The sequence below is a fragment of the Pseudomonas sp. BT-42-2 genome (genome assembly GCF_025847435.2).
Lineage (GTDB): Bacteria > Pseudomonadota > Gammaproteobacteria > Pseudomonadales > Pseudomonadaceae > Aquipseudomonas > Aquipseudomonas urmiensis.
Map to the genome: position 1 here is coordinate 113,903 of NZ_JAOYTM010000018.1, position 54,104 is coordinate 168,006.

A 54,104-nucleotide genomic window follows, 5' to 3' on the forward strand; every position below is an offset into this window, starting at 1 on the left:
ATTTTGACATCAGTCCAAACTGGCTTTTCGCTTTGAGTGGCTATAGTCTGGCGCAGTTCTGCCGATAAGTAGAAGAAGAGTTTTAAAGCTCCCGTCCCCGACCCTGACCACGACAGCAAGTGCTTTGAACCTATGGCTAAAATTATCGGCATCATCGTCGTATTCGCGAGCGTGCTCGGCGGTTACGTACTCTCCCACGGCAAGATCGCGGCGCTGATCCAGCCGTTCGAAGTGCTGATCATCGGCGGTGCGGCCTTTGGCGCGTTCCTGCAGGCCAACCCTGGTTACATGACCATGCATGTGATCAAGAAGTCGATGAAGATGTTCGGCTCGCGCTTCTCCCACACCTTCTATCTGGAGGTGCTTGGCCTGGTTTACGAGATCCTCAACAAGAGCCGTCGTGAAGGCATGATGGCAATCGAGAGCGATATCGAAGACGCTGCGGCCAGCCCGATCTTCGCTAAATACCCCGCAGTGCTGGGTGATGAGCGCATGACCGCGTTCATCTGCGATTACCTGCGCATCATGTCCACCGGCAACATGGCCCCGCACGAGCTCGAAGGCTTGTTCGACATGGAGCTGCTGAGCATGAAGGAAGAGCTCGATCACCCCTCTCATGCGGTGACCGGCATCGCCGACGGCATGCCTGGTTTCGGTATCGTCGCCGCGGTACTGGGTATCGTCGTGACCATGGCCTCGCTGGGTGAAGGCGACCAGGCCTCGATCGGCCTGCACGTGGGTGCGGCACTGGTCGGTACCTTCTTCGGTATTCTGGCTGCCTACGGCTTCTTCGGCCCCCTGGCCACCTGCCTGGCGCACGACGCCAAGGAAGAGGTCAACCTGTACGAGGCGATCAAGGCTTCGCTGGTTGCTTCGGCCTCTGGCATGCCGCCATCGCTGGCCGTCGAATTCGGGCGCAAGGTGCTCTATCCCAAGCACCGTCCGAGCTTCGCCGAGCTGGAACAAGCGGTTCGCGGTCGCTGAGTCATGGAAAACAATCAGCCGATAATCATCAAGCGCGTCAAGCGCTTCGGTGGCGGTCACCACGGCGGCGCCTGGAAGATCGCCTTTGCCGACTTCGCCACGGCGATGATGGCGTTCTTCCTGGTGCTGTGGTTGCTGTCGACCGCTACGCCTGAGCAGAAGATCGCCATTGCCGGCTACTTCAAGGATCCGATTGGCTTCTCCGAAAGCGGTACGCCCTACGTCATCGACCTGGGCGGCTCGCCGCAGCTGGCTCCGGAAAAGACCATCAACCCGGAAGAAAAGTCCGAGCCGACCCCAGACACCAGCATTCAGTTGGACAAGGACCAGGTCGAGACCATGGCCGAGCAGGTCGAGAAGGAGCGTTTGAACCTGCTCCTGCAAGAGCTGCAGAACAAGGTCGAGGAAAATCCGCAGCTGCAGAAGTTCAAGGACCAGATCCTGTTCGAGATCACCCAGGACGGCCTGCGCATCCAGATCATGGATGCCGAGAACCGGCCGATGTTCGATATCGGCAGCGCACGCTTGCAGCCGTACTTCGAAGACATCCTGCTGGCCATGGCCGACACCATCAAGGCGGTGCCGAACAAGATCAGCGTCAGCGGCCACACCGATGCCAAGCCGTATGCCGGCGCAGGCGAGTTCGGTAACTGGGAGCTGTCGGCCAACCGTGCCAACGCTGCGCGGCGGGCACTGGTGGCGGGTGGTTATCCGGATGATCAAGTGGCGCGCGTGGTCGGTTATGCCTCCTCGTCGCTGTTCGATCGCAAGGATCCGTTCAACCCGGTCAACCGGCGTATCGATATCATCGTCTTGACCAAGAAGGCCCAGCGTAACATCGAAGGTGAGCAGGGTACGCCTGAGGCGCCACCGGCAGCGCCAGCCGCCCCGGGCGCTGCGGCGCCAGCAGTGCCTGGAGCAGCCGCCGAGCCGATGCAGCCTCGCGAGCTGCGCCAGAAGCTGAACATCTTCGAAGATGGCACATTGAAGATGGATGAGCCCACAGAATAAGGGCAAGTGGGGCGCTAAGCGCCCCACTTCATTCAAAAGCCCCGCCGAATCTTGGCCTTGAGATCGGCATGAAAGAAATCCGCATTACTCCGGTCGACACTGTGCAAACGCACCGGTGGCAGCGACATCGCCCGCTCAAAGGTCCGTTCATCATGGTAGGCGCGCACAAACAGCTCGATGTGCTCACGGCTGCGCATCACCGGCCACTTACCTAAATGTTCTGGCAATGACTGCGCGCCACTCTGGTACAGGCTGACTCGCCGACTGGCCATGACCGCTGCGCCCATCAACCATGCCGTCCACCATCGTTGCGCGCCCTCGCTGGAGAGCACGCCAATCAGGTGCGTGGCGTCACTGAGTTGCTGGCAAAGGCTGCCGCACAGGTCTTCAGTGGTTTGCCCGGTACTGTCGAATTGCACCAGTTGGGTTGGAACATCCTCAAGCAGCAAGCGCTCATTGAGAATGAACGCGTCGAGCCGTTCATTGTGGCGGTAGCAGATGACGACGGGCATCAGCTAGGCCCTCCGTGATGGAGGGTGGGGCGCTTTGAGGAGGTTGCGGGTGTGGAGGTCATAGTCGGCTCTTCCCTGATGAGGCTTGAGCCATGACCATCAAGGAAAGACCGGGGCGGAACAATAGCTGACTACAAAACGAGAGTCGTCCTACTTGCTTTGGTAAGTTTTCCTACGGAAACCTAGTAAGTATCTTCACCCAGGCTGGCGATGATCGAGCGATAACTGTGCATCCGCTGCGGTTTGATCCGCCCTTCGTCCAGCGCCTTGAGCAGCGCGCAGCCAGGCTCGCGGTCGTGTTTGCAGTCGCGGAAACGGCAGTTGCCGAGCAGCTCGCTGAACTCGATGAAGCCTGCTTCGACATCATCGCGGCTGACGTGCACCAGGCCGAACTCACGGATGCCCGGTGAGTCGATCAGGTCGCCGCCATTGGGGAAGTGATAGAGGCGGGCGGTGGTGGTGGTGTGCGTGCCTTGCCCGGACCACTCGGAAAGATCGCCCACGCGGGTTTGGGCGGCGGGCAACAGGCTGTTGACCAGCGAGGACTTACCCACGCCAGACTGGCCGACGAACACACTGATGTGGCCATCGAGCAGCTCTTGCAGGCGCTGCATGCCGTCGCCTTGATGCGCGGAAACTTCTAGCAGTGGATAACCCAGGTCGCGATAAACCTCAAGCAGGGCGTTCAGCCCTGGGCCGTTTTCCTCGTTGACCAGGTCGGCCTTGTTCAGCAGCAGCAAGGGGCGGATGCCGGCGTGCTCGGCGGCCACCAGGTAGCGGTCGATCAGGTTGGCGTGGGGCTCGGGGGCCGGGGCGAAGACGATCACGATCAGGTCGACGTTGGCCGCCACCGGCTTGAGCTGGCCGTGGTTGTTCGGCCGGCACAACTCGGTGCTGCGCGGCAGCTGCGCGACGATGACGCCAATCCCTTGGTTGCCCGCGCGCCAAACCACTCGGTCACCAGTGACCAGTGCCGGCAGGTTGGCCCGCAAGTGGCAGCGGAAGATCTGCCCGGCGACTTCGCCGTCCTGCGCCTCGACCTCGACCTGTACGCCAAAGTGGGCGATTACCAGGCCAAATTGCTCCGGCCCCAGGTCGCCACCCTCCAGTTCCTGCAAGGCATGTTGCTCGCGTTTAGCGGCGCGTGCGGCACGCTCGCCCTGGATTTTTTCGATGCGCCAGTTCTGGCGGCGATTGAGCTGGCGTTTGGCCATGAAGGTTCCGTGTTGGCGGGGGCAGAAAGAAAACGACTGGCAGTTTAGCACGCTCCACCTGTGTGCCATCCGGTTACCTTTTTGCGCGCGACTGCATCGACATTGGCCGCTAGGGTAAGATGATGGCCTATTCGAGGAGCGCCTTCATGGACAACACACAGAACCTGATCTGGATCGATCTGGAAATGACCGGTCTGGATCCGGATAACGACGTCATCATCGAGATGGCCACCATCGTCACCGACAGCAACCTCAATACCTTGGCCGAAGGCCCGGTGATCGCCATCCACCACAGCGATGAAGTGCTGGCGCGCATGGATGAGTGGAACACCCGCACCCACGGCGCCTCCGGTCTGACCCAGCGCGTGCGCGAAAGCCGCATCAGCATAGCCGAGGCCGAGGCTGAAACCGTCAAGTTCCTCGAACAATGGGTGCCTAAGGGCAAGTCGCCGATCTGTGGCAACAGCATCTGCCAGGACCGGCGCTTCCTGTATCGCCACATGAAAACCCTGGAAAGCTACTTCCACTACCGCAACCTCGACGTCTCCACGCTCAAGGAGCTCGCCGCGCGCTGGGCGCCGGATGTGCGTGACAGCTTCAAGAAGGGCAGCACGCACCTGGCGCTGGACGATATTCGCGAGTCGATCGCCGAGCTGCGTCACTACCGCGAGCACTTCATCAAGGTCTGAGCATCGCGTGCGCCGATCAGACTCGGCGCGCCCTCTTTTGGTGCTCTGAACAACTGGGTAGACTGCGCGCCTTTCCTGCACGGACAGCCACCATGTTGTTGATGCTCTACCTCATCGCCATTACCGCCGAAGCCATGACCGGTGCCTTGTCTGCCGGTCGTCGCGGGATGGACTGGTTTGGAGTGGTGCTAATCGCGTGCGTGACTGCCCTGGGTGGCGGTTCGGTGCGCGATGTGCTGCTCGGGCACTACCCGTTGACCTGGGTGAAGCACCCCGAGTACCTGGTACTGACCAGCTTCGCCGCGCTGCTGACCATCTTCATCGCGCCGTTGATGCGCCACCTGCGTTCGCTGTTCCTGGTACTCGATGCGCTGGGGCTGGTGGCCTTTACCCTCATTGGCTGCATGACCGCGCTGGAAATGGGTCAGGGCATGCTGGTGGCGTCGATCAGCGGGGTGATCACTGGGGTGTTTGGCGGCATTCTGCGGGATATCTTCTGCAACGACATTCCCTTGGTGTTCCGCCGCGAGCTGTATGCCAGCGTGTCGTTTGCCGCTGCGTGGTTCTATCTGGGCTGCGTGCACTTCCAGGTGCCAGCGGAGCAGGCGATGCTGCTGACCTTGTTTGGCGGGTTCCTGGTGCGTTTGCTGGCGATTCGTTTCCATTGGGAAATGCCCAAGTTCCACTACAACGACCAGCAGTGATTTCGTCGCGGGGCAAGCCCGCTCCCACATGAGTTCAGAGTGGGGCTGTGCGCGCCTCATGCTGGGCCAGCGCCCACTCCACATGCTCCCTGACTAGCTCCGACGGATACTCGCGGCGCGCCTGTAACGCCTCCAGCACTGGGATCGTCGAAGGCGCATTGCCCAGCCCCACCGCCAGGTTGCGCAACCAGCGCTCATAACCGGCCCGGCGCAGCGGCGAGCCCTCGGTGTTGCCCAGGAAGGTCGCCTCGTCCCACAGAAACAGCGCAGCCAACTGCGCATTATCCAGCCCATGGCGCGGCTTGAAGTCGTTCTCCTGGGTTGGCCGGGCAAAGCGATTCCACGGGCAGACGATCTGGCAATCATCGCAGCCAAACACCCGATTACCGATCAGTGGTCGCAGCTCGACGGGTATTGCCTGCTTCAATTCGATGGTCAGGTACGAGATGCAGCGCCGCGCATCGAGCAGGTAGGGCCCGACAAACGCCTGGGTCGGGCAAACGTCTAGGCACGCCTGGCAACGCCCACAGTGCTCACTGGCCTGCGCGTCATCCACCGGCAGTGGCAGGTCGACGAACAGTTCGGCGAGAAAGAAGTAGCTGCCCGCCTTGCGGTTGAGCAGCAGGGTGTTCTTGCCGATCCAGCCTAGCCCGGCTTGCTGGGCAATGGCTTTCTCCAGCACCGGGGCACTGTCGACAAAGGCGCGAAAGCCAAACGGGCCAATGGCTTGCTGCACCCGATCGGCCAGATGCTGCACGCGCTTGCGCACCAGCTTGTGGTAGTCGCGACCCAGGGCATAGCGCGATATATAGGCTTTGTCTGGCTGCGCCAGCAGCTGCGCCATGCGCGTGTCGCCGGGCAGGTAGTCCATGCGCAGCGAGACCACGCGCAAGGTTCCGGGCACCAGCTGGTCGGGATGGGCGCGTTTGCTGCCGTGCGCAGCCATGTAGTCCATCTCGCCCTGATAGCCCGCGTCGAGCCAGCGTTGCAGGTGCTGCTCATGCTCGCCAAGGTCTACACCAGCGATACCGACATGGGCGAAGCCGAGTTCACGGCCCCAATCCTTGATCGATTGGGCCAGCGCGGCGAGGTCAGGAGTACAAGCGGACATGGATGACAGGCATTACAGGCTCAGGTGCGTATAATTCTGCCAGACATCGGAGCCTTTGACCCCATGCCCCAGACCAAACACCCTGCCAACCCGGTAAAACTGCTCAGCCGTGCCAGCTTGGACAGCCTGCCGCCGCGCCGCCCAGACGCCCAAAAAGGTGACTTTGGCCACGTGCTGGTGGTCGGAGGCGACCTGGGTACCGGCGGTGCGGTGTTGCTCAGTAGCGAAGCAGCGCTGCGTTGTGGGGCTGGCCTGGTGAGCATTGCCACGCGGCCCGAACACGTGCCCGCAGCCCTTGCTCGTCTACCTGAAGCCATGTGCCTGGGGGTGAATTCGGCCAATCAGCTGATGACCCTGCTGGAACGGGCATCGGTGCTGGTGGCAGGCCCTGGCCTGGGCCAGGCGGCTTGGGGGCGCAGCTTGCTGTCGGCAGTTGCCAATGCCGAGCGCCCCCAAGTGTGGGACGCCGATGCCCTAAACTTGCTGGCCCGCACACCCTTGGCCCTGCCCAGCGCTAGCATTCTTACCCCGCACCCGGGTGAGGCAGCGCGGTTGCTTGGGGTGTCGACCGAAGCCGTGCAGGCCGACCGACCGGGCGCTGCACGCAAGCTGGCGCGCAAATATGCCAGCGTCTGTGTGCTCAAGGGCGCTGGCACCCTGGTCGCTGACCCGGCGGGGCAGTTGGCGCTGTGCGGGCGAGGTCATCCTGCGATGGCCGGCGCAGGCCTTGGCGATGTGCTTACCGGGGTGCTGGCGGCGCTGCTGGCGCAGGGCCTGGACGCCTGGTCGGCGGCTTGCCTGGGCGTCTGGCTGCATGCCTGTGCCGGCGAGCGCTTGGGGGTAAAAGGCAGAGGCCTGGCAGCCAGTGATCTGCTGCCGGTCATTCGTGAATTATTGGAGGAGCATTCAGCGTGTCAGGTGTAACCCTGTTTCTGGCCGACGAAGAGGCCACCGTGGCCTTTGGCGGGCAATTGGCCCAGGTGACCGGCGGTCATGGCGTGATTTTTCTCGAGGGTGACCTGGGGGCCGGTAAAACCACCTTGTCGCGCGGCTTGATCCGCGGTTTGGGCCATGTCGGCCCGGTCAAGAGCCCGACCTTCACCGTGGTTGAACCCTACGAGATTGGCGCGGTGCGCGCTTTCCACTTCGACCTGTATCGGCTGGTCGATCCGGAAGAATTGGAGTTCATGGGGATACGCGATTACTTCGAGGATGATGCCTTGTGCCTGTTCGAATGGCCCCAGAAAGGTGCGGGCGTTTTGCCAAAGCCTGACCTGACCATTACCATAAGCCCGCAAGCGGGCGGGCGCTCGCTGTATCTGTCGCCGCAGGGGCCTCGCGGCGAAGCCTGGTGCACCGCGCTGGCCGAACAATTCAAACAGTAAATGGGGATAGGTATGCGCATACGCGCACTGGTCGCCGTTGTCGGTCTGCTGCTCACAGCGGTCACCGTCAACGCTCTGGCCGCCACGCAAGTCAAGAGCATGCGTCTGTGGCGCGCGCCAGATAACACACGGCTGGTCTTCGACCTGTCCGGCCCGGTGCAGCACAGCGTGTTCACCCTGAGCGCGCCGGATCGGCTGGTCATCGATATCAACGGTGCGACCTTGGCCGCGCCGCTCAACGTCTCCACATCCAATACACCGATCAGCAGTGTGCGTTCGGCCCAGCGTACGCCTACCGATCTGCGCGTGGTGGTCGACCTGAAAAAAGCAGTCACGCCGAAAAGCTTCACCCTGGCTCCCAATGCCCAATACGGCAACCGCCTGGTGGTGGATTTGTACGACCAGGAAGCCGATGCCATCGCGGCCAGCACGCCGACGCCGCCACCGGCACAAACTCCGGCTACCACTCCGGCTGTTCCGGTAACACCGACCCAGCCTGCGATCAAGCTGCCACCGGCGCCAAGCGGCAAGCGCGATATCGTGATCGCCATCGATGCCGGGCACGGCGGTGAAGACCCGGGCGCCTCGGGTTCGCGTGGTCAGCACGAGAAAGACATCGTGTTGCAGATCGCCAAGGAGCTGCAACGCCAGATCAACAGTGAGAGGGGCTATCGGGCGGAACTCACGCGCACCGGTGACTACTTCATTCCGCTGCGCAAGCGCACCGAGATCGCCCGCAAGAAGGGCGCCGACCTATTCGTCTCGATCCACGCCGACGCCGCACCCTCCAAGGCTGCTTTCGGCGCCTCGGTGTTCGCCCTGTCTGACCGGGGTGCTACGTCCGAGACTGCGCGCTGGCTGGCAGACACCGAAAACCGTTCCGACCTGATCGGTGGCGCGGGTAACGTCAGCCTGGACGACAAGGACCGTATGCTTGCGGGCGTGCTGCTCGACCTGTCGATGACCGCCACCCTCAGCTCCAGCCTCGATGTGGGGCAGAAGGTGCTGGGCAACATGGGGCGCATCACTTCGCTGCACAAGCGACGCGTGGAGCAGGCAGGCTTCATGGTGTTGAAGTCGCCGGATATTCCCTCGATCCTGGTAGAGACCGGCTTCATTTCCAACGCCAACGAAGCTGCCAAGCTGGCGACCAGGAGCCATCAGCAGGCCCTGGCACGCTCGATCCATACCGGCGTGCGCCAGTACTTCCAGCAAAGCCCGCCACCTGGCACCTACATTGCCTGGTTGCGTGACAGCGGCAAGATTGCCCAAGGCCCGCGCGACCACACTGTGCGTCCAGGCGAAACCCTGGCGATGATCGCCGTGCGTTACCAGGTTAGCGTGGCCAGCCTGCGTAGCAGCAACGGCCTCAAGACTGATGAGCTGAAGGTTGGCCAGCACCTGGATATTCCCGGCACGACCCTGGCGTCGCAACAATGAGTGGTGGTTCGCGCATCCAGTTGCTCAGCCCGCGACTGGCCAACCAGATCGCCGCCGGCGAAGTGGTCGAACGGCCCGCCTCGGTGGCCAAGGAGCTGCTGGAAAACAGCCTCGACTCTGGCGCCAAGCGCATTGAGGTCGAGGTCGAGCAGGGCGGCGTCAAGCTGCTGCGCGTGCGTGACAACGGCAGCGGCATCTCGCCTGACGACTTGCCGCTGGCCCTGGCGCGCCATGCCACCAGCAAGATCCGCGAGCTGGAAGACCTCGAAGGGGTGTTGAGCCTGGGCTTTCGGGGTGAGGCGCTGGCCTCGATCAGCTCGGTGGCGCGCCTGACCCTGACCTCGCGCACGGCCGATGCCAGCGAGGCTTGGCAGGTCGAGACCGAAGGCCGCGACATGACCCCGCGGGTGCAGCCTGCGGCGCACCCGGTGGGGACCTCGGTCGAAGTTCGCGACCTGTTTTTCAATACGCCGGCTCGACGCAAGTTCCTCAAGGCCGAGAAGACCGAGTTCGACCATCTTCAGGAAGTTATCCGGCGGTTGGCTTTGGCCCGATTCGATGTCGGCTTCCACCTGCGCCATAACGGCAAGACCATTCTCAGCCTGCACGATGCCCCCGACGAGATTGCGCGGGCGCGGCGGGTCGGTGCGATCTGCGGACCGGGCTTTCTCGAGCAGGCGCTGCCGATCGATGTCGAGCGCAATGGCTTGCGCTTGTGGGGTTGGGTTGGCCTGCCGACGTTCTCGCGCAGCCAGGCCGATTTGCAGTACTTCTTCGTCAACGGCCGCGCGGTGCGCGACAAGCTGGTCGCCCACGCGGTGCGCCAGGCCTACCGCGATGTGCTGTTCAATGGCCGCCACCCGACCTTCGTGTTGTTCCTTGAGCTTGAGCCCAACGGCGTCGACGTCAACGTTCACCCGACCAAGCATGAGGTGCGCTTTCGCGAAGGCCGCACAGTGCACGATTTCCTCTACGGCACCTTGCACCGGGCCCTGGCCGATGTACGTCCGGAAGACCAGCTGGCGGCCCCGGCGGCGGCCAGCGAGATGGTTCGGCCCAGCGGACAGCAGGCGGGCGAATTTGGCCCGCAAGGTGAAATGCGCCTGGCCTCACCGGTATTGGAACAGCCGCAGGCACAACCGCAGCAGTTTTCCAGCTCCGCTGCTGGCGCCGGTTATCAGTATCAGTACACGCCGCGCCCATCGCAGCCGTTGCCCGTTGCCGAGGCCCAGGCAGCCTACCGCGAGTTCTTCGCGCCACTGCCTGGTGGTGCACCATCATCCTTGCCCGAAAGCCAGGGTGATGTTCCGCCACTGGGCTATGCCCTGGCTCAGCTCAAGGGCATCTACATCCTGGCCGAAAACGCCGTCGGTCTGGTGCTGGTGGACATGCATGCCGCCCACGAGCGGATCATGTACGAGCGGCTCAAGGTGGCCATGGCCAGCGAAGGCTTGAGCGGCCAGCCGCTGTTGGTGCCGGAGTCTCTGGCACTGAGCCAGCGTGAGGCCGATTGCGCCGAAGAGCATGCGCAGTGGTTCCAACGCTTGGGCTTCGAGTTGCAGCGCCTGGGGCCGGAAAGCGTGGCCATCCGCCAGATTCCGGCGCTGCTCAAGCAGGCTGAAGCCAATCGCCTGGTCCAGGACGTACTGGCAGACCTGATGGAATACGGCACCAGCGACCGCATCCAGGCGCACCTCAATGAGCTACTCGGCACCATGGCCTGTCACGGCGCCGTGCGCGCCAACCGGCGCCTGGCCATTCCCGAGATGAATGCGCTGCTGCGCGACATGGAAAACACCGAACGCAGCGGCCAGTGCAACCATGGTCGACCGACCTGGACCCAGATGGGCCTGGACGATCTGGACAAACTTTTCCTGCGCGGTCGATGAAATGAGCGGTAAACCCCCAGCAATATTCCTCATGGGCCCGACAGCGGCCGGCAAGACCGACCTTGCTATCGAGCTGACCAAGGTCCTGCCGTGCGAGTTGATCAGCGTCGACTCGGCGCTGGTCTACCGCGACATGGATATCGGCACCGCCAAGCCTTCCAAGGAACTATTGGCCGCCTATCCACACCGTTTGATCGACATCATCGACCCGGCCCAGAGCTACTCCGCCGCACAATTTTGTACCGATGCCCTGGCCGCCATGGCCGAGATCAGCGCGCGCGGCAAGATCCCGCTATTGGTCGGCGGCACCATGCTTTATTACAAGGCGTTGATCGATGGCTTGGCCGATATGCCTGCCGCCGACCCTGCGGTGCGCGTCGAGCTTGAAGCCCAGGCCAGTGCGTTGGGCCTGGCTGAATTGCACCGGCAGTTGGCTGAGGTCGACCCCGAGTCAGCCGCACGCATCCACCCCAATGACCCGCAACGGCTGATCCGCGCGCTGGAAGTGTATCGGGTCAGCGGCGAGAGCATGACGGCCCATCGCCAGCGGCAATTGGCCGAAAGTAGCGGCGCAGACGCAGGCGCGGGCGGACATTTGCCCTATACTGTCGCCAGTCTGGCGATTGCTCCTACAGATCGTCACATTTTGCATCAGCGAATTGCGCTACGATTTTCGCAGATGCTGGAACAGGGCTTCGTCGACGAGGTCCGAAAGCTGCGCGCCAGAAGTGACTTGCACGCGGGGCTGCCGTCTATACGGGCAGTGGGGTATCGGCAGGTCTGGGATTACCTGGATGGCAAGCTAGATGAGAATGAGATGCGCGAACGCGGTATCATTGCCACTCGCCAGCTGGCCAAACGGCAGTTCACCTGGTTGCGCGGCTGGTCCGACGTACACTGGCTGGACAGCCTGGCCTGCGACAATCTGTCCCGCACCTTGAAATACCTTGGGTCCGTCTCCATATTGAGCTGAGTCCCTGCAATTGCCGTCTACTCTTGCGAATGGGCGGCGTAATTATCGAATTTTCGTGTTTTTTACTATTGATCCTTACAGGAGTGCGGCATATGTCAAAAGGGCATTCGCTACAAGACCCTTACTTGAACACCTTGAGAAAAGAAAAGGTCCCGGTTTCGATCTATCTGGTCAACGGGATCAAGCTGCAGGGCTCGATCGAATCTTTCGACCAGTTCGTGGTACTGCTGAAGAACACCGTCAGCCAGATGGTCTACAAGCACGCTATCTCGACCGTGGTCCCAGCTCGTCCGGTTCGCCTGCCAAGCCCGTCCGATTCCGAGAGCGGCGACAGCGAGCCAGGCAACGCCTGATAGGAGCCTGCATTGTTCTTTGAGCGCCACGGTGGTGGTGAGCGAGCGCTGCTCGTTCACTTGGAAGGTCAGAACCCTGAGGCGCGCGAAGACCCGCAGGAGTTTCAGGAACTGGCACTGTCGGCCGGAGCTGAGATCGTTTCGCTGTCTACAGTGACGCGGCACCAGCCTACCGCCAAATACCTGATTGGCAGCGGCAAGGTCGAAGAGTTACGCGACCTAGTCAAAGCCGAACAGGTAGATCTGGTGATTTTCAATCACACCCTCACGCCCAGTCAGGAGCGCAACCTCGAACGAGTCTTCGAGTGTCGCGTGCTCGACCGTACCGGGCTGATTCTCGACATTTTCGCCCAACGGGCGCGTACCCATGAAGGCAAGCTGCAGGTCGAACTGGCCCAGCTGGAGCACATGAGCACGCGGCTGGTGCGCGGCTGGACCCACCTTGAGCGGCAGAAGGGTGGTATCGGCCTGCGCGGTCCGGGTGAAACCCAGCTTGAGACTGACCGGCGCTTGCTGCGGGTGCGCCTGCGGCAGATCAAGGCACGCCTGGAGAAGGTTCGCAGTCAGCGTGAGCAGGCGCGGCGCGGGCGTAAGCGCGCGGATATCCCGTCGGTGTCGCTGGTGGGCTATACCAACGCCGGCAAGTCGACCTTGTTCAACGCCCTCACCGAATCCGACGTCTACGCCGCCGACCAACTGTTCGCCACCCTCGATCCGACCCTGCGCCGTTTGCAGCTCGATGACCTGGGGCCGATCGTGCTGGCCGACACCGTGGGCTTCATTCGCCACTTGCCGCACAAGCTGGTCGAGGCATTTCGGGCTACGCTCGAAGAGTCGAGCAACTCCGACCTGCTGCTGCATGTGATCGACGCCCATGAGCCAGAGCGCATGGAGCAGATCGAGCAGGTGTTGGCAGTATTGGGCGAGATCGGTGCTGAAGGCTTGCCGATCCTTGAGGTCTATAACAAACTCGACCTGCTCGAAGATGTCGAGCCGCAGATCCAGCGCAATGCCGATGGCAAGCCGGAGCGGGTCTGGGTATCGGCACGTGATGGACGTGGCCTGGAGTTGGTAGGCCAGGCGATTGCCGAATTGCTGGGGGATGATCTGTTTGTCGGAACCCTGCGCCTCGAACAGCGTTTTGCTCGCCTGCGCGCGCAATTCTTTGAACTAGGGGCAGTGCAAGGCGAGGAGCACGATGATGAAGGCAGCAGCTTGTTGAGCGTGCGCCTGCCCATGGTCGAGCTCAATCGCCTGGTCAGCCGCGAAGGCATGGAGCCGCAAGCGTTCATTGCGCAACACACTTTGCAATAAATGCCCGTCGAGGTCGCCGGGCAGCCGTGACAGGCATTCTGTAGCATTGGACGGCGCGCCGTGGGCGCGTCTTTGCTTTATCAGATGGAGAGCGCTATGGCTTGGAACGAGCCGGGTGGCAACTCGAACAATCAGGATCCCTGGGGCGGCCGCCGTGGCGGCGGCGGTGGTGGCGACAAGAAAGGGCCACCGGATCTGGACGAGGCCTTCCGCAAGCTGCAGGACAGCCTGAACGGCATGTTCGGCGGCAGCAAAAAACGCGGCGGTGGTGACCGCAATATCGGCAAGGGTGGCGGCTACGGCCTGCTGGGCATAGGCCTGGCGGTGTTGGCTGCGATCTGGCTGTACAGTGCCGTGTACGTGGTCGACGAGCAGGAGCAGGCAGTCGTGCTGCGCTTCGGCAAGTACTATGAGACCGTGGGTCCAGGCCTGAACATCTATTTCCCGCCGATCGACCGCAAGTACATGGAGAACGTCACGCGTGAGCGTGCGTACACCAAGCAGGGGCAGATGCTCACCGAAGACGAGAACATCGTCGAGGTGCCGCTGACCGTGCAGTACAAGATCACCAACCTGCAGGACTTCGTGCTTAACGTCGACCAGCCGGAAGTGAGCTTGCAGCATGCGACCGACAGTGCCCTGCGCCACGTGGTGGGTTCCACTTCGATGGACCAGGTGCTGACCGAAGGCCGTGAGCAGATGGCCGTGGATATCCGCGAACGCCTGCAACGCTTCCTCGACACCTACCGTACCGGTATCACCGTCACCCAGGTCAACGTACAGAGCGCGGCAGCCCCGCGTGAAGTGCAGGAAGCCTTCGACGACGTGATCCGGGCCCGGGAAGACGAGCAGCGTGCCCGCAACCAGGCTGAGTCCTACGCCAATGGCGTGGTGCCGGAAGCCCGTGGTCAGGCCCAGCGCATCATCGAGGATGCCAACGGCTACCGCGATGAAGTGATTGCCCGCGCCAAGGGTGAGGCCGACCGCTTCACCAAGCTGGTCAGCGAGTACCGCAAGGCGCCGGACGTCACCCGTCAGCGTCTGTACCTGGAGACCATGCAAGAGGTCTACAGCAACTCGAGCAAGGTCATGGTGGCAACCAAGGACGGGCAGAACAACCTGCTCTACCTGCCACTGGACAAGATGGTCGAAGGCAGCCGCAATACGTCGGCCGCGGCCGCCAGCAGCACGTCGCCATCGGTCAACGATGCGGCCGTGCGTGCAGCGCAGGATCTGCAACAGCAACAACAGTCGCTGCGTACTAGGGAGAGCCGCTGATGAGCAATAAATCGCTGATCGCCCTGATCGCCGCAGTTGTGCTGGCTATCGTGGCCTGGAACAGCTTCTACATCGTGGCCCAGACCGAACGTGCGGTATTGCTGCAATTCGGTCGTGTGGTTCAGGCCGATGTTCAGCCTGGTCTGCATGTGAAGATCCCGTACGTCAACCAGGTGCGCAAGTTCGACGCCCGCCTGATGACCCTGGATGCTCCGACCCAGCGCTTCCTGACCCTTGAGAAGAAAGCGGTAATGGTCGACGCCTACGCCAAATGGCGCGTGAAGGACTCCGATCGCTTCTACACCGCGACTTCGGGCCTCAAGCAGATCGCTGATGAGCGTCTGTCGCGTCGTCTGGAAAGTGGCCTGCGTGACCAGTTCGGTAAACGCACCCTGCACGAGGTAGTTTCCGGTGAACGTGACGCGCTGATGGCTGACATCACCGCTTCGCTGAACCGCATGGCTAACAAAGAGCTGGGTATCGAGGTGGTCGACGTGCGCGTCAAGGCCATCGACCTGCCGAAGGAAGTCAACCGCAGCGTGTTCGATCGTATGAGCACCGAGCGTGAGCGTGAAGCGCGTGAGCATCGCGCCAAGGGTAACGAGCTGGCTGAAGGTATCCGCGCCGATGCCGACCGTCAGCGTCGCGTACTGCTCGCCGAAGCGTATCGTGAGTCCGAAGAAACCCGCGGTGATGGTGACGCCCAGGCGGCTGCCATCTATGCCAAGGCCTACAGCCAGGACGCTGATTTCTATGCGTTCCACCGTAGTCTGCAGGCCTATCGCGCAAGCTTCTCGAACAAGAGCGATGTGCTGGTCCTGGATCCGAAGAACGAGTTCTTCCGCTACCTGGACAAGAGCAAGCCCTGACTCGGGTAAATCCCGCCTGGCAGCTAAAACTGCCGGCGGGGTGCATCCTGACAGAAAAGGGGTGTATGATGAGTCAGCCGGGAAATTTCCCGGCTTTTTTGCGTCTGCAAGGTTGATTGCCCATTAGGGACCAGCCTGCGCGCTAGTAATTTGAGGGTATTGGCACGGCGGTAGCGCTGGGATTAGTGCTGCCTGCTGCTGTGGGCCAATGCCTGCTTCACTGACGGCTCGCCCACTGGCAGGCCGCCCGGACCAGAGGGGAAATGGCGTAATGGCAACGGTAGACCGCTGGCTGCTGCCAGATGGCATCGAGGAAGTACTGCCACCTGAAGCCGCGCGCATCGAGATCGCGCGTCGCCAGGTGTTGGACCTGTTCCAGAGTTGGGGTTACGAACTGGTCGTTACCCCGCATATCGAGTACCTGGAATCGCTGCTCACCGGTGCCAGCCAGGACCTGGACCTGCATACCTTCAAGGTGGTCGACCCGCAGTCTGGCCGCCTGATGGGCTTCCGTGCCGACTTCACCCCACAGGTTGCGCGTATCGATGCGCACACCCTGCGCCGCGAAGGCCCGAGCCGCCTGTGCTATGCCGGTAGCGTGCTGCACGCCCAGCCACGTCAGTTGTCTACCTCGCGCAGCCCGATCCAATTGGGCGCCGAGCTGTACGGCGATGCCAGCCCGACCAGCGACGTCGAGGTCATCAGCCTGATGTTGGCGATGCTGCAGCTGGCCGATGTGCCGGATGTGCACATGGACCTGGGCCACGTCGGTATCTACCGCGGCCTGTCGCGCGCCGCCAACCTGTCGGGCGATGCCGAGCAGCAGCTGTTCGATGCCCTGCAGCGCAAGGCGGTCGATGAAGTCAACGCGTTGACTGCCGACCTGCCGAAGGGCGTCGGCAACATGCTGCGCGCCCTGACCGAGCTGTGCGGTGGTCGCGAAGTGCTGGCCGAGGCCCGTGTACGCTTGGGCCGTGCGCCAGCCAGTGTGCTGGCTGCCCTGGATGACCTGCTGGCGATCGCCGATCGCCTGGCAGCGCGCTATCCGGACCTGCCGCTGTACTTCGACCTTGGCGAGCTGCGCGGTTACAACTATCACACCGGCGTGGTGTTCGCCGTGTTCGTACCAGGGGTCGGTCAGTCGATCGCCCAGGGCGGACGCTACGACGACATCGGCGCCGACTTTGGCCGGGCACGCCCGGCCACCGGTTTCTCCACGGATTTGAAGACCCTGGTCACACTGGGGCGAGCGGAGGTCGTATTGCCGTCTGGCGGGATCTGGATGCCCGACAGCGGTGACGCGACCCTCTGGCAGATGGTCTGCCAGTTGCGCAACGAGGGCCAGCGTGTGGTTCAGGCTCTGCCTGGGCAGCCGCTGAGTGCTGCCCTTGAGGCGGATTGTGATCGGCAATTGATTCAGCAAGACGGGCGCTGGCAGGTTCTGCCGCTGACCCATTGAGATTTTTCGGTCGGCAGTAGGCCGGCAACCAAGTTTGCGTGAATGAGGACAAGTGTTATGGGTAAGAATGTCGTCGTCCTGGGCACCCAATGGGGTGATGAGGGCAAAGGCAAGATCGTTGATCTGCTGACCGAACATGCTGCCGCCGTAGTGCGCTACCAGGGCGGTCACAACGCGGGCCACACCCTGGTGATCAACGGTGAGAAAACCGTTCTGCACCTGATTCCTTCTGGCATCCTGCGTGAAGGCGTGCAGTGCCTGATCGGCAACGGCGTGGTCGTTGCTCCTGATGCCTTGATGCGTGAAATCACCAAGCTCGAAGAGAAGGGTGTTCCGGTACGTGAGCGCCTGCGCATCAGCCCGGCTGCGCCGCTGATCCTGTCCTACCACGTAGCGCTGGACCAGGCCCGTGAAAAGGCCCGTGGCGAAGCCAAGATCGGCACCACCGGTCGTGGTATCGGCCCAGCTTACGAAGACAAAGTGGCCCGTCGCGGCCTGCGCGTGGGCGATCTGTTCCACCGCGAGCGTTTCGCTGCCAAGCTCGGTGAGCTGCTGGACTACCACAACTTCCAGCTGGTCAATTACTACAAAGAGCCGGCCATCGACTTCCAGCAGACCCTGGACGAGTGCATGGCCTACGCCGAGCAGCTCAAGCCGATGATGCTCGACGTCACCGCCGAGTTGCACAACCTGCGTCGCGCCGGCAAGGACATCATGTTCGAAGGTGCCCAGGGCTCGCTGCTGGACATCGACCACGGTACCTACCCGTACGTCACCAGCTCCAACACCACTGCTGGCGGCATCTCCACCGGTTCCGGCGTTGGCCCGATGTACCTGGACTACATCCTCGGTATCACCAAGGCCTACACCACTCGTGTCGGTTCCGGTCCGTTCCCGACCGAGCTGTTCGACGAGACTGGCGCCACCCTGGCCAAGCGCGGCCATGAGTTCGGCTCCACCACCGGTCGTGCTCGTCGTTGCGGCTGGTTCGATGCCGTCATCCTGCGTCGCGCCATCGACGTCAACAGCATCTCGGGCATCTGCCTGACCAAGCTGGACGTACTCGACGGCCTGGAAACCATCAACATCTGTGTTGGCTACAAGAACGAGAATGGTGCAGTGATCGATGCGCCTTCCGATGCCGACAGCTACATCGGCCTGGAGCCAGTGTACGAAGAGATGCCAGGCTGGAGCGAGTCGACCCTCGGTGCCAAGACCCTGGAAGAGTTGCCAGCCGCTGCTCGCGCCTACATCAAGCGCATCGAAGAGCTGACCGGCGCGCCGATCGACATCATTTCGACCGGCCCGGATCGCAACGAAACTATCGTTCTGCGTCATCCGTTCGCCTGATTCGCCGTCTAGGCTGATCGAACGCCGCGTTCCCGCAAGGGGCGCGGCGTTTTTTTTGAAAGACAATCACGTAATCCTTGTAGGCGTTGGCTTGCCTGCGATGCAGCGCGCGCTGCCAAATAAGTGCCGCGCCAATCACTCCTGCACAGACCAGCATAAACTTGGCGTTTATGCCTGCTGCCTCCGGCACAACCCTTGCTGTAAAAACGCTCTGTAGATGCCATCAAAATAATGGCGCCAGAAGCACGAGGGTTTCACCGTGTCTGCCATCCTCTCACTGTTACGAAGCCGCCTTTTGCGGCCTGTGTTTGTTGCCTTGGGTATCGCTCTTTTGGTGCAGGTGCTGGTTGCCGTTGCGCTGACCCGGAGCACGGTCACCGCCTTGGAAGCCGATCTTGGCGAGCGCCTGGGTGCCGACAGCCGCAAGCTGGCCAACGAGCTGGAACTGGCTGGCCAGGATGTGCGCAGTGGGCTCGACAACCTCTCCTCCAGCACTCGTCAGCGCCTGAGCAGTGGCCTGTCCACGCGCTTGGAAAGCGAGCAGCAACAACTGCGCGCGACCCTGGAGAAAAACCTCAAGGATTCGGCCAACGACATGGCCGAACTGCTTGCCTCGGTTGCCCCGCGGGCGATCTGGGACAACGACGTGCCAGTGCTCTCGGACTTCGCCCGGCGTGCCCAGCGCAACCCCAACGTACTGTTCGTGATCTATGACGACGCTCAGGGTCAGCACCTGACGCGCTATCTGAACCGGCAAAACCCGATCAACCAGGCGCTGATGGACAAGGGCCAGGGCGAGCGGGCGCTGGATAAAGTGCTGGACGCTGCGCGTAAAGACCCGTCGGTGTACTACGTCGAGGCCTCGATCAACCCTAACGGGGCAGAGATTGGCAAGGTTTTGATGGGGGTTTCGACAGCGGGTGTCGAGCAGGAGCTCAAGGCGCTGGATGAGCGTTTCGCGGCGCTGATCGGCAGTGGTGAGCAACTGGTCGGCGACAGCCTGGGCGCTGCAGCGGCAGACAGCGGCAAGGCCCTGCGCGCACGTCTGGAGACGGCGCAGAACAGTGCTACTGCCATGCAAGCCAATACCGCCCAGACCGTTCGTGAGGCCGCGGGTGAGTTGCGTTGGCGTATCGGCCTTGGCCTGGTGCTGGTCGGCCTGGGGGTGTTGCTGGTGGTGGCCGTGGTGCTCGGCAGGCGTGTAGTCAACAAGCTGCGCCTGCTGATTGCTGCCTTGAATGATCTAGCTGCCGGCGAAGGCGACCTGACTAAGCGGGTGACCCTCGACAGCCGGGACGAGATTGGTGACATGGCTTCGGCAGTCAACCGCTTTGTCGACAAGCTCCAGCCGATCGTGCGTGAAGCTGGCGAAGTGGCCCAGCGTACCGGCGTAGAAATCGGCGCCATGACCCAGCGCAGCGCAGGTGCTGACGCTGCCGCCGCGCTGCAGCGTGATGAGGTGGCGGCGAGCCTGCGCGATCTATCGAGCATGGCCGATGAGGCCCAAGCCGAAAGTCATGCGATGCAGGCGGCCTTGCAGCAGGTGGTGGACATCCGCCAGGCCACTGACGAAAACAGTCGGACCTCGACCCAGCTGGCCGGCCTGATCGAAAACCTCGCCGGCCAGGTCGATGCGGGCTCGCAGGTGATCGAGCGGTTTGCCAAGCAGAGCGAGCAGATCGAGGTGGTGCTGACCGTGATTCATGGCATCGCCGAGCAGACCAACCTGCTGGCCCTCAATGCCGCTATCGAGGCGGCGCGTGCGGGTGAGACTGGCCGCGGCTTTGCCGTGGTGGCCGATGAGGTGCGGGCGCTGGCGAGCAAGACCCAGAGTTCGACGGGCGACATTCAGGCGCATATCGTTGCCCTGCAGCAGGGGGCCAAGGAAGCCGTGGCGACCATCAGCCAGGCGGGGCGCCAAGCCAGCGAAGGGCTGCTGGTGCTGCGCGATAACGAGCGTCGGCAGCGGTCGGTGCAGGCGGCGGTCGAGCAGGTGCATGCGGCGATTGGTTTGGCTACGCGCGCAGCCGAGCAGCAAGCGCATGGCGCGCAGGCGGTCAGGGGGAGGGTCGAGACCATTCATGCGCAGGCCGAGCAGTCGGCGCAGGTAGTGATGCAGACCACCGCCAGCGGTAAGGTCTTAGATGATTTGGCTGCGCAGTTGCGCGCGAGCCTGGGGCAGTTCAGGGCCTGAGCGAATTTGGGGCTGTTGCGCAGCCCCAAACGCTCAAGCGCAAGACATAACAGGTTATGCCTTGTTCAAATACATCCGCGTAGTCAGCAAATAAACCGGCAACCCCGAAACCACAATCAGCAGCGCCGCATAAGGCGCGGCCGCCGCGAACTCGACATTGGCGGTATGCGCCCACACCTCAGTGGCCAAGGTGGTCATCCCGGTCGGGCTAAGCAGCAGGGTCGCTGTCAGCTCCTTCATCGCATCCAGGAACACCAACGCAAACGCCGCCGCCAGCGCCGGGAAGATGATCGGCAAGGTCACCCGGCAGAACGCGCTGAAACTGCTCGCGCCCAGCGTGCGAGCGGCTTCTTCCAGGGTCGGCGACGCCTTGTTCAGCGCCGTGCGCACCGGCGCCTGGGCCAGCGGCAGGAACAACAGCGCATACGCCAGGATCAGCAAAGCGGTGGTCTGGTACAGCGCCGGCACATAATGCAGGGCGAAGAACACCAGGGTCAGGGCAATCACCAGCCCGGGCAGGGCATGCAGCAGATAGGGCAGCCGTTCGGCCCAGATCGCCAGGCGACCTTTATAACGCACCACCAGGAAGCTGATCGGCAACGCCAGCAGCACGCAGAAACCAGCTCCGCCCAGCGATACCGACAGTGATGTGAACAGCGCTTTGCTGATTTCACCCACCGGGAACGCCGCCGATGAGCCGACGCTCAGCCAGTAGCCGAGCATGGCCAGGGGAATCCCGCTGCCTAGAATCGCCAGAGCCAGGCAAAACACCTGCGCCAGCGGCATCCAGCCACGCAACTTCACCGGCTGCGCACGACGCGCAACGCCCTGGCCAATCCGCACATGCCGCGCCTTGCCGCGCACGCGCAGCTCCAAGGTCAGCATCACCAGGCACAGCGCCAGCAACACCGCCGATAGCATGGCGGCGTTGGCGTTGCTGAACTCCAGCTCGAACTGCTGATAGATCGCCGTGGTGAACGTCTGCAAGCCCAGGATCGACAGGGCGCCGAACTCCACCAGCATGTGCAGGGCGATCAGCAGGGCGCCGCCGAGCATCGACGGCCACAGCAGCGGCAATGTGACCTTGAAGAACACACCCCAACGGCTGCAACCCAGGGTGCGCGCCGACTCCTCCAGGGAGGTGTCGACATTGCGCAGGGTGGCGGCTACTGGCAGGAATACCAGCGGGTACTTGGACAGCGCCATGACCAGGATCGCCCCGCCCAGCCCTTCGAAGTCCGAGCTCAGCGACACCCAGGTGAAGCTGCTGACGAACGACGGCACGGCAAATGGCAGGCACAGTACCACGCCCCACAAACGCCGCCCTGGCAGGTCGCTGCGCTCGAGCAGCCAGGCCAAAGCCAGGCCGACCACCATGCACACCAAGGTGACACCCACCATCAACAGCATCGTGTTGCGCATCAGGCCCCAGACGAAGGGGCGCCATAGCAGGTGCAATGCTTCCCGCCAGCCGGCCTCCCAGGCCTTGAGCGCGACGTATAGCAACGGCAGCAAGCTCATCGTCACCAGGAACAGGACAGGCAGCACCACCCAGATCGAGGGGCGCTTGCGGCGCGGCACGAAACGCGCCTGGGCCGAGAGGGGCAGGGCGGCAGTCATTAGAGCAGGCCGACCTCGCGCTCAAGCTCAAGGGCTTCCTCGGCGTTACCAAGGTCGGCTGGGGTGATCTGCGGCGGACGCAGTTCTTCGAACGGCTTCAGGCCCTGGTCAGAGACCATGCCTTTATGCAGCGGGTATTCGGCGGTGGTCTGGGTGATCACGCGCTGGCCTTCCTCGCTGGCCATCCAGTTGAGCAGGGCCTGGGCTTCTTTCGGGTGCTTGCTGGCCTTGACTGCGGCGGCGCCGGAGATGGTCACCAGGCCGCCGGCGTCGCCGTCTGCCAGGTAGTACAGCTGCGAATCCAGCTGGCCGCGCTCACGCTTGAGGGCATACCAGTAGTAGTTGTTGACCAGCACGGCATCGACTTCGCCTTTTTCCACGGCCTTCAGGGCGACCATGTTGTTGGTGTAGGTCTTGCCGAAGGCTTTCAGGCCAGTCAGCCACTCTTCGGCGGCATCGCGCCCGTGCATCTTGAGGATGGCCACGGCTTGCTCCTGAAAGGCGCCGCTGGTCGGCACGAAGCCCACGCGGCCATCCCATTCAGGGTTGGCGAAGTCCATCACCGATTGCGGCAGGTCTTTCTCGTCGATCTTCTTCGGGTTGAACACCACAACGCGGGTGCGCGCGGTCACGCCCATCCAGCTGCCGTTGGCAGCAACGTATTCCTTGGGCAGCATGTTCAGGGTGGCGTCGTCGATCTTGGCCAGCAGGCCCAGCTCGCCAAGGTTGTTCAGCGGCGGCGACTCTTCGGTATAGATGACGTCGGCAGGCGAGCGGTCGCCTTCCTCGATGATCTGGCTGGCCAGCTGGTTGCTGCTGCCTTTGCGGATGTTGATATGAATGCCGGTCTTGGCCTCGTAGGCCTTGGCGATGGCTTCGCCGATTTCCTTGTGCTGACCGTTGTACAAAGTCAGGCTGACCGGGTCGTCTGCCATGGCGGCCGGAGCGCCGATCACCAGGCTCAGAACAGCGGCGGCCAGGGTGCGCATCAGCGGTTGCGGACGGATCGTCATGCGGGTACTTCCTCGCTTACGGCTACATATTTGGAAACAATGGTAAACGAAATTGTTTCTCAAGTGGCCGAGTGACGAGAAATTCATGAGCAGACTATCGTTCAATTTCCCGCCAGAACCTGCATGCGCATAGGCAGCTAATAAGGTGGGGACAAAAAACGCAGGCAAGAAAAAACCCACTAGCAAGCTAGTGGGTTTTTATATGGTGCCCAGGAGAAGACTCGAACTTCCACGATCTTGCGATCACTGATACCTGAAACCAGCGCGTCTACCAATTCCGCCACCTGGGCAAATCTTTACATCTACAGCGTACTGCGATGAATCTCTTGCTGACTGACAGATAAGCCTGTTATCTATCACTCGAAATATTTGGTGCCCAGGAGAAGACTCGAACTTCCACGACCTTGCGGTCACTGATACCTGAAACCAGCGCGTCTACCAATTCCGCCACCTGGGCACACTCGTTGAAATCACATGATGCTTTACAACATCGTTCATCTCAACTACAACGTCGGGTGTCCGTCGTTGTGGTGCGCACTATACGGACGCCCTATGAGGCTGTAAACCCCCCGAATCAAAAAAAATTCAAAAAATTCAACTTGTTGATTCCATAGGCCTTACCCAGCGCACAAGACCCTCAGACGGGGGCTGTCCAAGGCCGACATTTCCGGTTTCAATACGCCTATGCCAAACTTCTACTCTATATACCCCAAGGTGAACCCCTTCTGATGGCCGATTGGCAATCCCTCGATCCCGAGGCCGCCCGCGAAGCGGATAAATACGAGAATCCTATTCCCAGCCGTGAGCTGATCCTGCAACACCTTGCCGACCGCGGCGAACCGGCTGCGCGAGAGCAGTTGGCGGCGGAATTCGGTCTGCACGAGGAAGACCAGATCGAAGCCCTGCGCCGCCGTCTGCGTGCCATGGAGCGTGACGGTCAGCTGATCTATACCCGGCGCGGCACCTATGCCCCGGTAGACAAGCTGGACCTGATCTGCGGGCGCATCTCTGGCCACCGCGATGGTTTCGGCTTCCTCATCCCTGACGATGGCAGTGACGATCTGTTCCTCAGCCCGTCGCAGATGCGCCTGGCGTTCGACGGTGACCGTGGCCTTGCCCGTGTCTCCGGCACCGACCGCCGTGGCCGCCGTGAAGGCGTGCTGGTCGAAATCATCTCCCGTGCCCACGAAAGCGTGGTCGGCCGTTACTTCGAAGAAGGCGGCATCGGCTACGTGACCCCGGACAACCCGAAGATCCAGCAGGAAGTGCTGGTGACTGCCGGGCGTAACGGCGGCGCCAAGATCGGTCAGTTCGTCGAAATCAAGATTACCCACTGGCCCACCCCGCGCTTCCAGGCGCAAGGTGATGTGGTCGAGGTGATCGGCAACTACATGGCTCCAGGCATGGAAATCGACGTTGCCCTGCGCAGCTACGACATCCCGCATGTCTGGCCGCAAGAGGTGATCAAGGAAGCGCGCAAGTTCCGCTCCGAAGTCGAAGAGAAGGACAAAGAAAAGCGCATCGACCTGCGCCACCTGCCATTCGTCACCATCGACGGTGAAGATGCCCGCGACTTCGACGACGCTGTCTACTGCGAGCCACAGGGCAAACTGCGCCTGTTCTCCGGCGGCTGGCGCCTGTATGTGGCGATCGCCGACGTTTCCAGCTACGTACGCCTGGGCTCGGCCCTGGACATCGAGGCGCAGCAGCGCGGTAACTCGGTGTACTTCCCTGAGCGGGTAGTGCCGATGCTGCCTGAGGAGCTGTCCAACGGCCTGTGCTCGCTGAACCCGCACGTCGATCGCCTGGCGATGGTCTGTGAAATGACCATCAACAAGTCTGGCCAGATGGTCGACTACCAGTTCTACGAAGCGGTGATCCACTCGCACGCGCGCCTGACCTACAACAAGGTCAGCAGCATGCTCGAGCATGCCCGTACCCGCGAAGGCAAGGCCCTGCGCGAGGAATACAAAGAGGTTGTCCCGGATCTCAAGCACCTGTATGCCCTGTACAAGGCATTGCTGGCGGCGCGCCATACTCGTGGCGCGATCGATTTCGAGACCCAGGAAACCCGGATCATCTTCGGTGATAACCGCAAGATCGACGAAATTCGTCCGACCGTGCGTAACGAAGCCCACAAGCTGATCGAGGAATGCATGCTGGCGGCCAATGTTGCCACCGCCGAATTCCTGCAAAAGCATGGCGTGCCTTCGCTGTACCGCGTGCACGATGGTCCGCCACCGGAGCGTCTGGAAAAACTGCGCGCCTTCCTCGGTGAGCTTGGCCTGTCCCTGCACAAGGGCAAAGAGCCTTCGCCGAAGGACTATCAGGCGCTGCTGGCGAGCATCGCCGGTCGACCGGATTTCCACCTGATCCAGACCGTCATGCTGCGTTCGCTGAGCCAGGCGGTGTACAGCACCGAGAACAACGGCCACTTCGGCCTGAACTACGAGGCGTATACCCACTTCACCTCGCCGATCCGTCGTTACCCCGACCTGCTGGTGCACCGCGCCATTCGCAGCGTGATCCGTTCCAAGGTCGATACCCCGCACGTCAAGCGGGCCGGCGCGATGAGCATCCCCAAGGCGCGCATCTACCCGTACGACGAGCCGACCCTGGAGCAGATGGGCGAGCAGTGCTCGATGACCGAGCGCCGTGCCGACGAGGCCACTCGCGACGTGGTCAACTGGCTCAAGTGCGAGTACATGAAAGACCGCGTGGGCGAGATCTTCCCAGGCGTGATCACTGCCGTTACCGGCTTTGGCCTGTTCGTCGAGCTGACTGATATCTACGTCGAAGGCTTGGTGCACGTCAGTGCCCTGCCAGGCGACTACTACCACTTCGATGCGGTGCATCACCGCCTGTCGGGTGAGCGCAGCGGTCGCAGCTTCCGCCTGGGCGACACCATCGAAGTCAAGGTCATGCGCGTTGACCTCGACGAGCGCAAGATCGATTTCGAAGTCTCTCAGGCAAGCGCCAGTGCAGCCGTTGGCCGCAAGCGTGCGGCTGCTGATGGTGCAGCGCCTGCCAGCAAGGCCAAGCCCAGCGAGCAGCGTGAAGCCAAGGTCGAAGCGAAAATCGATCCGGCGCCACGTCGTCGCAAGAGCGAAGCCGCTGATGCCTACTTCCCCAAGGACGCGGTGCAGCGCAACGCCGAGGTGCGCAAGAGCCGCGAGATGAAGAAGGCGCTGATGGGCGAGGCGCGCAACGCCCCGTCCTCGAACAAGTCGGACAAGGGCGGCAAGTCGGCCTCCGGCAAGCCCACCAAGCACCGCAAGGGGCCGCCAAAATCGGGCGCGCCACGTAAGAGCAAGAGCAAGTCATGAGTCAGCTGGAAAAAATCTACGGCGTGCATGCCGTGCAGGCGCTGTTGCAGCACCACCCCAAGCGGGTCAAGCAGATCTGGCTGTCCGAAGGCCGTAGCGAGCCGCGCGTTCAAGCGCTGCTCGCGCTGGCTGGAGAAAACCGCGTGCCGGTTGGCCAAGCCGAGCGCCGCGAGATGGACACCTGGGTCGAAGGCGTGCACCAAGGTGTGGTTGCCGAGGTGAGCCCGAGCCAGGTGTGGGGCGAGCTGATGCTCGAGGAGTTGCTTGAGCGTACCGAGACGCCGCCGCTGATTCTGGTGCTCGACGGCGTCACCGATCCGCACAATCTCGGCGCCTGCCTGCGTACCGCCGATGCCGCCGGTGCTACAGCGGTCGTGGTGCCCAAGGACAAGTCGGCAACCTTGACCCCGGTCGTGCGTAAAGTGGCCTGCGGCGCCGCCGAGGTGATTCCGCTGGTGGCGGTGACCAACCTGGCGCGCACCCTGGAAAAACTGCAGAAGCGTGGCCTGTGGGTGGTTGGCACTGCGGGGGAGGCTGAGCAGGAGATCTATCAGCAGGACCTGACCGGTCCGCTGGTCATGATCATGGGCGCTGAAGGCAAAGGCATGCGCCGGCTGACCCGCGATCATTGCGATTTTCTGGTGAAGCTGCCGATGAGCGGCAGTGTCAGCAGCCTGAACGTTTCTGTCGCGACAGGCGTTTGCCTGTTCGAGGCCGTTCGCCAGCGCCAGATCAAGCGCTGATCGAGAAGGGGCCGCTTACGCGGCCCAGTGGTTGATGGCACTTGGATATGTTTGCGGTTGTTCAAATAATCGCCAATTACCTTGCTTGTGCGTCCGGCCTTCTCTACAATTGCGCCCCTTGCCCAGCAGGCAGGCGCGCATGTGCCTACTGTCCAAGGCAAGACATACAGTGTCATTCACTCCTTGTCTGACCAGATTCGCTGGCAGACTACTAACCCGTAAGGAGCATTCATGCGTCATTACGAAATCATCTTCCTGGTCCACCCGGATCAGAGCGAGCAAGTCGGCGGCATGGTTGAGCGTTACACCAAGCTGATCGAAGAAGATGGTGGCAAGATCCACCGCCTGGAAGACTGGGGCCGTCGTCAACTGGCCTACGCAATCAACAATGTTCACAAGGCTCACTACGTGATGCTGAACGTTGAGTGCACCGGCAAGGCCCTGGCCGAGCTGGAAGACAACTTCCGCTACAACGATGCCGTGATCCGTAACCTGGTCATCCGTCGCGACGAAGCCGTTACCGGCCCGTCCGAGATGCTCAAGGCCGAAGAGAACCGCAGCGAGCGCCGTGAGCGTCGTGAACGTCCTGAATCTGCTGATGGCGCCGAAGGCGACGACAGCAATGACAGCGACAACAGCGATAACGCTGACGAGTAATCCACGGACCTTTTGAGGAGCCTATTACATGGCACGTTTCTTCCGTCGTCGTAAATTCTGCCGCTTCACTGCTGAAGACGTGAAAGAGATCGACTTCAAAGATCTCAACACCCTGAAAGCTTACGTATCCGAAACCGGCAAGATCGTTCCAAGCCGTATCACCGGTACCAAAGCTCGTTATCAGCGTCAGCTGGCTACCGCTATCAAGCGCGCCCGCTTCCTGGCCCTGCTGCCCTACACCGACAGCCACGGCCGCTGAGACCGGGTTTTCGACAAGTAGCAAGGGATAAGCATGCGAGCGTTAGCTGATTTCATCATGCGCGGTCGCGTGCAGGCCACTGTAGTGGTGGCCGGTAGTGCGGCATTGCCGCTGTTGTTCTGGTTGTGTGCCGCCGCTGGGAGCCTGGTGTTCCTGCGGCGCGGTTTCAAGGACGCTTCCTCGGTCATCGTCTGGGGCATTTTGCCGGCGTTGGCCTGGTGGGTCTTCGGCGAGCCGCGCACCTTGATGGTGCTGCTGGGGACGCTGGGGCTGGCTGCGCTGTTGCGCGCTGGGCATTCCTGGAAGCGGGTGCTGTTATCCAGCATCGCCTTGGGCCTGTTGTACGGTGTCATTCTGGGTTCAGCGTTCCGTGAACCGATTGAAGCTCTGGCGCGAGCGCTTGAAAAAGCCCTGCCGCAGATGCTCGACGGTCTCTACCAGCAGTTATCGGTGGAGGAGCAGGCGCAACTTGGGAAGCTCATCGTACCGGTGCTCAACGGCCTGATGGCGGCTGGGCTGCAGGTTGTCAGTGTGTTGGCCCTGATGTTGGGTCGCTACTGGCAGGCCGCGTTGTACAACCCGGGAGGTTTTGGCCGCGAGTTTCAAGCGGTGCGAACTCCCCTGGTGCCGGCGCTGGTGCTGTTGGGGTGCATGCTGTTCGGGCCGAACCTCGGTTCTGCCTTGGCATTGCTCACGCCGCTGTGCAGCGTGCCGCTCATGTTTGCCGGGCTTGCCCTGCTGCATGGGTTGGTGGCGCAGAAACGTCTGGCCAAGTTTTGGCTGGTCGGGTTGTACGTGACGCTGGTCCTGTTCATGCAACTGACTTATCCGTTGCTCGTGGTTTTGGCCATTGTCGATAGCCTGATTGATTTTCGCGGTCGCAAGTCACCTCAGGGTGATGATTCCGCGAACGGTGAAGGTTAAAAGTTAAGAGGTTTTACCAAATGGAACTGATCCTGCTGGAAAAAGTCGCCAACCTGGGCAACCTGGGCGACAAAGTTAAAGTTAAAGCCGGTTACGGCCGTAACTTCCTGCTGCCATTCGGCAAGGCCACCGTTGCCAACGCCGCCAACCTGGCTGCGTTCGAAGAACGTCGCGCCGAGCTGGAAAAGGCTGCTGCTGACAAGAAAGCTTCGGCTGAAAGCCGCGCTGCCCAACTGGCAGAGCTGGAAGTCACCATCACCGCCACCGCTGGCGATGAAGGCAAGCTGTTCGGTTCGATCGGCACCCACGACATCGCTGACGCCCTGACCGCCTCCGGCGTTGAAGTGGCTAAAGCTGAAGTTCGTCTGCCGAACGGCACCATCCGTCACGTTGGCGAATACGACGTAGCCGTGCACCTGCACAGCGACGTTGAAGCCACCGTACGCGTGGTCGTCGTTGCAGCCTAAGCTGTAGCAACTGGCTGGCTCCTCGTGAGCTAGCCGGTTAACATCGGGCACGGCTCTGCCTCGCAGACCGTGCCCTTTGTTTTTCTCCTCACCCAGAATTCTTTCGTGGCCATGAACGAGATCACCAACCCCGAACAACTCGACCTACAGACCGCAGCCCTGAAGGTGCCGCCGCATTCCATCGAAGCCGAACAGGCTGTGATCGGTGGTCTGATGCTGGACAACAACGCCTGGGAAAAGGTACTGGACCAAGTTTCGGACGGTGACTTCTATCGGCATGACCACCGCCTGATCTTCCGCGCCATCCACAAGCTGGTCGACCTCAACCAGCCGTTCGACGTGGTCACCCTGCACGAGCAGCTGGACAAGGAAGGCGTGTCCAGCCAGGTCGGCGGCTTGGCCTACCTGGCGGAGCTGGCCAAGAACACCCCGTCGGTCGCCAACATCAAGGCGTATGCGGCGATCATCCGTGAGCGCGCCACGCTGCGCCAGCTGATCAGCATCAGCTCCGATATCGCCGACAACGCCTTCAATCCGCAGGGGCGCAACGCCGAGGAAATCCTCGACGATGCCGAACGGCAGATCTTCCAGATCGCCGAGGCGCGGCCCAAGACCGGCGGCCCCGTGGGCGTCAACGAGCTGTTGACCAAGGCCATCGACCGCATCGACACGTTGTTCAACTCCGACAGCGACATCACCGGTATCTCCACCGGCTATACCGACCTGGACGAGAAGACCAGCGGCCTGCAAGCGGCTGACTTGATCATCGTTGCCGGTCGTCCGTCGATGGGTAAGACCACCTTCGCCATGAACCTGGTCGAGAACGCAGTACTGCGCAGCGACAAGGCAGTGCTGGTGTTCTCCCTCGAGATGCCAGGCGAATCGCTGATCATGCGTATGCTCTCCTCGCTTGGCCGGATCGACCAGACCAAGGTCCGTTCCGGTCAACTGGACGATGACGACTGGCCGCGCCTGACGTCGGCGGTCAACTTGCTCAACGATCGTAAGCTGTTCATCGACGACACCGCCGGCATCAGCCCTTCGGAGATGCGTGCGCGGACCCGGCGTCTGGCGCGTGAGCATGGCGAGATCGCCATGATCATGGTCGACTACCTGCAACTGATGCAGATTCCAGGCTCGGCCGGTGATAACCGGACCAACGAAATCTCCGAGATTTCCCGATCGCTCAAGGCCCTGGCCAAAGAGTTCAATTGCCCGGTGATCGCTCTGTCCCAGCTCAACCGCTCTCTTGAGCAGCGGCCAAACAAGCGTCCGGTCAACTCTGACTTGCGTGAGTCCGGTGCAATCGAGCAGGACGCCGACGTGATCATGTTCGTGTATCGGGATGAGGTGTATCACCCCGAGACCGAGCATAAGGGTGTTGCCGAGATCATCATCGGTAAACAGCGGAACGGTCCTATCGGCTTCATTCGTCTGGCGTTCATCGGCAAGTACACCCGTTTCGAGAACCTCGCGCCGGGCATGTACAACTTCGACGACGACGAGTAATCGTCTCCCGCCATCCTCCAGGCCGGGATCACCCGTCAGAGCGATGCTGAGCGTCAGGCGCGTTCGCAGGGAAGCCGGTCCCGAGGGATGGCCGGGTCGTGCAATGCTCACCATGAATCCGACCATTATCGTCGGACTTGATCAAAATTTGTGCTATATTCCGCGCCCGCGATTTCCCTGCACACCAAGAACCGGTCACTGACATGCAAGCAGCCAAACCACTCTACGACTATCCCAAGTACTGGGCCGAATGCTTCGGGCCAGCGCCTTTCCTGCCGATGAGCAGGGAGGAGATGGATCAGCTCGGCTGGGATTCCTGCGACATCATCATCGTGACCGGTGATGCCTACGTCGACCATCCGTCGTTTGGCATGGCGATCATCGGCCGTTTGCTCGAAGCCCAGGGTTTCCGCGTGGGCATCATCGCCCAGCCGAACTGGCAGTCCAAAGACGACTTCATGAAGCTCGGCGAGCCGAACCTATTCTTCGGCGTTGCCGCGGGCAACATGGACTCGATGATCAACCGCTACACCGCCGACAAGAAGATCCGCTCCGACGACGCCTATACCCCCGGCGGCATGGCCGGCAAGCGCCCAGACCGTGCCAGCCTGGTCTATAGCCAGCGTTGCAAGGAAGCCTACAAGCACGTGCCGATCGTGCTGGGTGGCATCGAGGCCTCGCTGCGCCGTATCGCTCACTACGACTACTGGCAGGACAAGGTGCGCCACTCGATCCTGATCGATGCCTGCGCCGATATCCTGCTGTTCGGTAACGCCGAGCGCGCGGTGGTCGAGGTGGCCCAACGCCTGTCCAATGGCGAGACCATCGAGAACATCACCGACGTGCGTGGCACCGCGTTCGTGCGCCGTGACACGCCCAAGGGCTGGTTCGAAATCGACTCCACCCGGATCGACCGTCCGGGCAAGATCGACAAGATCATCAACCCCTACGTCAACACCCAGGACACCCAAGCCTGCGCGATCGAACAGGCCAAGGGCGAGGTCGAAGACCCCAACGAAGCCAAGGTGGTGCAGATTCTCGACAGCCCGGGCATGACCCGCGACAAGACGGTGATCCGCCTGCCGTCGTTCGAGAAGGTGCGTAACGACTCGGTGCTGTATGCCCACGCCAACCGTGTGCTGCACCTGGAGACCAACCCAGGCAACGCTCGCGCCCTGGTGCAGAAGCATGGTGAAGTGGATGTGTGGTTCAACCCGCCGCCCATTCCCATGAGCACTGAGGAAATGGACTACGTGTTCGGCATGCCCTACGCACGTGTTCCGCACCCTGCCTATGGCAAGGAGCGTATCCCGGCCTACGAGATGATCCGCTTCTCGGTCAACATCATGCGTGGCTGCTTTGGTGGCTGCACCTTCTGCTCGATCACCGAGCACGAAGGGCGGATCATCCAGAACCGCTCGCACGAGTCGATCCTGCACGAGATCGAGGAGATGCGCGACAAGGTGCCGGGCTTCACCGGGGTGGTTTCCGACCTGGGCGGGCCGACCGCCAACATGTACCGCATCGCCTGCAAAAGCCCCGACATCGAGAAGCACTGCCGCAAGCCGTCCTGCGTCTTCCCAGGCATCTGCGAGAACCTCAACACCGACCACAGCTCGTTGATCGAGCTGTACCGCAAGGCCCGTGCCTTGCCGGGGGTGAAAAAGATCCTGATCGCCTCGGGTCTGCGCTATGACCTGGCGGTAGAGTCGCCGGAATACGTCAAGGAGCTGGTCACCCACCACGTCGGCGGCTACCTGAAGATTGCCCCGGAGCACACCGAGCGTGGCCCGCTGGACAAGATGATGAAGCCGGGCATCGGCAGCTATGACCGCTTCAAGCGCATGTTCGAGAAGTACTCCAAGGAGGCAGGTAAAGAGCAGTACCTGATTCCGTACTTCATCGCTGCGCATCCCGGCACTACCGACGAAGACATGATGAACCTTGCCCTGTGGCTCAAGGGCAATGGCTTCCGCGCTGACCAGGTGCAGGCGTTCTACCCATCGCCGATGGCCTCGGCCACGGCCATGTACCACTCGGGCAAGAACCCTCTGCGCAAGGTCACCTACAAGAGTGAAGGGGTCGAGATCGTCAAGAGCGATGAGCAGCGCCGCTTGCATAAAGCGTTCTTGCGCTATCACGACCCCAAAGGCTGGCCAATGCTGCGCGAAGCGCTGGAGCGCATGGGCCGTGCCGACCTGATTGGCCCGGGCAAGCACCAGTTGATCCCGCTGCATCAGCCGCAGACCGACAGCTACCAGAGCGCTCGGCGCAAGAACTCGACGCCGACCGGCAGCCACAAGGTGGGCAAGGATCAGAAGATCCTCACCCAGCACACCGGCCTGCCGCCGCGTGCCAGCGATGGCAGCAAGCCGTGGGATAAACGCGAGAAGGCCAAGGCCGAGGCGTTTGCCCGAAACCAGCAGGCGGCTAAAGAGCGTAAGGAAGCGGCCAAAGGCGGCGGCAAGAAGAAGCCGCGTCAGCCCGTCCTGCCACGCTGAACGGGTAACATCTAAACTCGTGGGAGCGGGCTTGCCCCGCGATAGCGATGGTCAATCCACCAACGCTATCGCGGGGCAAGCCCACATCTTTCGTCAAGCGTCATAGGATCAATCAGGCTTCTTGTCGACCCACTTGGGCAACACCGGCGCCTCGAACTCATCCATCCCATCGAGCAGCTCATCCGGCTGCTTGCCCAGCAGCAACATCGCCCGATGCTGCGGCCGCACGAAGCCTTCCTCGACGATATGGTCGAGGAACCCGCCGAGTTTTTCATAGAAACCGTTGACGTCCAGCAGGCCCAGCGGCTTGGCGTGATAGCCCAACTGCCCCCAGGTCCATACCTCGAACAACTCCTCAAGCGTACCCAGGCCACCCGGCAGGGCGATGAAGGCATCGCTCAACTCGGCCATGCGCGCTTTACGCGCGTGCATGCCGTCGACGACCTCCAGGCGGGTCAGGCCCTTGTGGCCGATTTCAGCGTCCACCAGGCTTTGCGGGATGATCCCGACCACTTCACCACCCGCAGCCATGGCCGCATCGGCCACGGTGCCCATCAGGCCCACCGCGCCGCCGCCATACACCAGGGTCAGGCCGCGGCCAGCGATGGCCTTGCCAAGGGCAACCGCCGCTTCGCGGTAGGCCGGGTTGCTGCCGATGCTGGCACCACAGAAGACACATACGGAACGTACAGGCATTGCTTCTCTCCCTTCAAATGCGTGCACAGGGTAAGGCGCAAGCCGCTCGCTTCCAAGGCGCGATTCACTCCGGACGGGAGAATTCGCAGGCGGCGCCAGCGGCGCCTTGGGCGTAGGCTGCCAGCAGGCTGTTCATGAAACTACCAAGGGACATGTCATTTGCTCCTAAATGAGAGGTTGTCCCATCGTCTACTTAGAGGGCATGATGTGCACTTAGATTGGTTGTATACAATCCATAGAACAAATCAACTGGCTGGCCAGTGGACACCTCCTTGATGCACATCAGGGACGTTCGTACCGGGTTCAGGCAGTCTCGCAATTGATAAACCCCTGCCAAGGAGATTCACGATGTTTGCGAAAGCTGTAGCGGTATCCCTGCTGACCCTCGCCAGCGCTTCTGTGTTCGCGGCCGAGTGCTCTGTGACGGTCGAGTCGACTGACCAGATGTCCTACACCAGCAAGGAATTCACCGTCGACAAGAGCTGCAAAGAGTTCACCGTCAAGCTGACCCACTCGGGCAAGCTGCCGAAGAACGTCATGGGCCACAACCTGGTGATCAGCAAGACCGCCGACATGCAGGCCATCGCCACTGAAGGCATGACCCAGGGCATCGACAAGGGTTACCTGAAGGAAGACAACGCCAATATCATCGCCCACACCGCGATGATTGGTGCGCCGGAGAAGGAAACCGAAGTCAAGTTCGACACTTCCAAGCTGGAAGCTGGCGGCGACTACAGCTTCTTCTGCACCTTCCCAGGCCATATCTCGATGATGAAAGGCAAAGTCATCGTCAAGTAAGCCTGATGCTTGCTGCGTGACCTAATGGGGGAGCGGGCTTGCCCCGCGATAGTGTGGGTTCCACCCTCGCTATCGCGGGACAAGCCCGCTCTCACGTCAGGTATTGCAGTTCGCGTGTTACGGCGCGAACGGCAACTCGCGCTTGTGCTGGGTCTTACGGTAGGTGTTGACGATGATGTCGAATGCCTCCTGGCTGACCGGCTCGCCATGCAGGAACGCATCGATCTGCTGGTAGGTCACGCCATGTGACGCCTCATCCGGCTTGCCCGGTTCGAGGTCTTCCAGATCCGCCGTCGGCACTTTCTCTACCAACGATTCCGGCGCCCCGAAGCTACGGGCGATGGCGCGTACCTGGTTTTTTACCAGGCCACTCAAAGGGGCCAGGTCGCAGGCACCATCACCGAACTTGGTGAAGAAGCCCATCACTGCTTCGGCTGCGTGATCAGTGCCGATCACCAGGCCCGCGCGTGCGCCGGCGATGGTGTACTGGGCGACCATGCGCATCCGCGCCTTGGTGTTGCCGACGACGAAGTCGACCAGGGTCGGCGAGCCGCCTTCCAGCGCTTTGACTTCCAGCGCCAAGGCCCGCACCGCAGGGGCGATGTCGACGGTATGCACCTCATCGGCCTTGATCACGTCCAGGCACGCTTGGGCATCGTGCTCGTCATGCTGCACCTGATACGGCAGGCGTACGGCGATGAAGCGATAGCCTTGATCGCCAGTTTCGGCGCGCAGTTCGGTGACGGTGCGCTGGGCAAGCAGGGCGGCGGTCAGCGAGTCGACGCCACCACTGATGCCCAGGACCAGGGTCTTGAGCCGGGCATTGGCCAGGCAATCCTTGATGAAGGCCACGCGCCGGGCAACTTCGGCTTCGAGCGCGGCGGCGTCGGCGAACGGCGGCTGCACCTTGAGCTGCTGGGCAATCTCTCGCTGGACGGCTTGCATGGATTACTCCTTGTGGGGGACTTTGAAAACGTGGCGCATGTAGGCGACGAAGTTCTCGTCACGGCATTGGGTCTTGGCGGCTTCGTCGGAGATCTTCGCCACCGGCGAGCCATTGCAGTCGGTCATTTTAAGCACGATGTTCATCGGCGCCACCCCAGGCAGGTCGCAGGTCAAGTTGGTACCGATACCAAAGCTGACGTTGATGCGCCCGCGCAAGGCGCGGAAGATCTCCAGCGAGCGGGTCAGGTTGAGGCCATCGGAGAACACCAGGGTCTTGGTCATCGGGTCGATACCCAGTTGCTGGTAATGGGCGATGGCTTTTTCCGCCCAGGCCACCGGTTCACCCGAGTCGTGGCGCAGGCCATCGAACAGCTTGGCAAAGTACAGGTCGAAATCGCGCAGGAAGGCATCCATGGTGATGCAATCGGTCAGGGCGATGCCGAGCAATCCGCGGTACTCGCGAACCCAGCAATCCAGCGCGGCGATCTGGCTGTCGATCAGCCGTGGGCCGAGCTGCTGGTGGGCCATGATCCACTCGTGGGCCATGGTGCCCAACGGCTTGATATCCAGTTTCCATGCCAGATTGACATTGCTGGTGCCGACGAAGCGTGCCGGGAAATCATCGCGCAGCACACGTACCATCTCTTCCTGGACGCGGCTGGAGAAGCGTCGGCGGGTGCCGAAATCGGCTACCTGCAGCTCGGCCAGTTCATCGGCGCTGGCGTGCGCTTGCAGCCAGTCGAACTTGCGATAGAGCTGGTCGCGGGCGTCGCTCAGGCGCATGCGTGGGTGCAGGTGGCGGTTGCGCACCTCGCTGATGATCGCCAGTAGCGGCACTTCGAACAGCATCACATGCAGCCACGGGCCGCGCAGGCGCAGGCTCAGCTGGTCGTTCTCGATGCCCAGCCACAGGTAGCGCAGGTTGAAGCGGAATAGCCGCAGAAAGCGCAGGAAATCCGGCTTGAGGAAGCTGATGCGCTCAAGAAACTCGGCCTGGCCTGCATCCAGGGTCATCTCGCTGAGTAGCTCGATCTGATTGCGGATCTCGTCCAGATAAGGGCGCAGGTCTTCGCCGTTGCGGCAGCGAAACTCCCATTCGACATCGGCATCCGGGTAGTTGTGCAGCACCGCCTGCATCATCGTCAGCTTGTAGAAGTCGGTGTCGAGCAGGTTGTGCACGATGCGCTCGGCGAATGCGCTCTCGCTCATGGAAGGCTCCAGGTCGGCGGCGCTCGCTGAAAACGGCGCAAGCGCGCGGGAATGGCGGCCATTGTGCCAGCCTTTGCGCGCAAAAGGAGTAGCTGGAGCCCTATCGCGGAGCAAGCCCGCACTGGGCAATAGGCCATAAAGCATTGCCCATGGGAGCGGGCTGGCCCCGCGATAGGGCTGTAAATGCCAAAAGCCGGATGATTCTGCCAGCACCAGCTAGCCTTCAAACAGTGCCCCCCGTAGCAGTCACGCACCAGCTGTGTGCACTTCGGTGACGTCAGCTGTTACAGGCTGGTTGCACGTTAACACTTGTCGAGGTTGCAATGATGGCACTCGATGGTTGCTCCTTTGGTGATCGCGTGGTGGCGCCTGACCTATGCCAGACGGTTGCACGCTCAATAAAGAAAGCCCGCCAGTCGCCTCTAACCAGCCTGCCCGGTGTGTTTGCTCGAAATCCAAAACCAATGGCACGGCCCTTGCTCGGAGCAAGGCGCTGAAAGTTGTAGTGCCAACCAAAAAAAACTCTAGGAGCACCACCTCATGTCGCAGACGTTTTACAAGAAAGGTTTCCTGGCTCTGGCCGTAGCTACGGCACTGGGTGTTTCTTCGTATGTTCAGGCCGACATCAAGATCGGCGTCGCAGGCCCAATGACTGGTGCCAACGCAGCGTTTGGCGAGCAATACATGAAAGGTGCGCAAGCAGCGGCTGACAAGATCAACGCGGCAGGTGGCGTCAATGGCGAGAAAATCCAACTGGTAAAAGGCGACGACGCCTGCGAGCCGAAACAGGCCGTGGCCGTGGCCAACCGCCTGGTCGACCAGGACAAGGTGGTCGGTGTGGTCGGACACTTCTGCTCGTCCAATACCATTCCGGCATCGGAGGTGTATGACGAAGCCGGTGTCATCGCCATCACCCCAGGTTCGACCAACCCGCAGGTCACCGAGCGCGGCCTGTCGGCGATGTTCCGCATGTGTGGCCGTGACGACCAGCAGGGCATCGTTGCCGGCGACTACATCGTCGACGTGCTCAAGGGCAAGAAAGTCGTAGTCCTGCACGACAAGGATACCTACGGCCAAGGCCTGGCCGACGCCACCAAGGCGCAGCTGGAGAAGCGTGGCGTCAAGCCGGTGCTGTACGAAGGCCTGACCCGTGGCGAGAAAGATTTCAGCGCAGTGGTCACCAAGATCCGCGGCGCGGGCGCCGATGTCGTCTACTTCGGTGGCCTGCACCCGGAAGCCGGTCCACTGGTGCGCCAACTGCGTGAAGCAGGCCTGAAGGATGTGGCGTTCATGTCCGATGACGGCATCGTTACCGACGAACTGGTGTCCACCGCAGGTGGCGCTCAATACACCAATGGCGTGTACATGACCTTCGGCGCCGACCCGCGTCTGCTGCCAGACAGCAAGGCGGTGGTGGAAGAGTTCCGCAAAGCCGGCACCGAGCCTGAAGGCTACACCCTGTACGCCTACGCCTCGGTCCAGGCGCTCGCCGCCGCGTTCAACGGCGCCAAGTCGAACAAGGGTGAAGACGCTGCCAAGTGGCTCAAGGCCAACCCGGTGCAAACCGTCATGGGCGAGAAGAAGTGGGACAGCAAGGGTGACCTGACCGTCTCCGACTACGTGGTCTACCAGTGGGATGCCAACGGCAAGTACCACCAGCTGGATAAACAAAAATAATAAAGGCCCAAGGCCCGGACAGCCGTCCGGGCCGACGCCCCGCGGTACCTGTCTTTATCCGTAGATGTGCACCAGTTCTGCGCTGCGAGGGCCGCTGTATGCCAGGCCCGCCGTGGTCGGCGCTCGTGCAATCTCACTCAGCGAGATTGCGTTATGGATGGTATTTTCCTGCAGCAACTGGTCAATGGTCTGACCCTCGGGTCGGTCTATGGCTTGATCGCCATCGGCTACACAATGGTCTATGGCATTATCGGCATGATCAACTTCGCGCACGGCGAGGTGTACATGATCTCCGCGTACCTCGCGGCGATCAGCCTGGCATTGCTGGCTTATTTCGGTATCGAGTCCTTCCCGCTGCTGATGCTCGGCACGCTGTTGTTCACCGTGGTGGTCACCGGCGTCTACGGCTTCACCATCGAGCGCATCGCCTACAAACCCCTGCGTAACTCCACCCGCCTGGCGCCGCTGATCAGCGCCATCGGGATCTCGCTGATCCTGCAGAACTACGCGCAGATCAGCCAGGGTGCTCGCCAGCAAGGCGTGCCAACCCTGCTTGAAGGCGCCTGGCGCGTCGAAGTCGGCACGGGCTTCGTGCAACTGACCTACACCAAGATCTTCATCCTGATCGCAGCCTTCGCCGGCATGGCCCTGCTGACCTATGTGATCAAGTACACCAAGCTTGGGCGTATGTGCCGCGCCACTCAGCAAGACCGCAAGATGGCCTCGATCCTGGGCATCAACACCGACCGGGTGATCTCCTATGTGTTCGTCATCGGTGCGGTGATGGCCGCCCTGGCCGGCGTGCTGATCACCATGAACTACGGCACCTTCGACTTCTATGCCGGCTTCATCATCGGCATCAAGGCCTTCACCGCCGCCGTACTCGGCGGGATCGGCTCGCTGCCCGGCGCGATGCTCGGCGGGATCATCCTGGGGATCTCCGAGTCGCTGTTCTCCGGCCTGATCAACTCCGACTACAAGGACGTGTTCAGCTTCTCGCTGCTGGTGCTGATCCTCATCTTCCGTCCCCAAGGCCTGCTGGGTCGCCCGCTCGTGGCTAAGGTGTGAACATGTCCACTGCCAATACTGCTTCTTCCGGTTTCGATATCAAACGCAGCCTGCTGGAGACCATCGTCGCGGGCTTGCTGGCACTGATCGTGTTCGGCCCGGTGGTCGGCGTGGTGCTCGATGGCTACACCTTCAATGCTGAGCCAAGCCGCGTGGCCTGGCTGGTCGGCGGGGTGATGGTGGGGCGCTTCCTGCTCAGCGTGTTCTTCCAGAGCGGCACTGGCCAGCGCATGCTGCAAGGCTTTGAAAGTGGCGGCTCGGGTGTGCATGTGCTGGCGCCCGACTACAAGTCGCGGCTGCGCTACGTCATCCCGGCGCTGATCGTGATCGCGATCGTGTTCCCGATCTTCGCCAACAAATATCTGCTGACGGTGGTCATCCTCGGCCTGATCTACGTGTTGCTGGGTTTGGGCTTGAACATCGTGGTCGGTCTGGCCGGCCTGCTCGACCTGGGCTATGTGGCGTTCTATGCCATCGGCGCTTATGGCCTGGCGCTGGGCTACCAGTACCTGGGCTTGGGCTTCTGGAGCGTGCTGCCGCTGGCGGCCATCGCGGCGGCGCTCGCCGGCTGCATATTGGGCTTCCCGGTGCTACGCATGCACGGTGACTACCTGGCTATCGTGACCCTGGGCTTTGGCGAGATCATCCGGCTGGTGCTGAACAACTGGCTGTCATTCACCGGTGGGCCGAACGGCATGCCGGCGCCGTCGCCAACGTTCCTGGGCCTTGAGTTCGGTCGCCGGGCCAAGGACGGCGGGGTGCCGTTTCACGAGTTCTTCGGGATCGACTACAACCCCAATATCAAATTCCTGTTCATCTACATCGTGCTGTTCCTGGTGGTGCTGGCGGTGCTGTACATCAAGCACCGACTGACCCGCATGCCGGTCGGGCGCGCCTGGGAAGCGCTGCGCGAAGACGAGATCGCCTGCCGCTCAATGGGCCTGAACCACGTGCTGGTCAAGCTTTCGGCGTTCACCATCGGTGCGTCCACAGCCGGCCTTGCCGGGGTGTTCTTCGCCACCTACCAAGGCTTCGTCAACCCGTCCTCGTTCACCTTCTTCGAGTCGGCGCTGATCCTGGCGATCGTGGTGCTCGGTGGCATGGGTTCGACCGTTGGCGTGGTGATCGCCGCATTCGTGCTGACCGTGGCACCGGAGCTGCTGCGCAGTTTCTCCGAATACCGGGTACTGCTGTTCGGCGTGCTGATGGTGCTGATGATGATCTGGCGACCGCGTGGGCTGATTCGCATCAGCCGCACCGGGGTAGTCCCGCGTAAAGGAGTGGCGCCATGAGCGACGAAATCATTCTTTCGGTCGAACACCTGATGATGCAGTTCGGCGGCATCAAGGCGCTCAGCGATGTCAGCCTGCAGGTCAAGCGCAACCAGATCTTCGCCTTGATCGGCCCCAACGGCGCTGGCAAGACCACCGTGTTCAACTGCCTGACCGGCTTCTACAAGGCCAGTGGCGGGCGCATCGAGCTGAATGTGCGGGGTAACCGCACCGACGTGATCCAGCTGCTCGGCGAGCGCTTCCAACCAACCGACTTCGTCTCGCCTGCGCGCTTTGCCAACCGCCTGTACTACAAGATGTTCGGCGGCACCCATCTGGTCAATCGCGCAGGCTTGGCGCGGACCTTCCAGAACATTCGCCTGTTCAAGGAAATGTCGGTGGTGGAGAACCTGCTGGTGGCCCAGCACATGTGGGTCAACCGCAATCTGCTGGCCGGGGTGCTCAACACCAAGAGTTATCGCAAGGCCGAAAACGATGCTCTGGATCACGCCTTCTACTGGCTGGAAGTGGTCGATCTGGTCGACTGCGCCAACCGCCTGGCGGGCGAACTGTCCTACGGTCAACAACGCCGCCTGGAGATCGCCCGGGCCATGTGCACGCGGCCGAAGATCATCTGCCTGGACGAACCCGCCGCCGGCCTCAACCCGCAGGAGACCGAGGCGCTCAGCCGCATGATCCGCGTGCTGCGTGATGAGCACGACATTACCGTGGTGCTGATCGAGCATGACATGGGCATGGTCATGAGTATCTCCGACCACATCGTGGTACTCGACCACGGCAACGTCATCGCCGAAGGCGCTCCGCAGGAAATCCGCCACAACCCGACTGTGATCGCCGCCTACCTGGGTGCAGACGAAGAGGAACTGGTATGAGTGCACCCATTCTCGAACTGAAAGACCTGGACGTGTTCTACGGGCCAATCCAGGCGCTGAAGAAAGTCTCGATGCACATCAACGAGGGCGAGACGGTCAGCCTGATCGGCGCCAACGGCGCGGGCAAGTCGACCTTGCTGATGTCGATCTTCGGCCAGCCGCGCGCGGCGTCTGGGCAGATTGTCTACCGTGGCACCGATATCACCCGCAAGTCGTCGCACTACATTGCCTCCAACGGCATTGCCCAGTCGCCGGAGGGGCGGCGGGTGTTCCCCGACATGACCGTCGAGGAAAACCTGATGATGGGCACCATTCCCATTGGGGATAAGCATGCCGCCGAGGACATGCAGCGCATGTACGAGCTGTTTCCACGCTTGAAAGAGCGCCGGACCCAACGCGCCATGACCATGTCCGGTGGTGAACAGCAGATGTTGGCGATTGCCCGGGCGTTGATGAGCCGGCCCAAGTTGCTGTTGCTCGATGAGCCGTCGTTGGGGCTGGCGCCGATCGTGGTCAAGCAGATCTTTGCCACCTTGCGCGAGCTGGCCAAGACCGGGATGACCATCTTTCTGGTCGAGCAGAACGCCAACCATGCGCTGAAGCTGTCTGACCGCGCCTATGTGATGGTCAACGGGCAGATTCGCATGACCGGCACGGGGCAGGAGTTGTTGGTCAACGAAGAGGTGCGTAACGCTTATCTGGGCGGGCATTGAGGCTGGGGGCCGCGCTGCGGCCCTGTTCCAACGGCCATGTGGACAACTTGTCGCATATCTCGCCAGAGCCACCTCAGAACCCCGCTCCAAGTCATTGTTTCCACAGGCACAAAATTGTCCCCGGATAATGTGGAACCGCCTGTGGAAAACATGGTGGCACTCCGCTGTGAGCCACGATTATCAAGGCCTGCAAAGAGCTGTTCGTTTTTTGATCAAGCGCTGTTTGTGCTTGATTTTCTTGGGATAACTTATCCCTTCGCGTGCCCCCACCAAACGCCAACTATCTGTGGATAACTCTGTGCAAAAGCCTTGGACAGACTGCTGCAAGCGGCACCGCTGAAAGCCTTGCGCCATCAGCGATGAGATATCCCCAGGCTGCTTGCCTGAACATCCATTCACTCCCCTGACAAGTTGCCCCCATTCTGTGGGGAAAGCCCTGTGGATAACATGCGCATAGCCCGCGCGCTCCCCTCTGCTACAAGGCTTTGCCAGGTTTGTACGTTTTTTGAGCAGGGTACAAAACGGCTTGCTGGCGCCGCCAGTGGCGGGCATGCTTCAAGGCCTGTCGACGACCCCCATATTGCGAAGGAGAACCGCATGACGTCCACCCTATTCATCACAGGTGCCACTTCTGGTTTTGGCGAGGCGACTGCCCGTCTGTTTGCCGATGCCGGCTGGAAACTGGTCCTGACTGGCCGACGTAAAGAGCGCCTGGATGCGCTGTGTGCCGAACTTTCGGCCAAGACCGAAGTGCATGGCATCGTTGTCGACGTGCGTGATCGCACGGCCATGGAGCAAGCCATCGCCAACCTGCCGCCGGCCTTCGACAAGCTGCGCGGGCTGGTCAACAACGCAGGCTTGGCGCTGGGCGCGGACCCGGCGCAGAAGTGCGACCTGGACGATTGGGAAACCATGGTCGACACCAACATCAAAGGCCTGATGTACACCACCCGCTTGCTGCTGCCACGGCTGATCGCCCATGGTCGCGGTGCGTCGATCCTCAACGTCGGCTCGGTGGCTGGCAACTATCCGTATCCGGGCAGCCACGTGTATGGCGGCACCAAGGCTTTCGTCGGCCAGTTCTCGCTGAGCCTGCGCTGCGACCTGCGCGGCACGGGCGTGCGCGTCAGCAACATCGAGCCGGGGCTGTGCGAAAGTGAGTTCTCGCTGGTGCGCTTTGGTGGCGACCAGGCCAAGTACGACGCCACCTACGCTGGCGCCGAAGCGATCCAGCCGCAGGACATCGCCGAGACCATCTTCTGGATTCTCAATCAGCCGGCGCACATCAACATCAACAGCCTGGAGCTGATGCCAGTGAGCCAGGATTGGGCCGGGTTCTCGATCGATCGTTCGGCCAAGGGCTGATTTTAAGACCAGCGCTGGGCAAGCCCGCTCCGACAGGGATAGCGACACCCTGGAGCGGACTTGCCCCGCGATAGCTTCAGCTCAACCGCTGCAAGCCTTCCAGGCAAGTCGCCAAGTGATAAGGCGTCGTCGACGGCATGTCATGCCGGCTGACGGTGCCGCTGGCATCTAGGCATTCGTTCCAGCCACCGGCGTGCAGGAATTGCTCTTCCAGCGCGACCAACTGCTCCAGCAACTTGCCATCACTGCCTGCACGCAAGGCCAATGCCCGCAGATATTCCGCCTTGGCCCAAATGCGTTGGGTCGGGTCGATGACTTTGCCCTCGACATCCAGCATCGCCAGAACCGCTGAATCCTTCACCCCATACTGCTCGGCGTAGCCGAATGCCCGGCTGATGGACACGTGCAGCGGGCTGTCACGCAGCAGTGGCGAGGTATCGAGCAGGAAGAACCATTCGAATTGATGGCCCGGCTCGAACCAGTTATCCACAGCGCCGCGCGGTTTTTCCAGCATCAGGCCCTGTTCGGGCTCGATGAAGTGCATTTGCAGCGCCTCACACAGCTGCAGCAAGGCCTGCTGAACCGCTGCGTCGTCACGTACTTGCAAGGTCTGCAGGAAGGCTTCGGCCAAGTGCATCTGTGGATTCTGCAATGGGCCGCTGCCCAGGTCCGACCAGTCCTCGGCAAGGCTCGCTTCATACAAGCCGTCGTCGCGAGCGAAGCGCTCGGCGACGATTTCCAGCGCGGCGTTGAGCGTGGACTCGACCAGACTCTCGCGCACCTTGCCCAAGTAATGGGCACAGGCGAAGACGATGAAGGCGTGGGTGTACAGGTCTTTGCGGCGGTCCAGTGGCTGGCCGGCGGCGTCGACGCTGTAGAACCACCCGCCGTGTTCGGCGTCGTGAAAGTGCCGTTGCAGGGAACGAAACAGCGCTGCGGCCCGCTCGGCTGCGCCCGGTTGCTCGATGCGGCTACTGAACAGGTACAGCTGACGAGCGACGGCCATGGCGCGGTAGCGCTGTACCGGCAGCGGCTGGTGCTGTGCGTCGAGCGCCTCAAAGGGCAGCGCCAGCTCGGCATTCCACCCCGGACCCAGCCACAGCGGCACGATCCGCTCGGCAAAATGCTGGCGGAAGCGGGCCAGGCGGGTGGTCAGCTCGGGCAGGGTGGGGCGGGGGTCGGACATGGAAGCGCTCGTCGCAATCGGGCAGTGCGCCATGGTAGCAGAACTGGTGAATGACTCTTGATTCTCAGGCGCATGCAAGGGGCGAAAATGTCTGCTTCAAGGCGAAGGGCTAAGTCCCTGCCAATGGCGCGCACCGACAAAGATGAAGCGCAGCTGTTGAGTGATCTTTTCCTGCGCGGTCAGTGGCTGCGGGTCCAGCGGGTCGGGGCTGTCGATCAGTTCGGGCAGGGTGGCGAACACGGTCTTGACCACCAGATCGGCCATCACGCTTAGCGCGGCTGCGTCCAGGTGCTTCCAGCGTGGCATCAGGCCGAGGTCGGTGGCCAGGTCCGAGCTGATGTCCTGGCGCAACCTGGCGATGGCCTGGCGCACCGGCTGCGAACCGCCGTATTGCTCGCGGGCGAGGAACAGGAACTGGGCGCGGTGGGCAGCAACCATGTCGAGGAAGATCCGCACCGAGGCATCGGTAATGCCGCCTAGCTCGAATTCGTTTTGTCGCACCAGGCGGATGGCGTGGCGGAAGGTGGCGTCGACCTCTTCGACCAGCGCCAGGCCGAGGGCGTCCATGTCCGGGAAGTGTCGATAGAAGCCAGTTGGCACGATGCCAGCGGTCTTGGCCACTTCGCGCAGGCTGATGCTGCCGAACCCGCGGCCACTTTCCATCAACTGGCAGGCGGCATCGAGCAGGGCCTGGCGGGTCTGGAGCTTCTGTTCGGCGCGCGGCAGCATGGGCAGGATTCTGTGACTGTACGGCTGGGCATTCTGGATAAAAAAACAAAGCCCGGTCAATGGACCGGGCTTGGAGGATAGCAGGCGCAGTGTCGAGGGTTGTTCTTTTCGGCCATGGCGATCAGCTCATACGGCTGATTTCAACCAGACGATCCGAGCCACCTTCGGCAACCCGGCCAGTGCGTTCGATCAGGCGATCCGAGCCACCTTCGGCAACCCGGCCAGTGCGTTCGATCAGGCGATCCGAGCCACCTTCGGCAACCCGACCAGTGCGTTCGATCAGGCGATCCGAGCCACCTTCGGCAACCCGGCCAGTGCGTTCGATCAGGCGATCCGAACCACCTTCGGCAACGCGCGCTGCACGTTCCTGCAAGCGTTCAGCGCCACCTTCGGCCAAGGTGTTCAGCGGTTGGGCAACTGTAGCCGAGCTCGAACGCGATTCGGCGGTCAGGTGTTGATCCTGAGCGGGCAGGGCGAAGGCGTTGGCGGCGGCGATGGACAGGGTCAGGCTCAGCAGCAGATGGCGTTTCATGATTTCGGTGCTCCTCTGGGGGGCTGGAAAGTGGGTACGAAGCCAATGCTACTCCCGGTAACTCCAGAGAAAAGTTCATAAGGCTAATGGTAACAATCGACGGTATTGATACTCAGTTTCGACCTGTCTAGGCCGCGTGTTTCTGAGGGATAGATGGCGATTTAATGGTTGGCTCGATAGGTAACAGCCGAGCTGGGAACAGACCAAAAGCTGAGAGGGGTGTCAGGAAATTCTTGGTTATCATGGGTTGTTCGATTAAACCCCGCAGCTTTTCATCAGTCCGACATACTAAGTGCCATCGTCGTGCCCGCCTTGTGCCATGCAGTCAGGAGAATTACGCAATGACGCGCCCTGCCAGAATCTTCACCTGGATCTTCACCAGCCTGATCAGCGTGCTGGCGATACTGGTGGTGGTCATCGCCACGTTCGATTGGAATCGCGCCAAGCCGCTGCTCAACGAGAAGGTCTCCGAGGCCTTGCACCGGCCCTTCGCGATCAACGGCAACCTCGCTGTGCAGTGGCGCACGGAGCCTGAAGAGGGCGGTTGGCGAGCCTGGGTGCCCTGGCCGCACTTCATCGCCGAAGACCTGACCCTGGGCAACCCTGACTGGCTCAAGGAGCCCACCATGGTCGGCCTGGAGAAGGTTGAATTCCGCCTCTCGCCGTTACCGCTGATGTTCCAGCAGATCGTCATTCCGCGCATCGACCTGACCAAGCCTACTGCCAACCTCAATCGGCTGGCTGATGGCCGTGCCAACTGGACCTTCGATTTCGGCCCGAAAGAGGAAAACGCCGAGCCGTCGAAATGGGTGCTGGACATCGGCGCCATCGGTTTCGACCAGGGCAACGTCAGCTTCGATGACCAGACCCTGAAAACCAGCATGAAGGTGCAGATCGATCCACTGGGCAAGCCAATCCCGTTCAGCGAGATCGTCGGCAAGGCCAGCGCCGAGAAAGCCGGTGGCGCCCAGGACTATGCCTTCGGCCTCAAGGCGCAAGGCCGCTACAAAGGCCAGCCGGTGTCCGGTACCGGCAAGATCGGTGGCCTGTTGGCCCTGCAGGACGCCCGCCAGCCGTTCCCGCTGCAAGCGGATGTGCGCATTGCCGACACCCATGTGGTGCTCGCCGGCACGCTCACCGACCCACGTAACCTGGGCGCGCTCGACCTGCGCCTGCGCCTGGCGGGGAGCAGCCTGGGCAATCTCTACCCGCTGACCGGCGTGACCTTGCCGGATACCCCGGCCTATTCCACCGACGGCCACTTGCTCGCCAACCTGCATGCGCCTGAAGGCGCGCGGTTCAGCTACGAAGGCTTCAACGGCAAGATCGGCGACAGTGACATCCATGGTGACCTGGCCTTCGTCGCCAGCCAACCGCGGCCGAAGTTGACTGGCAAGTTGGTCTCCAACCAGCTGTTGTTCAAGGACTTGGCGCCGCTGATCGGCGCTGACTCCAACGCCGAGCAGAAGGCTCGTGGCGGTGCCAGCAAGCAGCCCACCGGCAAGGTGCTGCCGGTCGAAGAGTTTCGCACTGAGCGCTGGCGCGCCATGGACGCTGACGTCAGCTTCAGCGGCAAGCGTATCGTGCACAGCGAGCAATTGCCGTTCAACGACCTTTCGGCCCATGTCCTGTTGGAGGATGGCGTGCTGCGCCTTGAGCCGCTGCGCTTTGGCGTGGCAGGTGGCAACCTGGCGTCGAACATCCGCCTCGATGGGCGCAGTGTGCCCTTGCAGGGCCGAGCCAAGCTCACTGCCCGGGGCTTCAAGCTCAAGCAATTGTTCCCCAGCTTTGCGCCGATGCAGACCAGCTTTGGTGAGCTCAATGGCGATGCCGACTTGAGTGGTCGGGGCAATTCGGTGGCGGCCCTGCTGGGTACTTCCAACGGCGATCTGCGCCTGCTGATCAACGATGGCGCGATCAGCCGCAGCCTGATGGAGATCGCCGGGCTGAACGTGGGTAACTATGTGGTCGACAAGTTGTTTGGCGACAAGGATGTGAAGATCAACTGCGCTGCGGCGGATGTCGGTATCAAGGATGGCCTGGCGACCACCCGGCTGTTCGTCTTCGATACCGAGAACGCGATCATCTACGTCAACGGCACGGCCAATTTTGCCAGCGAGCAGTTGGATCTGAAGATTACCCCCGAGTCGAAGGGGGTGCGCTTGTTCTCGCTGCGCTCGCCCTTGTACGTGCGCGGGCCGTTTGCCAAACCCAATGCTGGCGTGCAGGCAGTGCCGCTGGCATTGCGTGGGGCAGGGATGGTGGCGTTGGGGCTTGCTGTAGGGCCTGCGGCGGGGTTGCTGGCGCTGATTGCGCCGAGTGGCGATGTGCCTAATCAGTGTACGCCGCTACTGGAGCAGATGCGGGCGGGGAAGGCGCCGACGGCGGTCAAAGCCAAGAAGTGAAGCGAATCGTACACATACGTGGGAGCGGGCTTGCCCCGCGATAGCGATAGTGAATTCACCGACGCTATCGCGGGGCAAGCCCGCTCCCACGGGATAGTCGTGGTTCCCGTGGGAGCGGGCTTGCCCCGCGATGAGGCCAGAGCTGCTCAAACCCGCTCTATGGCCAGCGCCAGCCCTTGGCCAACACCTACGCACATGGTCGCCAGGCCCTTACGCCCGCCGCTTTTCTCCAACTGATGCAGCGCAGTCAGCACCAGCCGTGCGCCGCTCATGCCCAACGGATGGCCCAGGGCAATCGCGCCGCCATTGGGGTTTACCTGCGGTGCGTCATCGGCCACACCCAACTCGCGCAGCACTGCCAAGCCTTGGCTGGCGAACGCTTCGTTGAGCTCGATCACGTCGAAGTCGGCCACGGCAACGCCCAGGCGCTCGGTCAGTTTGCGCACTGCCGGCACCGGGCCGATGCCCATCACTCGCGGCGCGACACCGCCACTGGCCATGCCCAGAACCCGTGCCCGCGGGGTCAGGCCGTGTTTCTTCACTGCTTCTGCCGACGCCAGGATCAACGCGGCGGCGCCGTCGTTGACGCCCGAGGCGTTGCCCGCGGTGACGGTCTTGTCCGGGCCGTTGACTGGCTTGAGTTTGCTCAGCGCTTCAAGGGTGGTATCCGGGCGCAGGTGCTCGTCGTGCTCGACCACGGTCTCGCCCTTCTTGTGGGCAATGCGCACTGGCACGATCTCTTGCGCGAAGAAACCTGCAGCCTGCGCCGCTGCTGCCTTTTGCTGGCTGCGCAGGGCGAAGGCGTCTTGATCCGCGCGGGAAACCTGATAGTCGTCAGCGACGTTGTCGGCCGTCTCGGGCATCGAGTCGACGCCGTACTGGCTCTTCATCAGCGGGTTGATGAAACGCCAACCGATGGTGGTGTCCTCAAGCTTCATGTTGCGCGAGTAACCACTCTCGGCCTTGCCCATGACGAACGGCGCGCGCGACATCGACTCGACGCCACCGGCAATCGCCAGCTCCATCTCGCCACTGGCAATGGCGCGAAACGCCGTGCCGATCGCGTCCATGCCTGAAGCGCACAGGCGGTTGAGGGTCACCCCAGGAATGCTCTCGGGCAGACCGGCCAGCAGCAGGGCCATGCGCGCCACGTTGCGGTTGTCTTCGCCGGCCTGGTTGGCGCAGCCGAAGAACACTTCGTCGACCTGATCCCACTGCACCGACGGGTTACGCTCGATCAGCGCCTTGAGCGGCACTGCTGCCAGGTCATCGGCGCGCACGCCGGCCAAGGCGCCACCAAAACGGCCGATCGGGGTGCGGATGGCATCACAGATGAACACGTCACGCATCAGGCTTCTCCTGGCTTCTGGCCGTGGGCGGCAGCGGTGCGCTGTTCAAGATCACGCAGCGCGGTCAGCTCGACCTCGTTTGGCGCGGCGGTGGTCTGCACGTCATCGGCAAAGCGGATCGCCCAGCCGGTGGCGGCAATGATTTGCTCGCGGGTCACACCTGGGTGAATCGAGGTGACCACGAATTCGTGGGTACCGGCTTCCGGCTCCATGATGCACAGGTCGGTGATGATGCCGACCGGGCCCTCACCGGGCAGGCCCAGGCGTTTACGCGAGTCGCCGCCCTCGCCGTGGCCGACCGAGGTGATGAAGTCCAGCTTGTCGACAAACGCGCGTGGCGATTGCTTGAGGATGATCAGCACTTGCTTGGCGGAGCCGGCGATTTCCGGCGCACCACCAGCACCTGGCAAACGGGTGCGCGGGGCGTGGTAGTCACCGACCACGGTGGTGTTGATGTTGCCGAAACGGTCGACCTGGGCAGCGCCGAGGAAGCCCACGTCGATGCGTCCGCCCTGCAGCCAGTAGCGGAAAATTTCGCCGGTCGGCACCACGGTGTCGGCGGTTTCCGCCAGCTCGCCGTCACCGATCGACAGTGGCAGCACGCTCGGCTTGGCGCCAATCGGGCCAGATTCATAGATCAGCACGACATCGGGCGACGAGGTCAGGCGGGCCAGGTTGGCAGCCTTGGACGGCAGGCCGATACCGACGAAGCAGACCGCACCATTGCGCAGGCGACGGGCAGCGGCGACAGTCATCATTTCGGAAGTGGAGTAGCTCATTGCGCGGCCTCCGCAGTGCTGGCCAGCTTGGCCTTGAATTCATTGAAGTCGGCGGTACCGCGGATGTAGCTATCGATCCAGGCGGTGAACGACTCACGGTCACGGGCAATTGGGTCCCAGGCCTGGTAGAAGCGGTTGTCGCGCTCGTAGTAGCCATGGGCGTAGGACGGGTGGGCGCCACCCGGCACCAGGCACACCGCCGACAGCGCCCAGGTCGGCAGCACGCAGGCGTTCATTGGCGCTTGCAGGTCGTCGACGATTTCCTCGACGGTAACGATGCACCGTTTGGCCGCCAGGGCCGCTTCTTTCTGCACGCCGAGAATACCCCACAGCAGCACATTGCCTTTGCGGTCGGCCTTCTGCGCGTGGATCACGGTCACATCCGGGCGCACCGACGGCACGGCAGCAAGCACTTCGCCGGTGAACGGGCAGGTGACGCTCTTGATCAGCGGGTTGACCTTAGGCAGGTCGGAACCGGCGTAGGCGCGCAGCACTGCGAACGGCAGGCCCGAGGCACCCGCGACATAGGCGTTGGCCAAGTCCGCGTGGCTGTGCTCTTCGATCTCGATCGCATGCGGCCAGTGTTTCTCGACCGCATCGCGCAGGCGGTGCAGCGACCCGACGCCTGGATTACCACCCCAGGAGAAGATCAGTTTGCTGGCGCAGCCGGCGCCGATCAATTGGTCGTAGATCAGGTCCGGGGTCATGCGCACCAGGGTCAGGTCGCGCTTGCCCTGGCGGATGATCTCGTGGCCAGCGGCGGTCGGGATCAGGTGGGTGAAGCCTTCGAGGGCGACGGTGTCGCCGTCCTGGATGAATTGCTTCACGGCCTCGTGAAGCGAGAGGATTGCTGCCATTGGAGACTCCTGGTCAGGGTGCTGCGTTGAGCTCAGATTAAGGAGACAGGAGGGTGGCGCACAATCCGATAATCGATTACTTGTGCGATTATCGAACCATTTGTTGTCGTGCTATCCATTCCGCCAGTCCCCTCAACCCCTGTGGATTGCAGAGTCAGGTCGCGTCGGCGTGACTGACCAAGCCCTTTACGATCACGCCCACGGTCGCCAATGCCGCCGGCACCAACAACGCAGTCAACACTTGTTCGAAATTCCAACCCAGCCCGAGCAAGGTCGCGCCACTCCAAGCACCGAGAATGGCGCCAAAGCGACCAATGCCGAGCATCCACGACACGCCGGTGGCCCGTCCCTGGGTCGGGTAGAACCGCGCCGCCAGCGATGGCATGGCCGACTGCGCACCGTTCACGCACATGCCGGCCACCAGCACCAGGGTGGCAAGCAGGGTCATGTTGCCCAGGCTCTGCCCCACGGCGTAGGCGAATACCCCGGCCAGCAGGTAGAACAGACCGATGACCTTGTGCGGGTTGAAGCGGTCCATCGCCCAGCCCACCGCGACCGCGCTGAGCACGCCGCCGAACTGGAACAGTGCGCCGATGAAGGCGGCCTCCTCCATGCTCGCGCCACTGTCGCGCATCAGCGTCGGCAGCCAGCTGGTCAGCAGATAGACGATCACCAGGCCCATGAAATAGGTCAGCCACAGCAACATCGTGCCCAGGCCGTAAGTGCCAGAGAAGATCACCGCAAACACGTTGCGCGCTGCCACCACCTTCTGCTCAGGCACACTGAAACTGGCAGCCTGGGCGACCACGGCCGGGGCGATCGGCGCCAAGGTTTTGCGCACCTTGTCGGTGCCGCGATTGCGCACTACCAAAAACCGCGCCGATTCCGGCAGCCACACCAGCAGCACCACCGCCAGCAGCAGCGGCAGCACACCGCCAATCACCAGCAGGCTGTGCCAGCCATAGGCCGGGATCAGCTTGGCCGAGATGAACCCGCCACCGGCCATGCCGAGGTTGAAGCCGCAGAACATGCTGGTTACCAACAACGACTTGAGTCGTTCCGGGGTGTACTCGGAGAGCAAGGTGGTGGCATTGGGCATGCCGGCACCCAGGCCCAGCCCGGTCAGAAAACGCAGCACCAGCAGTTGGTCGACATTGGTGGCATAGGCCGAGGCCAGGCTAAAACCGCCGAACACCAGCACCGCGCCAACCAGCACACCTTTGCGGCCGAAGCGGTCGGCCAATGGGCCGGAGCCCAGCGCACCAAACACCATGCCGATCAGCGCGGCACTCATCACCGGGCCGAGGCTGGCGCGGTCGATGCCCCATTCCTGGGATAGCGCCGGCGCGATGAAGCCCATGGCCGCGGTGTCGAGGCCATCGAGGAATACGATCAGGAAACACAGGATCACCACCCGCCATTGATAGCGCGACAGCGGCTGGTCATTGATGAACGATTGGACGTCGAGACAGTTGCCGACAGTGGTTTGCGGTTTGTTCATTGTTGTTATCCAGAAAAGCGGCGCAGGCAGGGTCCTGACGCAAGTGGCTGCGCAGGTATCGAGGGTCGGGAGTAATGGCCGTGCGTCAGCCTGGATACAACGGTACTGCGTGCGGGTGCGGCCGCAACACAGAAAAGACAGTGGTCATGGGGTGTGCCTCTCGCATGTTGTTCTTGTTCGGTCGGCAAAGCCGACCGTTGCGAAAGACATTAATCAGCGGGCCGGCGCTGCGCAATTCAGTGGAGACGAGTTTGTGCGTTTATCGAACAACATCAGTGTGCAGTCGACTGCAGCAGTTCGAGCGTAGATGTCGGCTAGCGTGGGAGCGGGCTTGCCCCGCGATAGCGTTATTGATCGCGCAGCCGCTATCGCGGGGCAAGCCC

At 61.9% G+C, this 54,104-nt stretch carries 48 protein-coding genes and 2 tRNA genes (1 of these 50 cut by a window edge); 32 read left to right on the forward strand and 18 right to left on the reverse strand.

All coding sequences use genetic code 11. The features are described 5' to 3' along the window. Positions 1–2: a 2-nt sliver of an HDOD domain-containing protein gene (locus OIU19_RS21795; protein ID WP_264236752.1), read on the reverse strand. Its footprint begins 1,534 nt before the window's first position; only 2 of the gene's 1,536 nt are visible here; its start codon straddles the left edge of the window (only 2 of its three bases are visible, at positions 1–2); its stop codon lies off the left edge, out of view. Positions 3–132: 130 nt separating this feature from the next. Here OIU19_RS21795 and motA point away from each other — a divergent pair, with 130 nt between their 5' ends. Beyond that, positions 133–984, forward strand: a complete 852-nt coding sequence (gene motA, locus OIU19_RS21800; protein WP_186555613.1) for a flagellar motor stator protein MotA — start codon at positions 133–135, stop codon at positions 982–984. Between the two features lie 3 nt (positions 985–987). Further along, complete coding sequence (motB, locus tag OIU19_RS21805) at positions 988–1,995, forward strand: flagellar motor protein MotB (RefSeq protein WP_264236753.1); 1,008 nt, start codon at positions 988–990, stop codon at positions 1,993–1,995. 32 nt (positions 1,996–2,027) lie between these two features. Here the strand turns inward: motB and OIU19_RS21810 are convergent, their stop codons facing one another. Both OIU19_RS21810 and rsgA read right to left on the reverse strand, forming a co-directional pair. Beyond that, positions 2,028–2,507 carry a molecular chaperone Tir gene (locus OIU19_RS21810; RefSeq protein WP_264236754.1) on the reverse strand — a complete coding sequence of 160 codons (480 nt, stop codon included), beginning with the start codon at positions 2,505–2,507 and terminating at the stop codon, positions 2,028–2,030. Between the two features lie 182 nt (positions 2,508–2,689). After that, on the reverse strand, positions 2,690–3,721 hold the full coding sequence (gene rsgA / locus OIU19_RS21815; protein WP_264236755.1) for a small ribosomal subunit biogenesis GTPase RsgA: 1,032 nt from the start codon (positions 3,719–3,721) through the stop codon (positions 2,690–2,692). A gap of 146 nt (positions 3,722–3,867) precedes the next feature. Between rsgA and orn the strand changes: the two genes are divergently transcribed. After that, entirely contained in the window at positions 3,868–4,410 is a 543-nt protein-coding gene (gene orn, locus OIU19_RS21820) for an oligoribonuclease (RefSeq protein WP_264236756.1), read from the forward strand. A 92-nt stretch (positions 4,411–4,502) separates the two neighbouring features. Then, positions 4,503–5,114, forward strand: a complete 612-nt coding sequence (locus OIU19_RS21825) for a trimeric intracellular cation channel family protein (RefSeq protein ID WP_186555608.1) — start codon at positions 4,503–4,505, stop codon at positions 5,112–5,114. A 34-nt stretch (positions 5,115–5,148) separates the two neighbouring features. On the opposite strand, the gene queG is transcribed toward OIU19_RS21825, so the two are convergent. Beyond that, positions 5,149–6,225, reverse strand: a complete 1,077-nt coding sequence (queG, locus tag OIU19_RS21830; RefSeq protein WP_264236757.1) for a tRNA epoxyqueuosine(34) reductase QueG — start codon at positions 6,223–6,225, stop codon at positions 5,149–5,151. A 63-nt stretch (positions 6,226–6,288) separates the two neighbouring features. On the opposite strand from queG, the gene OIU19_RS21835 reads away from it, so the two are divergent. The 12 genes from OIU19_RS21835 to OIU19_RS21890 all read left to right on the forward strand — a co-directional run bounded on the left by OIU19_RS21835 (position 6,289) and on the right by OIU19_RS21890 (position 20,729). After that, complete coding sequence (locus OIU19_RS21835) at positions 6,289–7,149, forward strand: NAD(P)H-hydrate dehydratase (RefSeq protein ID WP_264236758.1); 861 nt, start codon at positions 6,289–6,291, stop codon at positions 7,147–7,149. Continuing rightward, on the forward strand, positions 7,137–7,610 hold the full coding sequence (tsaE, locus tag OIU19_RS21840; protein WP_186555605.1) for a tRNA (adenosine(37)-N6)-threonylcarbamoyltransferase complex ATPase subunit type 1 TsaE: 474 nt from the start codon (positions 7,137–7,139) through the stop codon (positions 7,608–7,610). Before OIU19_RS21835 ends, tsaE begins: the two co-directional genes overlap by 13 nt. Continuing rightward, a complete protein-coding gene (locus tag OIU19_RS21845) occupies positions 7,611–9,050 on the forward strand; it encodes an N-acetylmuramoyl-L-alanine amidase (RefSeq protein WP_264236759.1) in 1,440 nt (479 codons plus the stop codon). It abuts the gene before it with no gap. Beyond that, positions 9,047–10,939 (forward strand): DNA mismatch repair endonuclease MutL, encoded by a 1,893-nt coding sequence (mutL, locus tag OIU19_RS21850; RefSeq protein ID WP_264236760.1) that lies wholly within the window; start codon positions 9,047–9,049, stop codon positions 10,937–10,939. The genes OIU19_RS21845 and mutL overlap by 4 nt, the downstream gene beginning before the upstream one ends. A 1-nt stretch (position 10,940) precedes the next feature. Further along, the gene (gene miaA / locus OIU19_RS21855; RefSeq protein ID WP_264236761.1) at positions 10,941–11,912 is read left to right on the forward strand and encodes a tRNA (adenosine(37)-N6)-dimethylallyltransferase MiaA; all 972 of its coding nucleotides are present in this window, start codon (positions 10,941–10,943) and stop codon (positions 11,910–11,912) included. Between the two features lie 92 nt (positions 11,913–12,004). Next, positions 12,005–12,265 carry an RNA chaperone Hfq gene (hfq, locus tag OIU19_RS21860; protein WP_028631835.1) on the forward strand — a complete coding sequence of 87 codons (261 nt, stop codon included), beginning with the start codon at positions 12,005–12,007 and terminating at the stop codon, positions 12,263–12,265. A gap of 12 nt (positions 12,266–12,277) precedes the next feature. Next, positions 12,278–13,579: a ribosome rescue GTPase HflX gene (gene hflX, locus OIU19_RS21865; RefSeq protein ID WP_264236762.1), complete on the forward strand. Its 1,302-nt coding sequence runs from the start codon at positions 12,278–12,280 to the stop codon at positions 13,577–13,579. Positions 13,580–13,675: 96 nt separating this feature from the next. Then, positions 13,676–14,857 carry an FtsH protease activity modulator HflK gene (gene hflK / locus OIU19_RS21870; RefSeq protein ID WP_264236763.1) on the forward strand — a complete coding sequence of 394 codons (1,182 nt, stop codon included), beginning with the start codon at positions 13,676–13,678 and terminating at the stop codon, positions 14,855–14,857. Then, positions 14,857–15,726: a protease modulator HflC gene (gene hflC / locus OIU19_RS21875; RefSeq protein WP_186555599.1), complete on the forward strand. Its 870-nt coding sequence runs from the start codon at positions 14,857–14,859 to the stop codon at positions 15,724–15,726. The genes hflK and hflC overlap by 1 nt, the downstream gene beginning before the upstream one ends. Positions 15,727–15,997: 271 nt before the next feature. Continuing rightward, a complete protein-coding gene (locus OIU19_RS21880) occupies positions 15,998–17,185 on the forward strand; it encodes an ATP phosphoribosyltransferase regulatory subunit (RefSeq protein WP_264236764.1) in 1,188 nt (395 codons plus the stop codon). 57 nt (positions 17,186–17,242) lie between these two features. Then, positions 17,243–18,535, forward strand: a complete 1,293-nt coding sequence (locus tag OIU19_RS21885; RefSeq protein WP_012316474.1) for an adenylosuccinate synthase — start codon at positions 17,243–17,245, stop codon at positions 18,533–18,535. Between the two features lie 259 nt (positions 18,536–18,794). After that, complete coding sequence (locus tag OIU19_RS21890) at positions 18,795–20,729, forward strand: methyl-accepting chemotaxis protein (protein ID WP_264236765.1); 1,935 nt, start codon at positions 18,795–18,797, stop codon at positions 20,727–20,729. Between the two features lie 54 nt (positions 20,730–20,783). Here the strand turns inward: OIU19_RS21890 and OIU19_RS21895 are convergent, their stop codons facing one another. The 4 genes from OIU19_RS21895 to OIU19_RS21910 all read right to left on the reverse strand — a co-directional run bounded on the left by OIU19_RS21895 (position 20,784) and on the right by OIU19_RS21910 (position 23,819). Next, positions 20,784–22,349, reverse strand: coding sequence for an iron ABC transporter permease (locus tag OIU19_RS21895; RefSeq protein WP_264236766.1), 1,566 nt, complete (start codon positions 22,347–22,349; stop codon positions 20,784–20,786). Next, entirely contained in the window at positions 22,349–23,362 is a 1,014-nt protein-coding gene (locus tag OIU19_RS21900; protein WP_264236767.1) for an extracellular solute-binding protein, read from the reverse strand. Before OIU19_RS21900 ends, OIU19_RS21895 begins: the two co-directional genes overlap by 1 nt. Before the next feature lie 203 nt (positions 23,363–23,565). Further along, positions 23,566–23,652: transfer RNA gene (locus OIU19_RS21905), tRNA-Leu, on the reverse strand. Between the two features lie 80 nt (positions 23,653–23,732). Next, positions 23,733–23,819 (reverse strand) — tRNA-Leu (locus OIU19_RS21910). A 271-nt stretch (positions 23,820–24,090) separates the two neighbouring features. Here OIU19_RS21910 and rnr point away from each other — a divergent pair. From rnr to OIU19_RS21950, 8 genes are all read left to right on the forward strand, one after another. Beyond that, positions 24,091–26,688, forward strand: coding sequence for a ribonuclease R (rnr, locus tag OIU19_RS21915; protein WP_264236768.1), 2,598 nt, complete (start codon positions 24,091–24,093; stop codon positions 26,686–26,688). Continuing rightward, positions 26,685–27,431, forward strand: coding sequence for a 23S rRNA (guanosine(2251)-2'-O)-methyltransferase RlmB (gene rlmB / locus OIU19_RS21920; RefSeq protein ID WP_264236769.1), 747 nt, complete (start codon positions 26,685–26,687; stop codon positions 27,429–27,431). Before rnr ends, rlmB begins: the two co-directional genes overlap by 4 nt. 231 nt (positions 27,432–27,662) lie before the next feature. Beyond that, positions 27,663–28,088, forward strand: coding sequence for a 30S ribosomal protein S6 (rpsF, locus tag OIU19_RS21925; RefSeq protein WP_186555592.1), 426 nt, complete (start codon positions 27,663–27,665; stop codon positions 28,086–28,088). Positions 28,089–28,116: 28 nt separating this feature from the next. Continuing rightward, the gene (rpsR, locus tag OIU19_RS21930; protein ID WP_003249563.1) at positions 28,117–28,347 is read left to right on the forward strand and encodes a 30S ribosomal protein S18; all 231 of its coding nucleotides are present in this window, start codon (positions 28,117–28,119) and stop codon (positions 28,345–28,347) included. Between the two features lie 33 nt (positions 28,348–28,380). Beyond that, complete coding sequence (locus OIU19_RS21935; RefSeq protein WP_264236770.1) at positions 28,381–29,271, forward strand: hypothetical protein; 891 nt, start codon at positions 28,381–28,383, stop codon at positions 29,269–29,271. A 20-nt stretch (positions 29,272–29,291) separates the two neighbouring features. Continuing rightward, positions 29,292–29,738, forward strand: a complete 447-nt coding sequence (gene rplI, locus OIU19_RS21940) for a 50S ribosomal protein L9 (protein WP_186555590.1) — start codon at positions 29,292–29,294, stop codon at positions 29,736–29,738. Between the two features lie 111 nt (positions 29,739–29,849). Next, entirely contained in the window at positions 29,850–31,247 is a 1,398-nt protein-coding gene (dnaB, locus tag OIU19_RS21945) for a replicative DNA helicase (protein ID WP_264236771.1), read from the forward strand. Positions 31,248–31,450: 203 nt separating this feature from the next. Beyond that, positions 31,451–33,748 (forward strand): YgiQ family radical SAM protein, encoded by a 2,298-nt coding sequence (locus OIU19_RS21950; RefSeq protein ID WP_264236772.1) that lies wholly within the window; start codon positions 31,451–31,453, stop codon positions 33,746–33,748. Between the two features lie 108 nt (positions 33,749–33,856). Here OIU19_RS21950 and OIU19_RS21955 read toward each other — a convergent pair whose 3' ends face one another. Next, on the reverse strand, positions 33,857–34,444 hold the full coding sequence (locus OIU19_RS21955; protein ID WP_264236773.1) for a TIGR00730 family Rossman fold protein: 588 nt from the start codon (positions 34,442–34,444) through the stop codon (positions 33,857–33,859). A gap of 348 nt (positions 34,445–34,792) precedes the next feature. On the opposite strand from OIU19_RS21955, the gene azu reads away from it, so the two are divergent. Continuing rightward, the gene (gene azu / locus OIU19_RS21960; protein ID WP_264236774.1) at positions 34,793–35,242 is read left to right on the forward strand and encodes an azurin; all 450 of its coding nucleotides are present in this window, start codon (positions 34,793–34,795) and stop codon (positions 35,240–35,242) included. A gap of 117 nt (positions 35,243–35,359) precedes the next feature. On the opposite strand, the gene nadE is transcribed toward azu, so the two are convergent. Both nadE and pncB read right to left on the reverse strand, forming a co-directional pair. After that, the gene (gene nadE, locus OIU19_RS21965; RefSeq protein ID WP_186555585.1) at positions 35,360–36,187 is read right to left on the reverse strand and encodes an ammonia-dependent NAD(+) synthetase; all 828 of its coding nucleotides are present in this window, start codon (positions 36,185–36,187) and stop codon (positions 35,360–35,362) included. Positions 36,188–36,190: 3 nt separating this feature from the next. Continuing rightward, complete coding sequence (gene pncB, locus OIU19_RS21970; RefSeq protein WP_264236775.1) at positions 36,191–37,396, reverse strand: nicotinate phosphoribosyltransferase; 1,206 nt, start codon at positions 37,394–37,396, stop codon at positions 36,191–36,193. A 540-nt stretch (positions 37,397–37,936) separates the two neighbouring features. On the opposite strand from pncB, the gene OIU19_RS21975 reads away from it, so the two are divergent. From OIU19_RS21975 to OIU19_RS22000, 6 genes are all read left to right on the forward strand, one after another. Continuing rightward, entirely contained in the window at positions 37,937–39,073 is a 1,137-nt protein-coding gene (locus OIU19_RS21975) for a branched-chain amino acid ABC transporter substrate-binding protein (RefSeq protein ID WP_264236776.1), read from the forward strand. 153 nt (positions 39,074–39,226) lie between these two features. Then, the gene (locus tag OIU19_RS21980; RefSeq protein WP_186555582.1) at positions 39,227–40,141 is read left to right on the forward strand and encodes a branched-chain amino acid ABC transporter permease LivH; all 915 of its coding nucleotides are present in this window, start codon (positions 39,227–39,229) and stop codon (positions 40,139–40,141) included. A 2-nt stretch (positions 40,142–40,143) separates the two neighbouring features. Next, the gene (gene livM / locus OIU19_RS21985) at positions 40,144–41,433 is read left to right on the forward strand and encodes a high-affinity branched-chain amino acid ABC transporter permease LivM (RefSeq protein ID WP_264236777.1); all 1,290 of its coding nucleotides are present in this window, start codon (positions 40,144–40,146) and stop codon (positions 41,431–41,433) included. Then, complete coding sequence (locus OIU19_RS21990) at positions 41,430–42,305, forward strand: ABC transporter ATP-binding protein (RefSeq protein WP_264236778.1); 876 nt, start codon at positions 41,430–41,432, stop codon at positions 42,303–42,305. Before livM ends, OIU19_RS21990 begins: the two co-directional genes overlap by 4 nt. Further along, the gene (locus OIU19_RS21995) at positions 42,302–43,018 is read left to right on the forward strand and encodes an ABC transporter ATP-binding protein (protein ID WP_264236779.1); all 717 of its coding nucleotides are present in this window, start codon (positions 42,302–42,304) and stop codon (positions 43,016–43,018) included. Before OIU19_RS21990 ends, OIU19_RS21995 begins: the two co-directional genes overlap by 4 nt. 597 nt (positions 43,019–43,615) lie before the next feature. Then, the gene (locus tag OIU19_RS22000; protein ID WP_264236780.1) at positions 43,616–44,383 is read left to right on the forward strand and encodes an SDR family oxidoreductase; all 768 of its coding nucleotides are present in this window, start codon (positions 43,616–43,618) and stop codon (positions 44,381–44,383) included. Positions 44,384–44,459: 76 nt separating this feature from the next. On the opposite strand, the gene OIU19_RS22005 is transcribed toward OIU19_RS22000, so the two are convergent. The 3 genes from OIU19_RS22005 to OIU19_RS22015 all read right to left on the reverse strand — a co-directional run bounded on the left by OIU19_RS22005 (position 44,460) and on the right by OIU19_RS22015 (position 46,830). Further along, the gene (locus tag OIU19_RS22005) at positions 44,460–45,569 is read right to left on the reverse strand and encodes an AGE family epimerase/isomerase (protein ID WP_264236781.1); all 1,110 of its coding nucleotides are present in this window, start codon (positions 45,567–45,569) and stop codon (positions 44,460–44,462) included. A gap of 96 nt (positions 45,570–45,665) precedes the next feature. After that, on the reverse strand, positions 45,666–46,298 hold the full coding sequence (locus OIU19_RS22010) for a TetR family transcriptional regulator (RefSeq protein WP_186555576.1): 633 nt from the start codon (positions 46,296–46,298) through the stop codon (positions 45,666–45,668). Between the two features lie 121 nt (positions 46,299–46,419). Continuing rightward, positions 46,420–46,830 carry a phage infection protein gene (locus OIU19_RS22015; RefSeq protein ID WP_264236783.1) on the reverse strand — a complete coding sequence of 137 codons (411 nt, stop codon included), beginning with the start codon at positions 46,828–46,830 and terminating at the stop codon, positions 46,420–46,422. 341 nt (positions 46,831–47,171) lie between these two features. On the opposite strand from OIU19_RS22015, the gene OIU19_RS22020 reads away from it, so the two are divergent. Beyond that, positions 47,172–49,235: an AsmA family protein gene (locus OIU19_RS22020; protein ID WP_264236784.1), complete on the forward strand. Its 2,064-nt coding sequence runs from the start codon at positions 47,172–47,174 to the stop codon at positions 49,233–49,235. A gap of 146 nt (positions 49,236–49,381) precedes the next feature. On the opposite strand, the gene pcaF is transcribed toward OIU19_RS22020, so the two are convergent. From pcaF to OIU19_RS22040, 4 genes are all read right to left on the reverse strand, one after another. Further along, on the reverse strand, positions 49,382–50,587 hold the full coding sequence (pcaF, locus tag OIU19_RS22025) for a 3-oxoadipyl-CoA thiolase (protein ID WP_186553997.1): 1,206 nt from the start codon (positions 50,585–50,587) through the stop codon (positions 49,382–49,384). Further along, positions 50,584–51,363 carry a CoA-transferase subunit beta gene (locus OIU19_RS22030; protein WP_186553942.1) on the reverse strand — a complete coding sequence of 260 codons (780 nt, stop codon included), beginning with the start codon at positions 51,361–51,363 and terminating at the stop codon, positions 50,584–50,586. Before OIU19_RS22030 ends, pcaF begins: the two co-directional genes overlap by 4 nt. Further along, complete coding sequence (locus OIU19_RS22035) at positions 51,360–52,220, reverse strand: CoA transferase subunit A (RefSeq protein ID WP_186553941.1); 861 nt, start codon at positions 52,218–52,220, stop codon at positions 51,360–51,362. The genes OIU19_RS22030 and OIU19_RS22035 overlap by 4 nt, the downstream gene beginning before the upstream one ends. A 154-nt stretch (positions 52,221–52,374) precedes the next feature. Beyond that, entirely contained in the window at positions 52,375–53,721 is a 1,347-nt protein-coding gene (locus tag OIU19_RS22040) for an MFS transporter (protein WP_264236785.1), read from the reverse strand. Positions 53,722–54,104 lie beyond the last annotated feature (383 nt).

What these genes read in the sequence shown, in the direction of transcription:
- nadE (WP_186555585.1), bottom strand. Translation starts at nt 36,187, where the DNA reads ATGCAAGCCGTCCAGCGAGAGATTGCCCAGCAGCTCAAGGTGCAGCCG.
- livM (WP_264236777.1), top strand. Translation starts at nt 40,144, where the DNA reads ATGTCCACTGCCAATACTGCTTCTTCCGGTTTCGATATCAAACGCAGC.
- mutL (WP_264236760.1), top strand. Translation starts at nt 9,047, where the DNA reads ATGAGTGGTGGTTCGCGCATCCAGTTGCTCAGCCCGCGACTGGCCAAC.
- OIU19_RS22040 (WP_264236785.1), bottom strand. Translation starts at nt 53,721, where the DNA reads ATGAACAAACCGCAAACCACTGTCGGCAACTGTCTCGACGTCCAATCG.
- OIU19_RS21835 (WP_264236758.1), top strand. Translation starts at nt 6,289, where the DNA reads ATGCCCCAGACCAAACACCCTGCCAACCCGGTAAAACTGCTCAGCCGT.
- OIU19_RS21980 (WP_186555582.1), top strand. Translation starts at nt 39,227, where the DNA reads ATGGATGGTATTTTCCTGCAGCAACTGGTCAATGGTCTGACCCTCGGG.
- hfq (WP_028631835.1), top strand. Translation starts at nt 12,005, where the DNA reads ATGTCAAAAGGGCATTCGCTACAAGACCCTTACTTGAACACCTTGAGA.
- rlmB (WP_264236769.1), top strand. Translation starts at nt 26,685, where the DNA reads ATGAGTCAGCTGGAAAAAATCTACGGCGTGCATGCCGTGCAGGCGCTG.
- rplI (WP_186555590.1), top strand. Translation starts at nt 29,292, where the DNA reads ATGGAACTGATCCTGCTGGAAAAAGTCGCCAACCTGGGCAACCTGGGC.
- OIU19_RS22005 (WP_264236781.1), bottom strand. Translation starts at nt 45,569, where the DNA reads ATGTCCGACCCCCGCCCCACCCTGCCCGAGCTGACCACCCGCCTGGCC.
- OIU19_RS22035 (WP_186553941.1), bottom strand. Translation starts at nt 52,220, where the DNA reads ATGGCAGCAATCCTCTCGCTTCACGAGGCCGTGAAGCAATTCATCCAG.
- OIU19_RS21950 (WP_264236772.1), top strand. Translation starts at nt 31,451, where the DNA reads ATGCAAGCAGCCAAACCACTCTACGACTATCCCAAGTACTGGGCCGAA.
- OIU19_RS21935 (WP_264236770.1), top strand. Translation starts at nt 28,381, where the DNA reads ATGCGAGCGTTAGCTGATTTCATCATGCGCGGTCGCGTGCAGGCCACT.
- motB (WP_264236753.1), top strand. Translation starts at nt 988, where the DNA reads ATGGAAAACAATCAGCCGATAATCATCAAGCGCGTCAAGCGCTTCGGT.
- OIU19_RS21990 (WP_264236778.1), top strand. Translation starts at nt 41,430, where the DNA reads ATGAGCGACGAAATCATTCTTTCGGTCGAACACCTGATGATGCAGTTC.
- OIU19_RS21955 (WP_264236773.1), bottom strand. Translation starts at nt 34,444, where the DNA reads ATGCCTGTACGTTCCGTATGTGTCTTCTGTGGTGCCAGCATCGGCAGC.
- rpsF (WP_186555592.1), top strand. Translation starts at nt 27,663, where the DNA reads ATGCGTCATTACGAAATCATCTTCCTGGTCCACCCGGATCAGAGCGAG.
- pncB (WP_264236775.1), bottom strand. Translation starts at nt 37,396, where the DNA reads ATGAGCGAGAGCGCATTCGCCGAGCGCATCGTGCACAACCTGCTCGAC.
- OIU19_RS21895 (WP_264236766.1), bottom strand. Translation starts at nt 22,349, where the DNA reads ATGACTGCCGCCCTGCCCCTCTCGGCCCAGGCGCGTTTCGTGCCGCGC.
- OIU19_RS22015 (WP_264236783.1), bottom strand. Translation starts at nt 46,830, where the DNA reads ATGAAACGCCATCTGCTGCTGAGCCTGACCCTGTCCATCGCCGCCGCC.
- OIU19_RS21885 (WP_012316474.1), top strand. Translation starts at nt 17,243, where the DNA reads ATGGGTAAGAATGTCGTCGTCCTGGGCACCCAATGGGGTGATGAGGGC.
- motA (WP_186555613.1), top strand. Translation starts at nt 133, where the DNA reads ATGGCTAAAATTATCGGCATCATCGTCGTATTCGCGAGCGTGCTCGGC.
- OIU19_RS21975 (WP_264236776.1), top strand. Translation starts at nt 37,937, where the DNA reads ATGTCGCAGACGTTTTACAAGAAAGGTTTCCTGGCTCTGGCCGTAGCT.
- miaA (WP_264236761.1), top strand. Translation starts at nt 10,941, where the DNA reads ATGAGCGGTAAACCCCCAGCAATATTCCTCATGGGCCCGACAGCGGCC.
- OIU19_RS22030 (WP_186553942.1), bottom strand. Translation starts at nt 51,363, where the DNA reads ATGAGCTACTCCACTTCCGAAATGATGACTGTCGCCGCTGCCCGTCGC.
- OIU19_RS21995 (WP_264236779.1), top strand. Translation starts at nt 42,302, where the DNA reads ATGAGTGCACCCATTCTCGAACTGAAAGACCTGGACGTGTTCTACGGG.
- OIU19_RS21880 (WP_264236764.1), top strand. Translation starts at nt 15,998, where the DNA reads ATGGCAACGGTAGACCGCTGGCTGCTGCCAGATGGCATCGAGGAAGTA.
- OIU19_RS22020 (WP_264236784.1), top strand. Translation starts at nt 47,172, where the DNA reads ATGACGCGCCCTGCCAGAATCTTCACCTGGATCTTCACCAGCCTGATC.
- OIU19_RS22010 (WP_186555576.1), bottom strand. Translation starts at nt 46,298, where the DNA reads ATGCTGCCGCGCGCCGAACAGAAGCTCCAGACCCGCCAGGCCCTGCTC.
- azu (WP_264236774.1), top strand. Translation starts at nt 34,793, where the DNA reads ATGTTTGCGAAAGCTGTAGCGGTATCCCTGCTGACCCTCGCCAGCGCT.
- OIU19_RS21845 (WP_264236759.1), top strand. Translation starts at nt 7,611, where the DNA reads ATGGGGATAGGTATGCGCATACGCGCACTGGTCGCCGTTGTCGGTCTG.
- OIU19_RS21825 (WP_186555608.1), top strand. Translation starts at nt 4,503, where the DNA reads ATGTTGTTGATGCTCTACCTCATCGCCATTACCGCCGAAGCCATGACC.
- queG (WP_264236757.1), bottom strand. Translation starts at nt 6,225, where the DNA reads ATGTCCGCTTGTACTCCTGACCTCGCCGCGCTGGCCCAATCGATCAAG.
- rnr (WP_264236768.1), top strand. Translation starts at nt 24,091, where the DNA reads ATGGCCGATTGGCAATCCCTCGATCCCGAGGCCGCCCGCGAAGCGGAT.
- rpsR (WP_003249563.1), top strand. Translation starts at nt 28,117, where the DNA reads ATGGCACGTTTCTTCCGTCGTCGTAAATTCTGCCGCTTCACTGCTGAA.
- hflC (WP_186555599.1), top strand. Translation starts at nt 14,857, where the DNA reads ATGAGCAATAAATCGCTGATCGCCCTGATCGCCGCAGTTGTGCTGGCT.
- rsgA (WP_264236755.1), bottom strand. Translation starts at nt 3,721, where the DNA reads ATGGCCAAACGCCAGCTCAATCGCCGCCAGAACTGGCGCATCGAAAAA.
- hflK (WP_264236763.1), top strand. Translation starts at nt 13,676, where the DNA reads ATGGCTTGGAACGAGCCGGGTGGCAACTCGAACAATCAGGATCCCTGG.
- OIU19_RS21810 (WP_264236754.1), bottom strand. Translation starts at nt 2,507, where the DNA reads ATGCCCGTCGTCATCTGCTACCGCCACAATGAACGGCTCGACGCGTTC.
- orn (WP_264236756.1), top strand. Translation starts at nt 3,868, where the DNA reads ATGGACAACACACAGAACCTGATCTGGATCGATCTGGAAATGACCGGT.
- OIU19_RS22000 (WP_264236780.1), top strand. Translation starts at nt 43,616, where the DNA reads ATGACGTCCACCCTATTCATCACAGGTGCCACTTCTGGTTTTGGCGAG.
- OIU19_RS21900 (WP_264236767.1), bottom strand. Translation starts at nt 23,362, where the DNA reads ATGACGATCCGTCCGCAACCGCTGATGCGCACCCTGGCCGCCGCTGTT.
- dnaB (WP_264236771.1), top strand. Translation starts at nt 29,850, where the DNA reads ATGAACGAGATCACCAACCCCGAACAACTCGACCTACAGACCGCAGCC.